This window comes from Wolbachia endosymbiont (group A) of Ischnus inquisitorius, assembly GCF_964026985.1.
Taxonomy (GTDB): Bacteria; Pseudomonadota; Alphaproteobacteria; order Rickettsiales; family Anaplasmataceae; genus Wolbachia; species Wolbachia pipientis.
The window spans coordinates 749,731-806,914 of record NZ_OZ034715.1 but is presented as its reverse complement, the minus strand read 5'-3'; the positions used below and the strand labels follow the sequence as shown (position 1 = coordinate 806,914).

Genomic DNA, 57,184 nt, shown 5'->3' with positions numbered 1-57,184 from the left:
TTTACCATTCCGCATATTCCCCATGATGATGTAGTGTTGCCTGAGGAAGTGCAAGGAATAAGGGCATTTGGGTCAGAGAATGAACTTAAGGCGCTGGCAGATGTAATAACGGATCATTTGCAGATGATGAGAAACAAACACGCGATAACGTTAGAGCATTTGCGGATGGGAGAATTGAAAGGGATTATTCTGGACGCAGATGGCAGTGAATTATTAAATCTGTACAACGAATTTGAAATAACACCAAAAGTAGTAAATTTTGCGCTAGGAACAGCAACAACAGATGTAAAACGAAAATGTCTGGAAGTATTGCGCCATGTTGAAGATAACTTAAGTGGTGAATATATGACCGGGATTCATGCGCTGGTAAGTCCAGAGTTTTTTGATGCACTAACTTCTCATGCCAAAGTAAAAGAAGCATATGAAAGATTGTAAGTTAAAAATGTGATATAAAAGAGATAAGAGGGAAAGATAACCCTACTCACTATAGGAATAGGGCTATCACGGGCGTGTGCGACCGAATGAAAGTTGGTATTACAACCGTAGCCATCAAGGTAAACTAGCCCCATCTCTCGATACGTTTGAATAGTTGCATGGGACATATGTATGCACCCGTTTACAATCTTAAATTAATTAAACTATCGAGGTTATTTATTATGATTACATCTTATCAAAATTTCATTGGCATTGATATCGGAAAATTTAAAAATGTTGCTGCAGCTTATAACCAAAGGAGCGCTATCAAGTTTGACAATGATGCTACTGGTTGGCAACAGTTGTTTCAAAAATTTTCAGATATCCTACCTAATTCTCTAGTAACTTTAGAAAACACTGGAAAATATGAGCTTGGCTTAGCACATTTTCTTGTTGATAAGAATGTTGCTGTACATCGAGCTAATACTCGTAAAGTAAAAAGTTTTATCATATCACATGGAACTTTAGCAAAGACAGATCAATCAGATGCAAGAGCCCTTGCTCAATATGGTTTTGAACGCTATAGTGCTCTATCTCTATTTGTGCCTATGTCAAAAGAACAAACCGCCTTAGTTGCACTCTGTCAACGTCGTGATGACATTACGCAAATGAGAACTCAAGAGAAATGTAGGCTTGCAGCACCTGAAAACGACTATATAAAGGAAAGTTGCCAAAAAACAATAGACTTTTTTACCAGTCAGATAAATGAGTTCAACGATGCCATACAAAGAATTATTGATAAAAATCCAGAGTTACAAAAGCGTCAAAAAATCTTGAGAACAGTGCCAGGAATAGGTCTCAAGTTATCACAAGTTTTTGTGTGTCTAATGCCAGAACTTGGCCACCTAAACAAAAAAGAAGTTGCAAGTCTTGCTGGAGTTGCTCCACATCCAAAAGAAAGCGGTAAAACTATTGGTTACCGAAGGATAACAGGTGGTAGAAGCAATGTTCGTGCAAAGCTTTTCACAGCTGCTATGGCTGCTGCAAGATCTAAATCTGCACTTGGTGCTTTTTATTCTGATCTTATTGGTAGAGGTAAAAAGAAGATGGTAGCTATAACAGCTCTAATGCGAAAAATCATAGTAATTGCCAATGCAAGACTTAAAGAAGCAATTAATATGAAATAAAAAAAAATCTGCATAGAAAATAGGTTAACGGATATGTGCGTCTACACACATTTAAAGCACATATTCGTTAACCATAAAATCTAAGCAGTGGTTGCTGTTTGATATAAATTTCTTTCTGTATAAACTAGGATCTTTGTTACCAAAATACATTTTTCAATTGAATAAAAATACAAAATTATCAACAAATGAGACTAAATTCAAAAAATTTTAAAAAACATAGTTGATGGTTACAACGTTTTCGATGAGATTGCAGAAAGGCTAGATTCCAGAGTGGAATGACATCGTTCACTATGTACCATATTGCAATAGTTGTGGTCAAGGCACTGGGATCTGAAATTGCAGTGTTCGTACAGCTATAGAATATAGATCAGAAGTGACAGAGCTTAAAAAAAGGCCTAACATTCTTAATAAACGTAAAAAGCTTTATGAAAATCAGAGTTGGAGTAATAGGCTGCTTAGGCAGAATGGGCAAAAAAATACTCAATGAATTAATTACAAATACCAAAGTGGAAATAGCAGGTGCTGTTGCCCGTTCAGGTAGTAAGTACATAGATTCAGATATTGGACCAATTATAGCCAATCTAGGAATTAAAGTTACAAGTTCTATTAGTGGCATATTTGAGTCATCTGACGTTGTAATAGATTTTACAACTAAAGAATGTATGTTAGACTGCCTTAAAGCAGCTGTAAAATTTAAAACACCGCTGGTTAGTGGCACAACTGGAATAGAAGGTGTCGATTTGAAAGAATATGCTGCTGAAGTTCCAATATTATGGTCAGCAAATATGAGTGTTGGGGTTAATGTGTTGCTGAAATTGGTAAAAAAAGCTGCTGAGCTTTTAGGTAATGAATATGACGTTGAGATTTGGGAAATGCATCATAACTTAAAAAAGGATTCACCATCTGGAACAGCTATAGAACTTGGCAAAACAATTGCTAACGCTTCAAAAGTGGATTTTCAGTCCAATCAATATTTACATAGTGGTTCAAACATAAGGAAAAAGGGGGGAATAGGTTTTGCAGTATCTCGTGGAGGTGGAGTAATAGGAGATCACAGCGTGATGTTTGTTAATTCTGATGAACGGATAGAACTAAACCACAAAGCAATTGATCGCACAACATTTGCTAGAGGAGCTGTTCAAGCAGCAGTATGGCTATACGAAAATAAAAGAGAAATTCCGGGGCTCTATTCAATGCAGGATGTGATATGAGCAATACACGTGCCTCTGTTAAAGATTTAAATCTCTGGTACGGCTCTAAGCAAGTTTTATTCGATATAAATTTGAATATTTATAAAAGAAAAGTTACTACTTTTATCGGACCATCCGGGTGCGGTAAATCAACATTTTTGCGTTGTTTTAATCGTATGAATGACTATGTACCAGGTTGCAAAACTGTTGGTGAATTAGATATCGATGGGCTGGGTGATATATATTCACGCGATATGGATGTTGTACTACTTAGAGCAAAAGTTGGTATGGTATTTCAAAAGCCAAATCCTTTTCCAAAATCAATATATGATAATGTTGCTTGTGGGCCAAAATTGCATGGTATGGCGAAGGATAAGCAAAAATTGAATGAGATGGTGGAAAATAGTTTAACCAAGGTTGGTTTATGGGAAGAATTGAAGGACAGATTGCAAGATAGCGCACTCAATTTATCCGGTGGCCAACAACAGAGGCTATGCATCGCTCGCGCAATTGCAGTGAAGCCAACTATTTTATTAATGGATGAACCGTGCTCTGCTCTTGATCCAATGGCAACCAATGCAATCGAAAATCTTATACAAGAGCTGAAATTAAGATTTACTATAATTATGGTGACTCATTCAATGAAGCAAGCTAAAAAGTTATCTGATAGTGTAATTTTCTTTCATAATGGCAGAATTGTTGAGTCTGGAAGCACTCAAGAAATATTCGAAAATGCTCAATCTCCCTTAACAAAGGAGTATATCCTGGATCATTAAATTTCTGACCTTACCCAGAAAAAGTGGAGAGAAAGAAAAGAGTTTTTTCGGGTAAAATAAAATTTTGGAGGATTAGAAATGGTAAGAGAATATACGGCAGAATTCAAATTGGAAGCTGTTAAGCTGGCAAATGAACAAAGAAAGGCAGGTCAAACAATTACAAAAATAGCAAAGGATTTAGGAATAAAGGGTGGTTTATTAGGAAAATGGATAAAGAAACACAACGAAAAAAAGTCAGCGGCAAATGCATTTCCAGGTAGAGGTAACATGGCTCCTTACGACAAAGAGAGGTTTGATTTACAAAGCAAGAGTAACAAGGGAAAGAGACATTTAAAAAAAAGCCCTGGCCAGTCAAAAAGAGTAAAATATTTTTTCATAAAAGAGCATAGTAAACACTATAAAGTGCAGGAATTATGTAGGGTTTTCTGCTAGTGGCTACTATAAGTGGACCACAAGAAAAATAAGCAGTAGAGAATCAGCAAATAAAGAGCTACTCGAAGCTATTCAAAAAATATATCAAGTTTCTAAATGTAGATATGGAGCTCCTAAAATTCATGCTGAATTGAAGGCTTTGGGTAAAAGTTGCAATTTGAAAACGGTGCAAAGTATAGCTCTTTTTACAATAATCCGAACAGACCGTAATATGCTACTGGCCTGCTATAGCCATAAACACATATCTTATCGCATTCGGACTATTATAGCTCTTTCCACAGAAGTCCGGATATGATAAGATTAAGGATAGATGGCGATAAGGAGGTTGGATGCCGGCAGCATATAGTTATGATTTAAGAAAAAAAGCAATGGAAGCACTAGACGAAGGGGAAAGCAGAGAAGCAGTGGCAGCAAGATTTAAAATTGGACGAACTACTTTGTGGGAGTGGCAGCAAAGAAAAAAAGAAACAGGCGACTTTCAGTCAAAAAAACTCGGTAATGGAGGTTACAATCAGAAAATTATCGACTGGAATAAGTTTATCGAATTTGCTAAAAAACACGGTAGAAAAACTCTGTCGGAAATGGCTAAACTTTGGGGCAACGTTAGTATCCAAACGATCCACCGAGCTCTCAGAAAAATTGGATTTACGCGCAAAAAAAGACATATGGATACAAGGAAAGGAACGAAGAAAAACGTGCTGAATTCTTAAAAATTATAGCAACAAAAGAACCAGAAAACTTAGTGTATATAGATGAGTCTGGGATTGATAACACGGAGGACTATCCATATGGGTATTGCCAGAAAGGACAGCGATTTTATGCCCTAAAATCTGGAAAAAAAACTCAACGAATCAGCATGGTTGCAGCCTTAAGTAGAAGAAAGATAGTTGCTCCATTAACATTTGAAGGCCACTGTAATATGGATATTTTTAATGGATGGTTTGAGCAATTTTTGGCACCGATCTTAGAACCTGGACAAACTGTCATTCTTGATAATGCTATAGCATTTCTCATAATAGTCCGAATAGGTCATAGGAAGGCAGAATCAACAGCACGACGAAAGGATTCGAATAGAGGAATGTTTTTCCTGGCTCTGTTTTTTATAGCAAACCAATGATGCTCAATTTTGTTAAAATCTGGAGAATAAGGCGGCAGATACAAAATTTCTGCACCGACTCCTTTAGCGAGCTTGATAAGCTTATCAGACTTATGAAAAGTAGCATTATCAAGAATGACAGTTTGTCCAGGTTCTAAGATCGGTGCCAAAAATTGCTCAAACCATCCATTAAAAATATCCATATTACAGTGGCCTTCAAATGTTAATGGAGCAACTATCTTTCTTCTACTTAAGGCTGCAACCATGCTGATTCGTTGAGTTTTTTTTCCAGATTTTAGGGCATAAAATCGCTGTCCTTTCTGGCAATACCCATATGGATAGTCCTCCGTGTTATCAATCCCAGACTCATCTATATACACTAAGTTTTCTGGTTCTTTTGTTGCTATAATTTTTAAGAATTCAGCACGTTTTTCTTCGTTCCTTTCCTTGTATCCATATGTCTTTTTTTGCGCGTAAATCCAATTTTTCTGAGAGCTCGGTGGATCGTTTGGATACTAACGTTGCCCCAAAGTTTAGCCATTTCCGACAGAGTTTTTCTACCGTGTTTTTTAGCAAATTCGATAAACTTATTCCAGTCGATAATTTTCTGATTGTAACCTCCATTACCGAGTTTTTTTGACTGAAAGTCGCCTGTTTCTTTTTTTCTTTGCTGCCACTCCCACAAAGTAGTTCGTCCAATTTTAAATCTTGCTGCCACTGCTTCTCTGCTTTCCCCTTCGTCTAGTGCTTCCATTGCTTTTTTTCTTAAATCATAACTATATGCTGCCGGCATCCAACCTCCTTATCGCCATCTATCCTTAATCTTATCATATCCGGACTTCTGTGGAAAGAGCTATACTTTTCATAAGTCTGATAAGCTTATCAAGCTCGCTAAAGGAGTCGGTGCAGAAATTTTGTATCTGCCGCCTTATTCTCCAGATTTTAACAAAATTGAGCATCATTGGTTTGCTATAAAAAACAGAGCCAGGAAAAACATTCCTCTATTCGAATCCTTTCGTCGTGCTGTTGATTCTGCCTTCCTATGACCTATTCGGACTATTATGAGAAATGCTATAGATGTATGGTCCCAGAGAGTGATGGTATACTATCATCATCATTTAAGGAGTCATTATGGGACAGATATTACATGGGTGCGCCAAAACAACACAGACGATTCGTAGAGCAATACAAAATAGAAAAGAGAGCATAGCAAAACTCTCCAAGCATTATAACCTTAATCCAAAAACTATTATTAAGTGGAGAAAACGTTCATTTACGAAAGATGCTGATATGGGTCCAAAGCATCCAAGATCAACTGTTTTAACGCTAGAAGAGGAAGCTATAATAGTTACATTTCGCAAGTATACACTACTGCCACTAGATGATTGCCTTTACGCTCTGCAGTCTACAATTCCGCATTTGACTCGTTCTAGCTTGCATCGTTGTTTACAAAGACACAACATTAGCAGATTACCAACTGTTGATGGAGAAGTTAAGTCAAAAAAGAAATTCAAACAATATCCTATCGGTTACTTTCATATTGATATTGCTGAAGTTAGAACTGAGGAGGGCAAATTACATTTGTTTGTTGCTATTGATAGGACATCCAAATTTACCTATGTTGAGTTGTGTAACAGTGCTACAAAACCCATAGCTGCTGAGTTCTTACGTAATTTGATTAGAATTTTACCGTATAAAATCCATACTATTTTGACAGATAACGGTATACAATTTACAAACCAGAAGCGTCATAAGTATGCTTTCCAACATATATTTGATAGAGTTTGCGAAGAGAATGTTATTGAACATCGTTTGACAAAAGTTAGCCATCCTTGGACGAATGGGCAAGTCGAGCGTATGAATAAAACTTTAAAGGATGCTACAGTTAAGAAGTATTACTATCAATCGCACCAGCAACTTAAAGAACACCTTTATAACTTTGTTATGGCTTATAATTATGCAAAGAGACTCAAAACTCTTAAGGGTCTTACTCCTTATGAATTTATATGTTATCAGTGGACACAGTCTCCAGAATTATTTATACTAAATCCACACCATCACACTCTGGGACCATACATCTAACTATTGCATTCCAGAACAATTTGATGCATCATTCTTTTTGTAAAAAACATTCCACACTTTCTCTCCACTTTTTCTGGGTAAGGTCACTTTTCCACTGATCATATTTAATCGCCATAACTTTACTCCTACTTTAACAATATTTTAATTATCATATATTATGGCAAGAAAGTCAACCCTACCTAATTTTGCTTAGTGAGCACACTAACTATGAAACAATCTATATTACCATCAAAAACAGAATTTATATTGCCCACTTCATGTCCGGTTCTTAAATCCTTCACCATTTGATATGGATGCATAACGTACGATCTGATCTGATTGCCCCAGCCTATATCGCATTTTTTACCATATTCTTCAGCCATTTTCTGTTCTTTTTTTTCCAGTTCAATTTGGTATAAACGTCCTTTAAGTAATTTTAACGCCTCATCTTTATTTCTGTGTTGAGAACGACCATTTTGGCATTGAACTACAACACCAGTTGGAATATGCGTAATGCGTACCGCACTTTCAGTCTTGTTCACATGCTGACCGCCTGCTCCGGAAGCACGATAGGTGTCGATCTTTAGATCCTTTTCATCCACAGCAATATCAATTGAATCTTCTATCACTGGAGTTACTCCTACACTTGCAAAACTGGTATGACGTTTACCATTTGCATCAAATGGCGATATTCTAACCAGCCTGTGAATTCCACTTTCACTTTTTGCCCACCCATAAGCTTTTTCTCCAACGATTTTTATCATTGCAGACTTTATACCAACTGACTCTCCTTCTAATTTTTCTACAACTTCAACTTTAAAGTTGTGATAAATTTCTGCCCACCTTATATACATGCGCATCAGCATTTCAGCCCAATCATTGCTCTCGGTTCCGCCAGCTCCTGAGTGGATTTCTAAAAAGCAGTTATTATTATCTGCTTCACCAGTAAATAAGGACTCTGTTTCTTTATACTTGATTAATTTCTCTAGCTTAGCTAATTCATTTTCAACTTCAGAGAAAAATTCTTCATCATTTTCATCAATAGCAGACTTCATTAAGCTGATGGCATCGTTGTAATCGCTTTCCAGCTTTAAAAACGACTCTACGTCATTCTTAATTTTAGAACGTTCTTTTAAAACTTCTTGTGCTTTTTGGTTATCTCGCCATAGGTCATCATTCGACGCTTGGGAGTCAAGCTCTTCAAGACGCAACTTTAATTTTTCTATGTCAAAGACACCTCCTGATAAGAGAAATACTTTTATTTAAGCTTTGAAAGTGTTCAAGAATTTCTGGATAAGTTTTCATTATACTTTAGATTTTAATATATTTACTATCAATAACAATAACAGTAAACAAAATAGAAATTTAACCATATGATAGTTAATTTAAATAATTTCATTATACTTTAATGTTTAAGGAAATCAAGCGCGTATATTTATTAAAAAACAAGGTAAAGTAATGAATATTGAAATAAGTTCCCATTATGGTTTAGACAAAAAGGCTATTGATGACTTAATAGAGTCACTTGATAACGAGGAGCTAGAGAATGTTCGTAATATTGTAAAAACGATAGACAGTGTTCAGTTAGCTTATTTTTTATCTACTTCGATCAGTGATCACAGGGAGAAATTAGTTAATATCCTCGATCAACATTTGTTAAGTGATGCCCTAGTGCATGTAGTGCCAGATTTACAAATAGAGATCATAGAAACATTGGGAATAGAAAATACAGCAAAGTTACTAATGCTCCTTGATGTAGAAGATATAGTAACCATAGTGAAAGATTTAGATAGAAAGTCTGTAGAAAATATACTTTACTATTTGCCCAGCAAAACTCAGAAATCGGTAGAGGAGTTGCTATCATATCCGGAAGAAAGTGCAGGAAGGTTAATACATAAAGATATGGTTATAGCTCCATATTATTGGACAATAAATCAACTGACAGAATTTGTGTGCAACTATAAAAAAATACCAGAAAAATTTCACCAGATATTCATTATCAACTCAAAATTAGAGCCTATAGGCAGTGTTAATTTAAATAAGGTAATATCTCACTCAGGAGACACAATAATAAAAGAGATAATGGATCATGACATAAAAATCATTAAAACTGGAATAGACCAAGAGGAAGTAGCAAGAATATTTAAAGATTACTCTCTATTATCGGCTCCGGTAGTAAATAAGAATGGTAAAATTATTGGTGTGATCTTAATTGAAGATGTGATAAAAGTTGTTCAACAAGAAACAGAAGAGGATGTACTCAAAATAAGCGGTGTATCTTCTAAAGCCGATATAAATGCCCCTATACATAAAACTATAATTAAAAGGCTACCTTGGTTACTGTTTAACCTCTTAGCTGCAACAATGTGTTCCATAGTAGTTGGCTTTTTCGATGATGTAATAAAAAGTTTTATAGTGCTGCCAATAATCATGCCGATAATTGCATCAATGAGCGGAAATGCAGGATCCCAAACAGTAACGCTAACCATCCGGGCAATCGCAACAAAATATCTAACTGAGCAAAATGCAAAAAGAATACTGATGAAAGAATTTTTAATAGGTCTTATAAACGGGGTGATCTTATCTACTATTTCATTAGTAGTGTTAGCAATAAGGTTTCACAACTTCAAAGTGGAGATGATTTTTGTGGTCTCCATGATTATGATGTCAATTATTGCAACGTTCATCGGAACTTTCATTCCTATAATGCTTCATCGCTTAAAGTCTGACCCTGCCGTTTCTTCTTCAATCCTAACATCGGCAACAACTGATATTCTCTCAGCTTTTATATTTCTTGGTTTAGCTACGATCTTTTTATTAAATAGCTAATACTATCTATAGCTATACCGCCGCGAACCGTCATGCCGCGATTCATTCGCGGTATCTCTTAGCATAGATCCCGCTAACAAGTAGCGGGATGACGAGAAAGGGGCTACTTGGATGACATTCTTCCTGGTGTGCCCAAATCACAATGTTCGTACATCTGTGGATTTATTCGCGGTATAGATATCGCTAACGAGTAGCGGAATGACGGTTTTTCAAATTGTCGTAAGTCAGTTTAGCTATAATATCAAGTTTCACCAACTATTTCTCTCTATTAAATAAGAATAAATTACCTATACAAAAATAGATTGGCAATATTTCAAGTCTGCCAAGCAGCATTAAAAACGATAGAAATAATTTTACTTCATTACTGAAAGAAGAATAGTTACCTGAAGGACCTATTAAGTTGCTGAACCCTGGACCAGAGTTTGTAAGCGTTGCAGAGACTGAACTGACGCTAGTTATAAAGTCTGCATTGCTTAAGTAAGACATCACTATTGATGAAATGGTAAACGTTAACATGAAAATTGCAAAAAATATAAAGACAGAGTAAACTTCATCATTCTCCAGGGTTTTTCCATTGAATTTTACTCCATTGTCTGCATCAGGGTTTAATAAAAGGTAAAAGTAATTTCTTATAGACCTTAAAAGAACAATCAAGCGGAAGATTTTGACACCACCACTTGAAGAACCACTACATCCACCAACAAAGGTGAGAAAAAAAGCTAAGACTGAAATGAAACTCCAATCTATATGATTACAGATTGCATAACCAGTTGACGTAATCAAGGAAGTGATGGTAAATGTGCTGCATCTAAATGATAATGACACTCCTAAATCAACATTTTTATACAACCAAAAACAAGCAAATAAAGATGAAACAATAGCTATCTTAAAAAAGTAAGAGACCTGCTCATCATAGCAAATGTCTAACCGTCTTATGATTTTTAAATAGCTAAGAAAAGGCAGAGAACCCAAAATCATAAAAACGATCGTTATGGCTTCTAGTATGGGATTATTATAGTGCCCTATAGAATCATTATAGTTAGCAAATCCACCAGTTGATACAGCAGACATTCCGTGACATATTGCATCAAATAGTGGCATACCAGCTAGATAATAGGAAAATATACATAACAAAATTAAGCCATAATATATTGCCGTAACATGAATCACTACGCTTCGCGTATTCGGCAACTTCCTTTTGGTAGCATCTGAATACTCAGAATAAAGTAAATTATTTAGGCTGAGAACCTTAAACATAGGAAAAACTGCAATTCCTAAAGTGATTACACCAAAACCCCCCATGCCATGTAGCATTGCTCTCCATAGCAGTATTCCTGGAGATTGTTTTTCAATATCATTAAATATAGTTGCTCCTGTGGTTGTGATGCCAGATATCGTTTCAAACAATGCATCAACATAGCTCAGATTATCAAAATAGAAAGGAATAGCTGCAAACAGAGACAAGGCAATCCAGGTGCAACTAGTAATCGCAAAAATTGCTGGCATTCCATGCAATCTACTTAATTTACCGAGTAAAATAAAAATTGCGCCAGATGTGCAGGTAATTATGAATCCAGCGAGGAAATTTTTCCATTCGTAGCTGAGATACTTATTGGTAATAGCAGGAATAAGCATTGCTAAGCTAAACAGCAATAGGAATATTCCCACAATAAATACAATTGAACGCAAATTTTGTAAACGTTGATGATTTTTCATAGAATTACTTCCTCGCTATACAAAGCCATAAAAGCTACTCTAACGTCAAGCATTTTGTTGGCCTTTATTAACAGTTATTAACAGTATGCTTGATTTACTTGTAAATATGTGTGATAATTAAATTTTTATTAGAGGTAAGATATGGTTGAATTAACTAATGCACAAGAAGAAATTCTAGATTCATTAAGACAGGCAGTCTGGAATGGCAATTTTCAAGAAGTCCAGAACGTACTCGACAATAATAAACATGATGATATATAGCATTTCTCATAATAGTCCGAATAGGTCATAGGAAGGCAGAATCAACAGCACGACGAAAGGATTCGAATAGAGGAATGTTTTTCCTGGCTCTGTTTTTTATAGCAAACCAATGATGCTCAATTTTGTTAAAATCTGGAGAATAAGGCGGCAGATACAAAATTTCTGCACCGACTCCTTTAGCGAGCTTGATAAGCTTATCAGACTTATGAAAAGTAGCATTATCAAGAATGACAGTTTGTCCAGGTTCTAAGATCGGTGCCAAAAATTGCTCAAACCATCCATTAAAAATATCCATATTACAGTGGCCTTCAAATGTTAATGGAGCAACTATCTTTCTTCTACTTAAGGCTGCAACCATGCTGATTCGTTGAGTTTTTTTTCCAGATTTTAGGGCATAAAATCGCTGTCCTTTCTGGCAATACCCATATGGATAGTCCTCCGTGTTATCAATCCCAGACTCATCTATATACACTAAGTTTTCTGGTTCTTTTGTTGCTATAATTTTTAAGAATTCAGCACGTTTTTCTTCGTTCCTTTCCTTGTATCCATATGTCTTTTTTTGCGCGTAAATCCAATTTTTCTGAGAGCTCGGTGGATCGTTTGGATACTAACGTTGCCCCAAAGTTTAGCCATTTCCGACAGAGTTTTTCTACCGTGTTTTTTAGCAAATTCGATAAACTTATTCCAGTCGATAATTTTCTGATTGTAACCTCCATTACCGAGTTTTTTTGACTGAAAGTCGCCTGTTTCTTTTTTTCTTTGCTGCCACTCCCACAAAGTAGTTCGTCCAATTTTAAATCTTGCTGCCACTGCTTCTCTGCTTTCCCCTTCGTCTAGTGCTTCCATTGCTTTTTTTCTTAAATCATAACTATATGCTGCCGGCATCCAACCTCCTTATCGCCATCTATCCTTAATCTTATCATATCCGGACTTCTGTGGAAAGAGCTATACAAGCAGTTTTGAGCCACGAGGGGACTTTGACTAGTGACAAAGGTACCATTTAAATGATGTTATTGGCTGTACTAAAACTAGCGTTAACACTAAAGTAGGGATCATTGAACTAATTTGGCAGAAAGCTGATAAAGAAACTCGTGATTTTTTGTGTGATTACAAGGTAGTAAATTCTTTTGAAGGTCAACCATATTTTGTAGATACAATAGGTGGTCTTAAACCCTTTCAACAAAAAATTGACCCTAATATAGCCTTTCTTATAATAGTCCGAATGCGATAAGATATGTGTTTATGGCTATAGCAGGCCAGTAGCATATTACGGTCTGTTCGGATTATTGTAAAAAGAGCTATAACACAGAATATTCTGCTCTTGCACAAGTTATTCAAGAAATAGAAGATCACAAGTGGGTAAAGGATCTTTATTCCAATGCTCCTATAGTAACTAACACTACTACACCAACTACTGGCAACAAAACCCCAGAAAAGAACGAAACAACCTTCTGGAGTGAACACAAAGGGAAAATTGCTCTGGGCGTTGTTGGACTGTGCGCAGTTGGTGCTGTTGCAGCCTATGTGCTGGCATATCCTGTAGTTGAATTAGTTTTAGAAGTTTCAGCAGTTTCAGCATTGGCTGTACTAGCTTATATTGGAGGAGTTTGTGAGAAATCAGAAAGTCCAAATACGAAAAGTTTGAACCCGGTTGTTTCTGGGTGTTGCAACAACGCAGAACTGCTTAATCAGTAATCCATTGTCATCCCAGCGCGCCGCGCTGGGTCTGACTACGCTAGAACAAAGAATATAAAAGAAACGTTGCCGTCACGTTATATCATAAACCTTTGCTGAAGCTTTCTTTATATCTTCACTTGAAAGTGGAATTAGACCAAGCCTAGATAGGTACCCATCTTCAATGCCGATCGAATCTATAATTTCTTTTATGAATTCTCTTAATCCATCAACAGTATCCAGGTGTTCTTTCTTTATATAAAGGTATAGAGGTCTTGCTAATATATATTTTCCCGATGATATATTTTCGTAAGTTGGCTCAATTCCTGCAATTGTGCTCCCTTGTATTTTATCTTGATTCCTCATTAAAAAGCTAAAACTAAATATCCCTAAAGCGTTCTTGTTACTTTTCAATTTTTGTATTATTATGTTTTCATTAATTCCAACTTCTATATACCTTCCGTCATCCCTTATATTACCACATGCTTTCTTTCTTTCTTCCTGATCTTTATAATTCTCTTTGAAAATTCTCGAGTTCATGCATGAATATTGATCAAGCATAATAGAATTAACCAAAGTTTCGTATGTGCCTGTATTTTGATGTGGACCATAAATTTCAATTTCTGTTTTTGGTAAGGCTTGATTTACATCAGACCAAAACTTCTTATTATTTTTTACTAATTTATCATTTTCTTGAGAATATGCAGATAAAGTTTCAAATAAGTCCTTCTTTGTGAAATCAAATCTATGGCTTTGATTTGAATTTGCAATGACAACTCCATCATAGCCAATGATGATTTCTATCACTTCATTAATTTTATTCCTTTTACATAGTTCTCTTTCTACTTCCTTCATAGGGCGAGATGAAGTAGTGATGTCTGGATTGTCTTCCCCTATTCCTGAGCAAAACATTTTGAATCCTGATCCACTTCCTATCGATTCCACAACTGGAGTCTTAAAGGAGAATACACGGTTGAACTCTTCGGCTATAAACGAGATAAAAGGAAAAACAGTTGAAGATCCAACAATTCTGATGTATTTCCTGGCATCAGCATTTGATAGCGGCGTGAATAATACGAATACAAAAATCAGGAGAAAGTTTCTAAGCATTATTTTTAGTTAAGAACATAAATCTAATTATTATAACAAAAATCAAACTGAAAAGCTTTAATTGCATGACAAAAGCTACAGTTTACATTTAAATTTTATTTTATATTATTGTAAGTATTACACAACTTTAAGGGGCAATTATGGCAGTTATGCCAGATAAATGGATAAGAGAAAAAGCTGAAAATTTTGGAATGATAGAGCCTTTTGTGAATCACAAAAGCAGCAAAGGTGTTATATCTTTCGGACTATCATCTTATGGTTACGATGCAAGAGTGGATAATAAATTTAAAATTTTTACTAACGTTAATTCAGCTATCGTGGACCCTAAAAATTTTTCTGAGAATAGTTTTATAGATAAGGAAACAGATGTATGCATAATTCCACCAAATAGTTTCGTACTTGCAAGTACAGTGGAATATTTTCGTATACCAAGGAATGTACTGGTCATTTGTGTTGGTAAATCAACTTACGCAAGGTGTGGAATTATAGTAAACGTTACTCCCTTAGAACCTGGATGGGAAGGTCATGTCACACTCGAATTCTCAAACACCACTCCGCTTCCTGCGAAAATTTACGCTAATGAAGGCGCATGCCAATTCGTATTTTTAAGCGGCGAAAGTGAATGCGAGAAATCATATGATGATATGAAAGGAAAATATATGAATCAGCATGGTATCACTTTGCCGCTGGTGAAGTGATTGCCATGAGAGTGGTAATTTTTCACTTCCGTACTTTTTCATTGTTGCTTACAATAATTATAGCTACACCATGTGCTTTTCTTAATTAAAAACTTCAATTATTAATTGTAAGTTACTGAATTTATTATCATAGTATCTGTCATCCCAGTACCACTTTCTTGTCATCCAAGTAGCGTGACACTTGGATCTTTTCTCAACAATTTCAAAAAAATCTATCAAAAGGAGGATTACCATGTCTACAATAATTTTATCATCAATTTTTGGTCAAGCAGGCAGCATTTTTGGGCCAATTGGCCGGATTATCGGTTCAGAGCTCGGTGCTCTTCTTGGTGCGCAGCTTGATGGTGCGATGTTTGGCCTTGATGCCGAGCAAAAAGTAACGCATGGTGCGAGGCTAAAAAATCTGCAAGTTCAAACCTCAACCTATGGCAGAACAATTCCAATTATCTATGGCACTGCTCGTGTTGCAGGGAACATTATTTGGGCGCAGCCAATAAAAGAAGAGGCGATAACCACCAAAAGTAAAATTGGAAGAGGTATGAACGTTACATATAATTATAGCATTTCTCATAATAGTCCGAATAGGTCATAGGAAGGCAGAATCAACAGCACGACGAAAGGATTCGAATAGAGGAATGTTTTTCCTGGCTCTGTTTTTTATAGCAAACCAATGATGCTCAATTTTGTTAAAATCTGGAGAATAAGGCGGCAGATACAAAATTTCTGCACCGACTCCTTTAGCGAGCTTGATAAGCTTATCAGACTTATGAAAAGTAGCATTATCAAGAATGACAGTTTGTCCAGGTTCTAAGATCGGTGCCAAAAATTGCTCAAACCATCCATTAAAAATATCCATATTACAGTGGCCTTCAAATGTTAATGGAGCAACTATCTTTCTTCTACTTAAGGCTGCAACCATGCTGATTCGTTGAGTTTTTTTTCCAGATTTTAGGGCATAAAATCGCTGTCCTTTCTGGCAATACCCATATGGATAGTCCTCCGTGTTATCAATCCCAGACTCATCTATATACACTAAGTTTTCTGGTTCTTTTGTTGCTATAATTTTTAAGAATTCAGCACGTTTTTCTTCGTTCCTTTCCTTGTATCCATATGTCTTTTTTTGCGCGTAAATCCAATTTTTCTGAGAGCTCGGTGGATCGTTTGGATACTAACGTTGCCCCAAAGTTTAGCCATTTCCGACAGAGTTTTTCTACCGTGTTTTTTAGCAAATTCGATAAACTTATTCCAGTCGATAATTTTCTGATTGTAACCTCCATTACCGAGTTTTTTTGACTGAAAGTCGCCTGTTTCTTTTTTTCTTTGCTGCCACTCCCACAAAGTAGTTCGTCCAATTTTAAATCTTGCTGCCACTGCTTCTCTGCTTTCCCCTTCGTCTAGTGCTTCCATTGCTTTTTTTCTTAAATCATAACTATATGCTGCCGGCATCCAACCTCCTTATCGCCATCTATCCTTAATCTTATCATATCCGGACTTCTGTGGAAAGAGCTATACTATGCAACGCTTGCAATTGCGATCTGCAAGGGGAAAGTAGAAAAATTAAACAGAATCTGGGCAGATACAACATCACTTAGCTTTGATGAAATAGATTATACTTTTTACAGCGGCAGAGAAGACCAAAATCCTGATCCATTTATGTCATCAATTGAAGGAGAGGGGAATGTGCCGGCTTATAGGGGAATATCTTACATAGTTATCAAGAATTTTCCTTTAGCAGACTATAACAATCGCGTCCCGATATTTACATTTGAAGTGCGAACTGCATTAAAACCCAGTGGATTTTCAATAGCAGAAAATATTCGGAATATCAATATAATACCAGGCTCAGGAGAGTTTGTATATGATACAAAAATACAGAAGAAAATCGCGCAAGAGAAAATAAGCAGCAACCAATATATCCCATATGGGCTGGCGCAAAGGGTAAATCACAACAACCACACTAAAAAGAGCGATGCAATGCTTTCTTTGGATCAATTAAAGGGAGATTTACCAAATGTTGAGTGGGTATCGGTAGTAGTCAATTGGTTTGTGAATGATCTGAACATTAAAGATTGTAAAATATACCCTGCAGTTGAATTTCAAGATGATTCCGCAATATTACCTGATGATTGGCAAGTAGGAAGTAGTACCAGAGATAATGCTCAGCTAATTTCAAAAGATGCGAGTGGAAACCCAAGATATGGTGGCACAGTTAGTGATGCAGCGCTAATAAGATATATAGAAGAGCTACACAGCAGAGGCTACAAGGTGATGCTCTATCCAATGCCCTTGCTTGACACAAAGAACAAAGAGTGGCGAGGAAAATTGAGCGGGACTCCTGGGGATATAAGTGATTTTTTTGAGAATCAATATAACAAATTTATAGAGCATTATGCAAGCATTGCCAAACAAACTAAAGTGGAAGGGTTTATCATCGGTTCTGAACTTGTGCGGCTTACCAAAATTAGAGATGAACAAGGTAATTACCCTGCCGTTATAGAGCTAGTTAAGCTTGCAAAGCGAATAAAACTTCAGCTTGGAAAAGAAGTAACGGTAACTTACGCTGCTGATTGGAGTGAATACCATTCATATGATGGTTGGTATAATATGGATGAACTGTGGTCTTCAGAGTACATCGACGTTGTTGGCATAGATGCTTATTTTCCACTGACTGATGGTCCAGAGCCTCCTTTTGGCTATTCTGCAGAAGATGTAATGGGTGGTTGGAGCAGTGGAGTGGGGTATGATTATTTCTATGATTACTCAAAGAGTGAACCTGAAAAAGTAAAGTATAACGACAGCAGGTATGCGTGGAAAAATATAGAGAAATGGTGGAGTGAAACTCACATAAATCCAGGTGGTAGTAAAACGAAATGGCAACCAAAAATGAAAAAAATATGGTTTACTGAGTATGGATTTCCCAGTATGAACGGCTGCACTAATGAGCCAAATGTGTTTGTTGATAAAGGCAGCATAGAGAGCAAATATCCACGATATTCAAACGGAGAGGTGAGCTTTCTTTCGCAAAAAATTGCAATTGAAGGAACGCTAAAGAAGTGGCAAAGCTCGGAAATGGTAGAAAAAATGTTTCTCTGGGCATGGGATGCAAGGCCATTTCCTTATTTCCCCAATTTGTGTGATATGTGGACTGACTGCCATAATTGGCAGACAGGACATTGGATTCAGGGAAAGCTTTCACAGCTTAATATTTCCGATGTTTTATCGGATCTATTACAAAAAGCAGGTTTAAAAAGCGATCAGTTCGATACGAGTGATGTTAAAGGATTATTGTCTGGATATGTAATAAATGACCAGCAATCGGTACGTTCAATTATTAAAATGCTGCAAAGTTGCTATTTTTTTGATGTGGTTGAACAGGACTCTAAACTGAAATTTGTCCAAAAGGGCAGGGGAGTTACAACTGTAATGCCAATTGGTGAAATGGTTTTCAATAACAGTTCAAAGTCGATGCAACTTGTTAATATTAGTCAACTGGATTTAAACAATAAAGTTAACATCGTTTACTTTAACCGCAATTTTGGCTATCCAATTGATGTTAAATATGCTGAGTTGCCAAAGCAAGGCACTGCTATAACAGTTGAAATACCACTCATTATGGAGGAGGGAGAGGCGCAAAATATCGCTGAGGTTTTACTTTATTCTTCGTGGCAAGAGAGAAATATATACAATTTCAAGCTACCGATAAAATATGCGTGGCTTGTGCCAAGTGATGTAATAACGATTTTAGACAGTGAGAAAAAACATACGGTGAGAATTATAAAAACGAAATTTGAAAGCATGTCCATTCAAGTAAGTGGTGTTGGTTATGACAGCTCCATATATAAGCTTTCTTTTCCTTCAACAAGGTCACTTATGCTGAAGGAATACCCTCCCTCTCACATTAGCAAAACCATCGTAGAAATGATAGATTTACCGGATATTAAAGGTAATAGTGCAAGCTTTACTTTAATTAGTGAGGAAAAGAATTGGAAGGGAGCAACACTCTTTATTTCGTACAACGATAAGGATTATAAGCCTATTGCAAGCACAAACAAGCAGTCTACTTACGGATATGTAATGGAATCTACCGACGAGGGGCTTATAGTAGTGCTACGTTTTGGTAAGCTGCTAGGAATTATCGATTCAAATTCAGCATTAATCGGAAAAGAGGTAATAAAATTCCAGAGTGCTGAACTTATAGATAAAAATAAATATAAGCTTAGCAACCTAATTAGAGGGCAAGAGGGCACCAAAGAGTATCAGCACACCGCAGGTGAAAAATTTACTCTGCTTGATGATTCAGTAATATCTTTCGAAGTGGAAAGGGGAAAAAAGTTTTACCTAAAAGCAGTGACTTACGGTGACTCGCTGGAAAATACGGAAGTGAAAGTGATAAATTCATTTAGTAATTGAAATTTAATAAAGTAAGTGCTAGAATTAATATACAGGTATTAATGGTAGAGATATAACATGTCAAAGGAAATGGTCAATGCGTTGAAAGCTGAAGTGAAGAAGCTCAAATATGCTGATTTCAAAGCTAACACTTGGGACGAAGTAATTTCTGGTGAGGGAACATATAAGGATCTTAATAGAACACACGGCCTTGCTATTAACGGACAAAAAATAACTAACGAATTTATTAACAATCTGTATTCAAAACATAAAAATCTAATTCTACGGGATGAAAACGGAAAAGGGAATTATCGTCCATTTCTCAGACAAATTTTTACAGAAATGTTTAAACACGTTGGTGCAACAATTCCCAATAACTCTATTATTGAGGAGTTAATAAATAACTATTATCAGGGCGGATATACTCATTTTCTTCCTAATGATATGAGTCAAGCTCTTGGATCTTTTCATTTGTCAACGCAAAGCAACTGTATGACAAGAGAGTATATTATGGATTGTCGTGAACCCAATTGTATAAAGCTTAGTTTTAGCATGAAATATACAAAAATGCTTAACTATGATGATTATACATATATCGAAACACCAGGTTTTTGCAGTTCAGCGGAGTTTAAGCTGAAATGTAAGGATGAAAATGTGACGTATGAAGACGGTAAGGTATTGCTTACCATTCCTAAAGAGTTAGAGGACTATAAAGCTGGTGATGACGGTTTGTTTGATAAGCTTACTTATATTATAAATAAGCTTATTGAGTATTTCAAAAAACTTTGTGAGAAATTGGGCTTTGAGTTTGATACAAGAATAGAGTAAGATCCTGAGCGTAATATAAAAATAGAGCATAATCTTGGTGAACCACTAAAGGTAGTAAGTGAGGCAAATGCATCTTCTGTTGAAGACTTAAAGCTTAAAGTGAATAATCAAAGGTAAGATATTGAAATTCGTGCTTTTCATGATTTTAGCTTAAGATTTCAGTGTCCGCTACTCGAATGACATCGTTTACTATGTAACATTGTACTTATACTAATGAAAAAAATACATTATAATTAAGTATATTTAATCCAGTAAATCATTAAGTGAAAACAGCTCTTTCGCAAAATATCATCTCTCTTATTATGATATTGTCTGTAGCAATTGTCGATATGGCAACTGACCTATACTCAGTTGCACTACCAAGCATTGCCAATTATTTTAAAGTAGAAGGCAGTGTAGTGCAGCTTACAATTAGCTTGAATCTAGTTGGATTTGCGGTGTCTGGATTAATTTATGGTCCATTATCGGACCATTATGGTAGGCGTCCAATGATGCTGATTGGTATAACAATTTTTACTTTGGCAAGTGTCATGTGTTATATAGCCGACAGTATTGCGCTCTTGATACTAATTCGCTTCATACAAGGAACAGGGGCTGGTGTTGCAGGTGTTGTTGGGTATGCAGCAATAAGGGATATGTACTCGGGTAGTGAATACTCGAGAGTCATTTCAAAATTAAATATGGTTGTGGCACTCTCACCTGGAATAGCTCCAGTGGTGGGCAGTTATATAATTTCACATGGGTATAGTTGGAAATTTTTGTTTTTTATTATATCACTCGCGGCAATTGCTATACTTATTTTTATCTACTTTAAGTTACAAGAAACACTCACTGTAAATAAAAATGAAACCAGTATAACTAACATAACTACTAATATCTTCAAGCAATATATATCAATATTTAGAAATTATCGTTTCCTTGGGTTTTCAGCCATTCATGGATTAACTTTCATGTGGCTTTGGGCATACATTGCTAACTACCCGTTCATATTTGAATCGATGGGCATTGAAGTACAGTATTTTGGCTACCTCATATCGATCATAGTCATATTTTACATAATTGGAACTTTAATTAATAGAAGGTATGTACCAAAAGTAGGGGTTAGCAAAATGCTAATAATAGGTTTGGTGTTACCGATAATATCCGATAGTTTATTGGTATATTTTTATTTCGCGGACAAGTTGAATATATTCATTCTTCAAACTGCTTGGATTCCAGCCAATATCGGACTTGCATTAATAATAAGCAATAACGTAACTTCTGCCTTAGAAACGATCAAAGGTATAGGGCTTGGTAGTGCAGTCCTCTCATTCTGCAATATGATGTTTGGGGCTATTGGAATATATATAGTAGGAAAATTTTTTCGCTATGGTATTTTACCAAATTTACTATTAACAATAGCATGCTCTACAATTGCAATTCTTATGTACAGCCAGCTCAAATGTACTGAAAAACACAGGGAATAACCATTATTTGCGTGATCCAGAGCTCATGGGTTATTAATGACTTTATCATGATAATATAATTTTACAGGGGGTGAGAGCTCATGGGTTATTAATGACTTTATCATAACAATATAGTTTTACAGGAGGTTTGGGATGAGCAATTCAAACAGAGATATAAGAGATATAAATGCTGATTTATTTCAGGCTGCTAAAAGTGGTGATTTTAATGTAGTAAACGATCTAATAAAGGAAGGAGCAGATGTTAATGCAGTAGATGATGATGGAAAGACTCCTCTACATTGGGCTGCTGAAAATGGCCATGCAGAGATAGTAAAAGATCTATTGGACAAAGGGGCAAATGTTAATGCAGAGGATGATAATGGAAATACTCCTTTAGGTTTAGCCGCTGATGAAGAAATAAAAACTCTATTGCAATCCGCAGAAGAATCTGATGATGCTAGTCCAGTATTGCAAGATGATGAAGAAGAAAGCCAAGTTCCACAAAATGCTGCTTTATTTGAGGCTGTTGAAAGAGGTGATATTGATGGATTAAAGCGTCTAATAAGTGAAGGAGCAGATGTTAATGCTTTAGATGGAAACAGATTTACTCCTTTACGGCATGCTATTGCCAAAGGAAACAAAGATATGGTCTCGCTTTTAATTGATAGCAAAGCAGATGTTAATGCACAGTCTGAAACTGGACGCGCTCTTTTACATGTTGCTGTTGACGAAGCCAACAAAACGCAACCACTCGATACAAGCATAATAGAAGCTCTATTAAAAGTAGAAGGAATCAACGTTAATGCAGTAGATAAAGATGGAAAGACTCCTTTACATGAAGCTGCTAAAAGTTACAATCAGCAAATAGTAACAGTTCTATTAGAAGCAAAAGGAATTTATGTTACTCCACTAGATAATACTCGCAGCACTCCTTTAAATCTTGCCTCTCAACAAGGCAGGCAACATATAGTAAAAATTCTAGAAGAAACGCAAAAGGACATCGAAGCTTTGTATTCAGCCGTTAAAAGTGATAATTATGAGGAAGTTCAAAGTCTATTAAGTAAAAAAGTAAACGTTAATTCAATAGACAACGATGGAAAAACTCTTTTACATTTTGCTGCTATAAAGGGCAATGTAGAAATAGTAAGAGCTCTAATACAAACAGGGGCAGATGTTAATATAGCAGATAAAGATGGAAGGGTTCCTTTATTTGAAGCTGCTTTCTATGGTCATAAAGATGCAACTGAAGTTTTATTAAATAATGGAGCAAAGGTTGATACAGTAATGGAATCACTTCTTCAGAGTATGATGGAATATAATTACAATAGTAGCCATAAAGATATAGTTAAAGCTTTATTAAACAAGGGAGCAAATGCTGATGCAGTAGATTCATATGGACATACTCTTTTGCATTGGGCTGCTAGAGAAGGTTATACGGATATAGCAGAACTTTTATTAGAAAAAGGAGCGAATGTTAATATACAAGATAACGATCTATGGACTCCTTTACATTTTGCTACAAAAAATAAAGTGTTTATGGGTTATGCAGATCGTCCAGCAAACGCCTCTGCGGAAACAGTAAAATTCTTAATAAAAAAAGGAGCAGATGTTAATATAGAAAATGAAGATGGAAATACTCCTTTCAAATTAGCCACTGATGAAGGAATAAAAACTCTATTGCAACCAGCAGAAAAATCTGATGATAGTTCAGCGGGTGGATCATCGACAGATAGTGAAGGGGGTCAAGAGGAAGAAAAACGAGTAGGTGATGATACTGAACTACAATCAGATAATAGCAAAGAAGGGGAAAAAACCAGCACCACCAGTGCAGAACAAGGAACTGATGTACAAGACAACGATGTAGGTCCTGTTGCTTCCACAGAACCTGCACAAACAGAAGAACAGCCGAGCTCTTTTTTTGGTAGTTTGTTTAGTATACTTATGAAGCCTTTTTCATTAATTGCATCATTTTTTGGTGGTTTTTTTTCATGGTTGTTTGGGTCTGACGAAGAAAAGTCTGACACACAACCTTATGATGATTCTTCTTCACCTGGGGTCGATCAATCAGTTGAACAAAATAATGGTGATCATAATGACCAGAGCAATGTGATTTGATAGTGATCTTCTACCGGAAAAGGTGTCATCCCAGTGCTTGACACTGGGATGGCTTTGTTGCATCGCTAGCTATGATGGATTAAAGATAAAAAAGATAGGGAATATCAGTAGCTTATTATTCTGGTATTTATAACAAGAACGGTCAATGAATACCTAAATTTGAGTAAAAGAAATTTCACTACCATTTACCAATCCGGCTAAAGTTCAAGAATTTCAATGCTTTAGCTATTTTCAATAGAATTAAATTTATTAATATAAATAACAAATTACTATTCTTAAATTTGATCAGATTGATTGCAAAAAAACAAGATTTTCAATAGGTTGCTTATAATCCTAACTATAGTTAGCCTTTCATAAGTAGCGATGCAACAAAGCCATTCCAGTGTCAAGTGCTGGAATGACATCCTCTCTAAGTAGCCTCCTTCTCCTGTTATCCCAGTGCGTGACACTGGGATCTCATTTTACTTTATGATGATGTCATGAAAGTAGCTGACATTGGGATCCAGAAGACTTAATTTCAACCAAATAATAAAGGCTAGATCCCAGTGTCACGCACTGGGATGACAAAAAAAGGAGCACTGGAATGACACCATCTTGGATGGAAATAACGTCACGCGCTGGAATGACAAAGAAGAGTGGGCTTTCATATGGTTATGCAAGAGGTTTACTGAATGCAACCTAACTTCTCACACACACATTTTACCACATGATCAGCGTTGATATTAAAATGCTCATAAAGTGTTTTATAAGGTGCTGATTCTCCGAAGCTTTTCATGCCAATAAATATACCGTTTGAACCTATGTATTTATGCCAACCCATTTCACTTCCGGCTTCAATTGCAACTTTAATGCTGTCATTATTTAATATTGCCGCTTTATATTCATCGCTTTGCTCGTCAAAAAGCCTCCAGCATGGCATAGAAACAATCCTTGTACCTATACCCTTTTCCTGCAATTTCTCCCTTGCTTCAACTGCAATTTCAACCTCGGACCCCGTAGCAAATATCGTCACTTTTAATTCTTTTGAACATTCACACAAAATATATGCACCAAACTTCGATAAATTAGCAGATTGATCGATATCAGAGTAGAACTTGCGCATGTAACTTACGTTTTGCCTTGAGAGCGCAAACAGTGCTGGAGATTCTTTCTTTTCGAGTGCAATGCTAACACACTCCAGAGTTTCAACTGCATCGGCTGGCCTAAAAACATATAGATTTGGTATAGCACGCAAAGAGGCTAAATGCTCTATTGGCTGATGAGTCGGGCCATCTTCTCCCACTCCAATTGAGTCGTGAGTCATGACATACATAACCTGCTGTTTCATCAGAGCTGAAAGACGTATAGCAGGACGACAATAGTCGGAAAATACCAAAAAAGTGCCGCCATAAGGAAGAATCGCGCCGTGAAGTGCCATACCATTCATACATGCTGCCATAGCGTGCTCTCTCACTCCATAGTGGACATAAGAGCCACTATAATTATTGCTATTTATTACCTGCATGTGCTCATATTTAGTGCAATTTGACCCGGTAAGATCAGCAGAACCGCCGATTAATTCCGGCATAGACTCAGTTAAAAGTTCCATTACTCTGCCGAAAGAAGATCGAGTAGCTTCGTTTGGCATTAGCTCACATATTTGTTTCTTCAGGTCAGCTAAAACACCAGCGATATTATCTGGTAGATGTTTATCTAACCGTCTTTGAAGTTCTGCATGATACCCTGTCATCCCAGCATTCTCTTCTGTCATCCCAGTACTCTCTCTTGTCATCCCAGTGCTTGACACTGGGATCCATTCTTTTTCTTCTTTCCTGGTCACGCGCTGGAATGACATCGTGTAGTTTTGTTTTGCTCTCTCAACAGTTTTCTTCCAGGCATTTTTCACATCTTCTGGTACATGGAATGGTTCATAATTCCAGTTTAATTTCTCTCTCATCTGTTTTATGTCTTCCTCCGAAAAAGCACCACTGTGAGCAGAGGATGTGCCAGCACGGCTTGAAAATTTTCCGATAATAGTTTTGCAGCAGATCATTGTAGGTTTATCAGACTTTTTTGCTTGCTCTATTGCAAGGGATATGGCATCAAAATCATGGCCATCAATTTTGTCAACATTCCATCCATACGCTAAGAAGCGTTTCTCTACATCGTCAGAACAGGAAAGGCAAGTAGCGCCATCTATAGAAATATCATTATCATCAAAAAGAGCTATAAGCTTATTCAATTTAAGATTCCCAGCAAGTGATGCTGCTTCATGGCTTATTCCTTCCATAAGACAGCCATCCCCTAGCATCACATAAGTGTAGTGATTGATTCTAAACTGCTTTTCAAGTATCGATTCAGCAAGTGCCATGCCAACAGCAGCGGCAAACCCCTGACCGAGCGGGCCTGTTGTTGCCTCTACCCCGGAAGTCAAGCCGAACTCTGGATGACCTGGGGTCTTGGATCCCATTTGTCTGAAGTTTTTTAGCTCATCTACGCTAATATAACCTGTCAAATATAATATTGAGTATAGTAACATTGACCCATGACCGTTTGATAAAACAAAGCGATCTCTATTGAACCATTTAGAATCATCAGGATTATGATTCAGATATTTAGCAAACAAAACAGTTGCAACATCTGCCATGCCAAGTGGCATACCTGGGTGTCCAGAGTTTGCTTTTTGTACTGCATCAATTGATAAAAAACGGATGGCGTTTGCCATAGATTTTAAATGTGAATGATTCATGTGTTAATAGAAAAACTTAAAAATGAAGTATAAAAGATTATATCAGCAAAAACAAGTTGACACTGAGTGCTAAAATCCTTAATAATCTAAAGTTAAATCGTGAGAGTTTTTATATGACAACTGTTATCACTAGAAAGTATAGGATTAGCCGTAGACTTGGTGTAAATTTATGGGGTAGAGCTAAAGACCCAGTAAACAAAAGGAAATACCCTCCAGGTCAACATGGTATTCTTGGATTCAAGAAGTTATCCGACTTTGGTAAGCAGTTTGCTGCGCATAAGAAATTTAAGTTTTACTATGCGATTTCAAGTAAGCAGCTCAGACGCACATTTTTAGATGCTTATAACAGAAAGGGTTATACGGCTGATAATTTTATCGGTATCTTAGAATCGAGATTAAGTTCTGTTTTATACCACTCTGGTCTTGTTCCAACAATTTACTCAGCAAAGCAGCTCATATCTCACAAGCACGTTACAGTTAATGATAAGGTGGTTAACATATCGAGTTATCGAGTGAAGCCAGGTGATATAATAAAAATAAGAGAAAGGGCAGCAAAAATCCCTGTAGTAGTAGAGGCTGAACAAAAACAAGAGCGCAAGGCTCCGGATTATTTAGAAGCAGATAGTAAAGAGCATTCAGTGAAGTATTTGAGGTCACCTCAATATTCTGAGGTTCCTTATTCAGCAGACATGGAAGTCAATTTAGTAGTAGAGTTTTACTCTAGATAGATAAAAAAAGCCCGTGTGGCGGAATCGGTAGACGCAGCGGACTTAAAATCCGTGGGTTTTGCGACCTTGGGAGTTCAAGTCTCCCCATGGGCACCAATTTAACTTAGCAGATAAATACAAAAAAGTATGAAATGGCTTGATATAGAAGATATTGTGGAAGCTCTGGAGGAAAAATTTCCAAATGAGAATATAATTAGTATCAGATTCACTGAGCTTAAAAAAAAGGTCTTGAGTTTAGAGGAATTTGATGATGATGAAAAACGCTGTAACGAAAAAATACTCGAAGCTATTCAAGCAGCTTGGATTGAGGAAAGATTAACCGCATAGCAATAAACCATACGCAAACGGTGTGCCGTAGAGACACAAAGAATGTTCAAGTAAGAGCAAACTAAGTGCGAAAGCTACGCAATAGATGAGGGTGGGCCCCTCGGAGCCGGTTTACAAGAACAGGCTTCAAACAACCATGAGCTGCTTTGGTAAAGAGCCAAGGTAGTGAGCGTTATGGAAAAGGCGCAATTATGCGTCATGTATGAAATAGAGAGATGAACGTAAGTGAACCACTGATGAAGTGTCGAAACCGGTTGTATGACGTCAAAACCAGGGGGTCGTTTGTAACCTGGGATAAGGCTATCGGGAGCTTGTTTACTGGATAGCTGGCGTCCGGCATAAAGGTGGCATGAATCTATTTTAGGCTATTGTGTGGAACTACGGGAACCTGTCGTTTCGATGATAAGGGAGAAATCCAAGGGGCTAAACTCCAAGGATGAGAGTACCGATGCGAAAAACAGGGACGGATCAGCTCGTAGTAGTGAAGAAGTTTCTGTAATGGAAATGGAGCGAAGGGGCTGAGTTATTTAGTTTTAATTGTTTATCAACCGAAAGGGAGGAGTTAATGAATAAAACAAAGTCTTTTGATATACCAAAGCAACTTATTTGGAGAGCTTATAAACAAGTATTGAAAAATAAAGGTGCTGCTGGTGTGGATGAGGTTTCGATAACAAAGTTTGAAGAGAATCTAAAAGATAATCTATACAAACTATGGAATAGGATGTCATCCGGAAGTTATTTTCCAGATCCGGTAAAAGCTGTTGCGATACCAAAAGATACAGGAGGGCAAAGAATTTTATGTGTTCCTTCAGTATTCGACAGGATAGGGCAAACGGCTGCTGCTATGTATCTAGAGCCGCTGGTAGAACCAAAATTTCATGAGGATTCATATGGTTATAGACCAAATAAGTCTGCACTGGATGCGGTAGATACAGCTCGTAAAAGATGCTGGAGGTACGATTGGACGATAGATCTTGATATATCTGGATTTTTCGACAATTTGGACCACGGCTTGGCATTGCAAGCTATCAAAAAGCACACAGACTGCAAATGGGTCATACTGTATGTTGAAAGCCCAGAACAGATAAAATCTGTAAAACCAAAAAGAAACTCCCTCTTTACTTTATGTTCTTTGGGTATAGTGTTATGAAGAAGCGCTTCTGCAGCTATAACCGAAACAATCAATGGTGCTATAAATGCCCGTTTGAAAGCATGGTTTTGGGGGAAATGGTAAAACCATTGATGGAGTTCTTTTTGGGCTACCTCGTTTAGAAGATTGTATAACCTAACCGTCCCAAGCTGAAGTGCTTCTTATCATAATAATATAGGAGGGATTTTATATGGCAGAAGCAAAAAGTAAATTAAAAACAATAAACCTTGATGCAGCAGGGATTGATATTGGCTCGACTGTACATTATGTATGTGTACCTGAAGGAAGAGATGAACAACGTATCCAAAAATTTGGGTGCTTTACAGTAGATCTACACAACTTAGCAAAGTGGTTAAAAAAGTGTCAGGTTAGAACTGTAGCCATGGAGTCAACTGGAGTATATTGGATTCCCTTATTTCAAATATTAGAATCACATAAATTTGAAGTAAAATTAGTAAATGCGCGACATGTCAAAAATGTGCCTGGTAGAAAGTCTGATGTTCAAGATTGTCAATGGCTGCAACAATTGCACAGCTATGGACTGCTTCAAGGATCATTTAGACCGGATAATCAAATGTGTGTACTGCGTAGTTACGTTAGACAACGTGCTAATCTAATTGAAAATGCAGCTAAACATACTCAACGTATGCAAAAAGCGCTAATTCAAATGAATATTCAATTACACAAGGTTATTAGTCATATTACTGGGATAACTGGTATGAAAATCATTGAAGCTATAATTGAAGGCGAAAGAGATCCTGAGAAATTGGCTAAATTCAGGGATGCACGAATAAAAAATGATCAGTCTACTATAGCAAAAGCGTTAGCTGGTGATTATAGAGAGGAACACTTGTTTGTGCTAAAACAAGAATATGCAGCATATACTTTTTTTCAAGAGCAAATAACGGGATGTGATAAAAGTATAGAAAATTACTATAAAACATTTGAAACAAAGTCGAATGAGAACAGGGCATTGAATAAGACACGAAAGAGAAAACAGAAGAATAGTCCAGATTTTGCCGTAGATGAAGATTTATATCGAATAACGGGGATGGATTTTACTAGAGTTCCAGGACTTGATGTATTAAGTATACAGGCTGTCATTTCAGAAACAGGTATAAATCACAATAAATGGAGGACAGAAAAGCATTTTTCTTCCTGGCTCGGATTAAGTCCTGCTAATAAAATTACAGGAGGGAAAATTATTGGAACAAGAACTCGTAAAGTTGTTAATCGTGCTGCAACTGCCTTGCGACTTGCTGCTCATTGTGTATCAAGAAGCAACACTGCACTTGGTGCATACTGCAGGAGGTTAAAGAAGCGACTAGGGATACCAAAAGCGATCACTGCTACAGCAAGGAAATTAGCATGTATTTTTTATAATATGCTAAAATATGGACAAGAATATGTAGAAAAAGGAATGAACTATTATGAAACACTCTACAAAGAGAGAGTAGTCAAAAATTTGACTAAAAAAGCAAAGGAATTTGGTTATATACTAATGAAAGAGGAGCCGATAGATGAAGAAGGTTCTTAGGAGTTTCTTAGAAGATTGTTTTACACATTTAGGACAGCAAGCTTTGTATGAGTCAAAGAATAAGTCATACCTGGTGCAGATATTAAAACAGCAACCAGACAAACTCTATGGTATTGGTGAAGGACAATTTGTAGGGGAGATGTTGATTTTGGAGGTGAGTGTCTTTGATGTATTGCAACCAATGGGGAGATATCTTTATTATTGGTAACCGTAGATACAAAGTACACTCACCGCCACTCAGAGATAACTCTGGAATGATCTGGAAAATTCAAGCGTCAGGGGTGTAGATGCGTATTATAGCTCTTTCCACAGAAGTCCGGATATGATAAGATTAAGGATAGATGGCGATAAGGAGGTTGGATGCCGGCAGCATATAGTTATGATTTAAGAAAAAAAGCAATGGAAGCACTAGACGAAGGGGAAAGCAGAGAAGCAGTGGCAGCAAGATTTAAAATTGGACGAACTACTTTGTGGGAGTGGCAGCAAAGAAAAAAAGAAACAGGCGACTTTCAGTCAAAAAAACTCGGTAATGGAGGTTACAATCAGAAAATTATCGACTGGAATAAGTTTATCGAATTTGCTAAAAAACACGGTAGAAAAACTCTGTCGGAAATGGCTAAACTTTGGGGCAACGTTAGTATCCAAACGATCCACCGAGCTCTCAGAAAAATTGGATTTACGCGCAAAAAAAGACATATGGATACAAGGAAAGGAACGAAGAAAAACGTGCTGAATTCTTAAAAATTATAGCAACAAAAGAACCAGAAAACTTAGTGTATATAGATGAGTCTGGGATTGATAACACGGAGGACTATCCATATGGGTATTGCCAGAAAGGACAGCGATTTTATGCCCTAAAATCTGGAAAAAAAACTCAACGAATCAGCATGGTTGCAGCCTTAAGTAGAAGAAAGATAGTTGCTCCATTAACATTTGAAGGCCACTGTAATATGGATATTTTTAATGGATGGTTTGAGCAATTTTTGGCACCGATCTTAGAACCTGGACAAACTGTCATTCTTGATAATGCTACTTTTCATAAGTCTGATAAGCTTATCAAGCTCGCTAAAGGAGTCGGTGCAGAAATTTTGTATCTGCCGCCTTATTCTCCAGATTTTAACAAAATTGAGCATCATTGGTTTGCTATAAAAAACAGAGCCAGGAAAAACATTCCTCTATTCGAATCCTTTCGTCGTGCTGTTGATTCTGCCTTCCTATGACCTATTCGGACTATTATGAGAAATGCTATATTGTACGACAAGGAAAAGCATCATTTTGAAGTTGACGTAGTAGATAAAATAACATTGCAAGTTGGGAAATCAAGTATAGAAATAACAAAGGAAGGAATAAAACTTAAGGCACAAAGAATAAATCTAAATTAGGAAAAGGAATGAATAAATCAGTTATATGCCTAGGAGATCACTGCGGGGAAGCGTTGCCGCATTTTTGTATAAGTGGAAGCAGAGATATATTTGTAAACGGAAGACCAGTTTGTCGGCAAGGAGATAGTTTTACAGAAGGTAAGGTAATGGAACAAGGGTCAAAAACAGTGTTTGCAAATGGTCATGGTATAGGAAGAGTTGGGGATTCAGTATCTTGTGGGTTTAAAGTAATAAGTGGAAGTGAAAACGTGTTTGCAGGCTAAAAATGAAAGGGATGAGCAATAAAACTGGAAAAGAGCTTGAAGGAATAGAACATTTAAAGCAATCAATAGTTAATATTTTAACCACGCCGATATGCAGCAGAATAATGAGGAGGGAGTATGGCTCAAGGTTATTTGAGTTAATTGATCGGCCAATAAATAGAGATTTTACGTTAGAAATTTATGCGGCAACAGCAGAAGCGCTACAAAAGTGGGAAACAAGGTTCAAACTCGAAAAGGTAAAAATCACAGAAGTAAAAGAAGGGAAAGTAACGCTTGATTTAGAAGGATTGTACTTGCCAAATGGAAAAAATATTCATTTTGAAGAAATTGTAGTATAAAGATGGAGCAGCCAAATATTATCGAACCACTGAACTTTGAAGAGATTTTTTCTCGGATGAAAGAGGAATTAGTAAGTCGTGATGAAAGTTTTACGGCATTAGTAGAAAGTGACCCAGCAATAAAGATTTTAGAGGTAGCAGCCTGGAGAGAGCTTTTGCTGAGACAAAGAATAAATGAAGCGGTAAAAAGTAATTTACTTAAGTTTGCAGGAGGAGAAGACTTAGATCGTTTAGCTGAGTTTTATAGTGTAGAAAGGGAAAAAGGGGAAGATGACGAACGATTTAGAAAAAGAATCAAGGCAAGAATAGTTGGCTCAAGCACTGGAGGAAGTAAAGAGCATTATAGGTTTCAAGCACTCTCAGCAGATAGAAGAGTAAAGGACGCGCTGGTTGAATCAAAAGTGCCAGGGAGTGTAGAGATTTCGATTTTATCCACGGAGTTATCCACAAATGGCATAGCGTCTGAAGAACTACTTGATATTGTAAGAAAGCGAGTCACCAGGGATGATATAAGGGTATTGACAGATACGATAACAGTAGTTGGTTGCAATATTATTGAAATAAATATCCACAGCAGAATTAGCATTAAAAGACCAGATATTGTTGAAACAGTGAAGAAGAGATTTATAGAAAAATTTGAAACAACGAAAAGATTGGGATGGAGTGTAACAAGGGCGTGGATTATAGCAAATCTATTTATAGAAGGAGTGGAAAACGTGGAATTAATAGAGCCAAGAAAAGATGTTGTGGTACTGGGGAATGAGTGCGTTTGTTTAGGCAAGCTAGAAATCGAATTAATGGGCAAAAGCTAATGTTGCTTCCACCTAATAGCACAAAAGAAGAAAGAGCCATAGTAGAGGCTATCGATTACAAAGTTGATCCAAGCAGGATAAAAGGATTTAAGTTTAATTCTAAAGATGAAATACTACCGTGGATAATAGAAGAATATGGATTGGGGGAAATTCTGCGTTGGGCAAAAGAGAAAAGAAGAGCGATAAAAGAAGGGGTAGAATTTCAGCGTTTAAGAGGAACACCAGCGTCACTGAAAATAGCATTAAAATGGGCAAGTATAGATGATATTACAATTATTGAAGAGCCACCCGATAAACACTTTTTTGAGTTGCAGGTAGGGATAAGAGATGTACCGAATGACTTCTTCGTGGATGCAGTAGTAGAACTAGCAAAACTATCATTGCCAGCAAGATCGAGGCTAATGAGGCTTTTCAATGACCACTATAATATTGGAAGATTTATTTTAGATGAAAGCTTTTTTGGCAGCTTATTATCAGACTACTCTGGTACAAAGATCGAAAAAGATGGACCAGTGCTATCATTTGGGAGAGTAAATTTTTTCAGGTCTAGTGGTCCAGTTATTAGGATTATAGAAAACTATCTACGCGATCATTATGAACAAGTTTTTAGCAATGATATATATTGCCTAGATGTAGCAATCCTTGGAGAAACCGAGCCTCATACTAAGAACTATAACGGTATTTATGAAAGAAATCATGTGTGGTATAACTTCAAAGCGCTATATCCGCTACCACAGAGCTTATTACCGGCAATAAAGTTTGCTAAGGCACAAATAGTATTATCAGATAGTTGGAATTTAGGAGAAGTAAATGCTTGTTTTCCAGTAAGTAGTATAGAAGAGAGGGGAAAAAGGTTTTTACTAGGAAGTGATAAGCTATCTGAACAACTGTGGAATTTAAAATACAAGCCAATTTTAGAAAGATTTTTTGCCGTTCACCACTATCAAGTAAAGAATTTCTCTACCCCCAAAATAATAAGATTTAGCGTAGCAGAACACTACATTCATTTTGAAAACGAATTGGATTCAAAGCAAAAAAATGCAACATACGAGCTAGAAAACTACATTTTAGTATTTTACGGAGGCGTTTCAACTTGGCACGAACATCGGCATTTGAACAGGTCGTGGAAAGAAAGACAGCCCATATGCTTAATATACTAAACATGTATATTTATATCTTCATATACTATATTAGTATTTAGTTAAAAAAGGTGTACTACGCGAAAAAAGACTTGCCTTTTTATACTAAAACACGCATAACTTAAATAGTAGCAAGTAAACAAAAAAAATTGATCTTGCACTGAAGTGAGCCAAATTGGCGTATGTTTTTATAGTGGGGTAACTAAAATGTTCAATTTAAATAAAAGACTGGAAAAATTAAAGGAGAATTCATTTCGTGGAATAAATGAAAAAGATGAAAAAGGGGAAACAGTATTGCACCGTGCAGTGGAAATCTCCGATTGCAAAACAGTAAAGTTATTAATAACAAAAGGAGCGGACATCAATGCAAGAGATAAAAAGGGTTATACACCACTGCACTGCGCAGTATTTGCGAGAAGTTTAGAAAATGTAAAAGTGCTGATAAGGGGAGGAGGAGAAATAAATGCCACTAAATATATCAACGGATGTACGCCACTGCACTCTGCATGTAGGCTAGGGGCAGGAATTGCAATAATAAAAGAGCTAGTAAAAGCGGGAGCTGCAGTTAATCAACTGGATAAATATGGTGCAACACCAATGTATTATATATGGGAGAGTGAAAGGTATGGCCTATGGGATAATGGAGAGAATGAAAAGGCGAGGAAATTTCTGGGAAAGCAAGGAGGAATAACAAAAAGTAGAAAGCTGACGTGCTATGGAATAGAGAGGCTAGTGGGAGAAATAGCAGATATGTTGAATGGGAGCTATATGCCGGAGCTAAAAATAATAGAGATAGAAGAAATAAGGAAGAGAGATAAGGAGCTAATAAAGGAAGAATGTAAAAATTTAGCAAGCAAGATAATGAGCCGAGTGAACGAAATGATAGATGAAGTGGTGAGAAGTAATGCTTAAAGGAGGGACTTAATTAAAAAAAGTGAGGTAGGTTATGGTAAAGATTGGTAAAAAAGAGGCATTTAATAAGTCAGCAAAAGGATTATTAGAGAACTCATTTAAAAGTATTTATGAAAGAGACAAAAGGGGAAGAACGGTTTTACATTATGCAGTAGACGCAAAAACAGTGAGGTTATTAGTTGAAAAAGGAGCGAATGTGAATGCAGCAGATGCAAGAGGACATACAGCACTGCACCTAGCGGTAACGGAGAAACGCCTAGAAGCCGTGAGAGAATTGATAAAATCAGGAGGGAATGTAAATGCTGAGGAATATGGAAATAAATGCACGCCGCTGCACCTTGCATGTATGGTAGGTGAAAAAGAAATAGTGGAGGAGCTAGTGAAAGCAGGGGCTGAAATAGGGCAAGTAGATAAATTTGGAATGAAAGCGATGGATGATGCAAAAAATAGCAAAGAAATAGCCGGGGTATTGAAGAAAGAAACAGACAGAATTGAAAAGTTATTTATGAAAGGCTAAAAATATGGAGGAAGAAACAGAAAAGAAAGTAATGAATTTAGAGAAAAAAGCGTTGGAAGAGTTGAGGAGAATATGGAAGAAGGTATATGGGAAAGAAGCGCCTAGATATTCAAAGAAATATCTGATACCAAGATTAGCTTATAGAATGCAGGAGGAAGAATATGGAGAGATGTCAAGAAAAGGTGCCAAAAGACTAGAATACCTAGCAGATCGTCTAGAGAAGGGAAAAAGAATAAGTAGCGATAAATTACCAGTAGAAGGGACAGAATTAATACTAGAGAGAGGGGAAGAGACGCATGCGGTAATGGTAACAGATAAGGGTTTAATCTACAGAGAAGAGTTTTATACGTCATTGTCGGCAGTAGCAGGGAAAATAATGGGAATGAGCTATAATGGGCCTCTCCTATTAGGAATGAGAGACAAGGAGAAAAGATGCTAAAAGAAGTAAGGTGCGCAATTTATACAAGAAAATCAAATGAAGACGGGTTAGAACAAAAGTTTAACAGTCTTGATGCGCAGCGAGTAGCATGTGAAAAATATATAAAAAGCCGAGAAGGTTGGGTAGCACTGGCAAAAAAGTACGATGATGGAGGCTTTTCAGGGAGTAATTTAAATAGACCAGCGATAAAGGGATTATTTGAAGATGTAAAGGCAGGAGAAGTAGATTGTGTAGTAGTATATACGCTGGACAGGTTATCAAGGGAAACAAAAGACAGCATAGAAGTAACGTCATTTTTTAGAAGGCATAGAGTAAATTTTATAGCAGTAACACAAATATTTGACAATAATACGCCAATGGGAAAATTTGTGCAAACAGTGTTATCAGGAGCAGCACAACTAGAAAGAGAAATGATAGTAGAGAGAGTAAAAAATAAAATAACAACATCGAAAGAACAAGGGTTATGGATGGGAGGAACTTTGCCGCTAGGGTATGATGTAAAGGAGAAGGAATTAATAATAAATGAGAAAGAAGCAAAGACGGTGAAACATATATTTGAGAGGTATATGGAGCTGAAGTCAATGGCAGGATTAGCAAGAGAGTTAAATAGCCAAGGGTACCGAACGAAATCAGACATCTTTAAAAAAGCCACGGTAAGGAGAATAATAACAAATCCAATATATATGGGAAAAATCAGGCATTATGAGAAACAGTATGAGGGAAAGCATGAAGCAATAATAGAGGGAGAAAGATGGCAAAAAGCGCAGGAATTAATAAAGGATCAACCATATAGAAAAGCAAAATATGAAGAAGCGCTGCTTAGGGGAATAATAAAGTGCAAGAGCTGTAATGCAAATATGACGCTGACGTACGCAAAAAAAGAGAATAAAAGGTATCGATATTATGTGTGCAACAATCATTTAAGGGGAAAGGGTTGTGAATCAGTGAACCGAACAATATAGCATTTCTCATAATAGTCCGAATAGGTCATAGGAAGGCAGAATCAACAGCACGACGAAAGGATTCGAATAGAGGAATGTTTTTCCTGGCTCTGTTTTTTATAGCAAACCAATGATGCTCAATTTTGTTAAAATCTGGAGAATAAGGCGGCAGATACAAAATTTCTGCACCGACTCCTTTAGCGAGCTTGATAAGCTTATCAGACTTATGAAAAGTAGCATTATCAAGAATGACAGTTTGTCCAGGTTCTAAGATCGGTGCCAAAAATTGCTCAAACCATCCATTAAAAATATCCATATTACAGTGGCCTTCAAATGTTAATGGAGCAACTATCTTTCTTCTACTTAAGGCTGCAACCATGCTGATTCGTTGAGTTTTTTTTCCAGATTTTAGGGCATAAAATCGCTGTCCTTTCTGGCAATACCCATATGGATAGTCCTCCGTGTTATCAATCCCAGACTCATCTATATACACTAAGTTTTCTGGTTCTTTTGTTGCTATAATTTTTAAGAATTCAGCACGTTTTTCTTCGTTCCTTTCCTTGTATCCATATGTCTTTTTTTGCGCGTAAATCCAATTTTTCTGAGAGCTCGGTGGATCGTTTGGATACTAACGTTGCCCCAAAGTTTAGCCATTTCCGACAGAGTTTTTCTACCGTGTTTTTTAGCAAATTCGATAAACTTATTCCAGTCGATAATTTTCTGATTGTAACCTCCATTACCGAGTTTTTTTGACTGAAAGTCGCCTGTTTCTTTTTTTCTTTGCTGCCACTCCCACAAAGTAGTTCGTCCAATTTTAAATCTTGCTGCCACTGCTTCTCTGCTTTCCCCTTCGTCTAGTGCTTCCATTGCTTTTTTTCTTAAATCATAACTATATGCTGCCGGCATCCAACCTCCTTATCGCCATCTATCCTTAATCTTATCATATCCGGACTTCTGTGGAAAGAGCTATAGTTGCCGGAGAAGTGGAAAAAGAAGTGATGAAGAAGGCGGAGCAGCTATATGAAAAATGTGGAGAAAAAGTGGAAGAATGGAAAAATTTAAGTTTCAGAGAACAGAAAGAAGTTGTGAAAAAGTTAATAAAGGGAGTAATGGTAAAGGAAGATGGACTAGAGGTGAGTTCAGAGGATAAGGTAGAATTTATACCAATGTGGTTAAAAAAGAAAGGAAATAAATGCACAGTAGTAGAACCAGAAGGCAAAACAAACAATGCGCTACTGAAAGCTGTGGTGAGAGCTCATCTGTGGAAACGTCAACTGGAGGCAGGAAAATATAGAAGTGTGAAAGAGCTGAGTATCAAAATTAATGTAGGTACAAGACGTATGCAACAAATTTTAAGGTTAAATTATCTGGCTCCAAAGATTAAAGAAGACATAGTAAATGGAAGACAGCCAAGAAGTTTAAAGCTAGCTGATTTGAGGGAAATACCGATGCTGTGGAGTGAACAGTTGGAAAAGTTTTATGGATTAACGTTTATAAAAGCAACAAGAGGAGAAAAACTATGAAAACACCAAAGCTATTGAAAAGTATTGCTAAAAAATTCAAAAATAGCACTGCCGCAAAAGAACAAGAGCAAAAAGTTTCTAGCAATGCAGATTCAGCAGAGGCCAAGAAACCTTTGGAAGATGTTCTTAATGAGAAAACAGCTAGAGCAGCAGGTTGTAACAGGAAAAAGTGTGAAGGTTAAAGAGGAAGTGCATGAAGTATGTGACATAGAGCATAAATCTGTAATTGATACTGACACTAAATTATGCAATATAAATAGTGAAGATCTTCAACTTATATGTGAAAGCAACGAAGAAGCGCAAATAGAAACTACTGTGGAGCCAACTTCCGTTGATAGAGCTGACAGTCCATTGAACCATGTTTTGATGGTGATGCTGTAGAAAAAAAACCATCAACACAATAAAGACAGGTAATCGTAGCAGGTGTTGTTGGTGCAGCATTGCTAGTTAGCAGTATTGTGGCTTATATATTGAAAATGTACGCCATAGCGGTAGTTGGCGGGATAGTTGGATTAGCTTGTGTAAGTTTTGCGCTGTACAATATCATAAACCCCAACATCAAGCTCGAGAAAGTAAAAAGTGTGGAGTAGCATATTATCCAATCTTCTTTGAATCCAACATATACTCAAAAAACGTCAAGCAAATTCCAAATAAGCTAATTTCTTTGGAAGAATCTATAAGTTATTAAACTTTCTGCAATTCTTTTACCTCACTTATAGAAAGACCAGTAAACTTGACAATAGTGTCAACATCAACATTATTAGCCAGCATTGTTTTTGCTACTTCAATTTTTCCTTCAATTTTTCCTTCCTCTTTACCAATTTTTTTGCCTTTTTCAGTAGCATCATCGAGTCTTTGAGCGAGGACAGCCTGTTCATCAAGAATACGTTTTATTTCCTGTTCGTAGGCAATAAATTCTTTCTCTGACCAGTTAAATCTATTTAGCTCTTCATAGGCTTTTTTGATTATAAAATCACTCCCTATTATTTTTTCCAGCTCCTCTTCACTGGTTTCCTCTGCATACCTAAAGAAATAAGCCCACTTTTCTACTATATTCTCCAATTGATCTTCCTTCGTCTTTGGAAATTTTGGCAGCTCTATGAAGATAAATTGAAAATCTTTTAAGTCATGCTCATTGGTTTTTTCATCTCTTATGGTATGGCTAGATATATAGTCAAGCTTATCAGGGAATAAGGTACAATTTGAAATCGCGATAAAGAAAATCTTCTTTAAATCAACGTATTTACCAGATTTATCAGCTTGTCTTGAGTAAGCCTTAGCAGCATAAAGTTGTGCGCGTTTTTCAAAGCCTTTATCACGAGTGAGCTGGTCAGGTAAGGAAGCAGTATTACTACTACCCCCTCCCTTAGAAACGCAGCATGCAGGTTTCCCAACACTACGCTTGAGCCCCTTATCTAAGTTCTTCTTTTCTAGAACCGGCTTGTCCTTCATGATTCCTCAGGAAACATCATTCTTAATGGTGACACCAACAGTAGAGAACCTTCTCTTGAGAAAGAGCTTGCTAACATTCTTGTTCGTTTCACTCTCTCATCAAAATACTTTTTCCATTTTAAGTCAAGGGGATTTGCATCCGCTCTGATTTTAACATGTCGTCTGATAGGTATATCAATCAGCTTAAGCAGTCTTAAATACCGTATCTCTTTTGGTTTGTTCTTGCATAGGGGTGCAGCAAAAACCCATTGGCGTTGACCCATTACTTTGAAGTAACGATTCTTTATCCAACGTAATCCTTTACGAGGATGTCTTTTCTTTGCCCATTTCCATAAACTATGCCAAATTTCATTGTCGATCTTTCTAAACGCTTTTTTAGCACACACATGGTGATAGTAATTTCCCCATCCTCTCAGTAGAGAGCTGAGTGACTTAATTACTATAGCCTGAGTGTTCGCTATATTTGCTTTTATCAATGTACGTGCTTTATTAAGAAGTCTTCTAAGAAACTCCTAAGAACCTTCTTCATCTATCGGCTCCTCTTTCATTAGTATATAACCAAATTCCTTTGCTTTTTTAGTCAAATTTTTGACTACTCTCTCTTTGTAGAGTGTTTCATAATAGTTCATTCCTTTTTCTACATATTCTTGTCCATATTTTAGCATATTATAAAAAATACATGCTAATTTCCTTGCTGTAGCAGTGATCGCTTTTGGTATCCCTAGTCGCTTCTTTAACCTCCTGCAGTATGCACCAAGTGCAGTGTTGCTTCTTGATACACAATGAGCAGCAAGTCGCAAGGCAGTTGCAGCACGATTAACAACTTTACGAGTTCTTGTTCCAATAATTTTCCCTCCTGTAATTTTATTAGCAGGACTTAATCCGAGCCAGGAAGAAAAATGCTTTTCTGTCCTCCATTTATTGTGATTTATACCTGTTTCTGAAATGACAGCCTGTATACTTAATACATCAAGTCCTGGAACTCTAGTAAAATCCATCCCCGTTATTCGATATAAATCTTCATCTACGGCAAAATCTGGACTATTCTTCTGTTTTCTCTTTCGTGTCTTATTCAATGCCCTGTTCTCATTCGACTTTGTTTCAAATGTTTTATAGTAATTTTCTATACTTTTATCACATCCCGTTATTTGCTCTTGAAAAAAAGTATATGCTGCATATTCTTGTTTTAGCACAAACAAGTGTTCCTCTCTATAATCACCAGCTAACGCTTTTGCTATAGTAGACTGATCATTTTTTATTCGTGCATCCCTGAATTTAGCCAATTTCTCAGGATCTCTTTCGCCTTCAATTATAGCTTCAATGATTTTCATACCAGTTATCCCAGTAATATGACTAATAACCTTGTGTAATTGAATATTCATTTGAATTAGCGCTTTTTGCATACGTTGAGTATGTTTAGCTGCATTTTCAATTAGATTAGCACGTTGTCTAACGTAACTACGCAGTACACACATTTGATTATCCGGTCTAAATGATCCTTGAAGCAGTCCATAGCTGTGCAATTGTTGCAGCCATTGACAATCTTGAACATCAGACTTTCTACCAGGCACATTTTTGACATGTCGCGCATTTACTAATTTTACTTCAAATTTATGTGATTCTAATATTTGAAATAAGGGAATCCAATATACTCCAGTTGACTCCATGGCTACAGTTCTAACCTGACACTTTTTTAACCACTTTGCTAAGTTGTGTAGATCTACTGTAAAGCACCCAAATTTTTGGATACGTTGTTCATCTCTTCCTTCAGGTACACATACATAATGTACAGTCGAGCCAATATCAATCCCTGCTGCATCAAGGTTTATTGTTTTTAATTTACTTTTTGCTTCTGCCATATAAAATCCCTCCTATATTATTATGATAAGAAGCACTTCAGCTTGGGACGGTTAGGTTATACAATCTTCTAAACGAGGTAGCCCAAAAAGAACTCCATCAATGGTTTTACCATTTCCCCCAAAACCATGCTTTCAAACGGGCATTTATAGCACCATTGATTGTTTCGGTTATAGCTGCAGAAGCGCTTCTTCATAACACTATACCCAAAGAACATAAAGTAAAGAGGGAGTTTCTTTTTGGTTTTACAGATTTTATCTGTTCTGGGCTTTTAATACTTTCTTTCGAAGGTTTAATAATTAACTTCTTATTATATCTACGTACATTACAACCAAGAAAGTCAAACCCTGTTGTGATAGATGTAATCTTTGTCTTCTCTTCTGACAGAATTAAACCTCGCTCATGAAGAAAAGATGATACTAAAGGCTTAACTTCCTTTTCCAGTACTTCATGTGTGAAACCTGAAATAATAAAGTCGTCTGCGTATCTGATTACATTCACTCCACTTCTGATTTTGTTTCTTTTTCTACTGCCGAGTTTACCAAATCGACTTTCCAATAACTTTTCAAGTCCGTTTAAGGCTAAATTGGCTAGTATTGGAGAAATTATACCACCTTGCGGGGTACCTGCAGTTGTGGGATACAGAGTTTTTGATTCTAGGAAGCCAGCTTTTAACCAACTATGCAGAATTTTTTTCTCCATAGGAATATGCTTCATAAGCCATTCATGATTAATGTTGTCAAAGCATCCTTTGATATCACCTTCAAGTATCCATTGTAGTTGATTACGACTTGCCAGTAACAAATGACAAGCTACTGTAGCATCTGCACAGGATCTTTTAGGTCTAAAGCCATAGGAGTGACGATCACTGATCGTTTCAGCTATCGGTTCCAGAGCAAACAGATATAATGCTTGCATGGCTCTATCTTTTATCGTGGGTATTCCAAGAGGTCTTCTTTTGCCATTAGATTTACTGATATAAATCCGTTTTAGCGGAGAAGGTTTATATCCTCTTTGCTTTAACTGCTTTATTCCTTGAAATTTAGCATTGCAAGTTGACCATAGTTGACGATCTACACCCGCTGTGTTTTTTCCTTGGTTTTCAGTTACTCTCTTAACAGCCAAAGCTTTTCCGCTAAAAGAGCGTGTGAGAAGATGTTGTAAAGTTTTTACCTTACCCCATCTTCCTTCTTGGACAGCCTTAACAATACGTCTTTGTAGCCTCACAATAACTTTCTGGCATTTCTTCCATGGCAACTGCTTCCATGCTTCAAAGCTTTTGGTAGATGCACTTACAGGTTTACTTGTAATCATCTGCTTTCCTACCTTAAGTGGTTAACAAAGTTTCTTGTCACGAGGGACCAAACGGAAGTCTGCTCGTTTTCACGCGAATTAATGTTACAAATTCTATCCATTTCGTTACAAAATGGCATTCGCTTTCTCCATTCTCCTTTACCTGCACTTCCATCAGCATTCCTTGCGGTTTGCTTGCCATGTAGGCGAAAATACAGGCTTACCCTGTTTCTCCAGTCATACAATAGTGGGTTAGGTGGCTTCTCTATACCGGTGGAGTTATTATTTGCGTACATCTAGAAATGAAAAATGTAACTTATCCACATTACCTTTTGGTCAGAGCTTATCAGCATCTTTAGCTCTTTCATCGTATCGGTACTTATAAAGCTTCACTTACGTTCACCATACCACTAGCCTAGCCCTCCAACCACATGATGCTTGCAGTTTATGCCCCTCTCACGATTGAGCATCTTCTTTTTCAAGAGGAGGTTCATTGTCCGCATCGCTTGGCACCAACCGGTTGCCCGATTCGCACTGATGCGTAGACTCAGACGGCAAAACATCTGGTTTAATAAGTTTTAGAATCCTTTCAGTTTCTTTCTGAATGAATTCCTCTCCTTTTAAACAATATGACCGAAGACTTTCAGGTCGCACCATTTCAATCACATACCTAGCCCCACTAGAGTCCCTGCAAAGAACATCAACTATACTTTGCTTATCAGAGGCAATTTCAGGATCCATTATAGTACTGAGGAATTCCACTTCTTGTATAGTATTTATCTCGGTAAACCCTAAAATATCATTCAAAAAATGTATGAGAATATTCTTATTTTTTTCAGTGCCAAATATTTTTTTGAAGGTTAAATCCAGCTTAGGGTCGAGAAACTTAGATAAAGCCATAGCCAAAGTGCTTAAAAATATTAATAATTATATACTATTATTAACAATTATTCAACCATATTTTTGAAGATAGCTATGCCGCCGCGAACCGTCATACCGCCGCGGTATCTCTAGATCCCGCTAACAAGCAGCGGGATGACGAATTACTTAACCGTCATACCACCGCGAACCTTCATACCGCGATTCATTCGCGGTATCTCGGCATAGATTCCCCTAACAAGTAGCGGAATGACGATTGTGTATCGTGTTTTGCTAAAAATCACAGAATGCAGTCTGGTTACCTTAATTAGAAGTTTAGCTTTAACTTTAAATGGACTACTCAACCGTGACAGACTTAGCTAAATTTCTTGGACAATCTGCATCTAACCCTTTTTTTGCTGCAGTAAAGTAAGCAAGGAATTGCATAGCAACACTGTAGATGATTGGAGAGATAAAATTATCAGTGTCTGGAAGTTGCACCACATCTGCGCAAACTCCCCTTAGGAATGGCGCTCCTTGTTTATCACTGAAGGCAATTACTTTGCCTTTTCTTGCAATAATCTCTTGTATATTAGATAGCGTTTTAAAGAATAAATCATCATAAGGGATAATTGCTATAACAAGCACAGTAGAGTCTATTAAAGCAATAGAACCATGCTTCATTTCTCCCGCTGCAATACCAGTTGTATTGATATATGAAAGCTCTTTTATTTTCAATGCGCCTTCCATTGCAACTCCGTATGAACTTCCTCTGCCGATTAAAATAACGTTATTGTGTTCTAATATACTGCCCGATATATGTTGTATTTTCATCACATTCAAAAAGTGCTCAACATACTCGGGAATAGAGTTAATAGCGTTGCTTAGCTGTTTTATTCTCTCTCCACCCAGTACACCTTTTATTTTTCCAAGCTCCACGGCAAAGCATGCTAAAGTTGCAAGTTGCGCAGAAAAGGTTTTTGTTGAAGCAACACCAATTTCTGGCCCAGCAAGAGTATGTAACACAATATCTGAGATCTTTTCAATGCTGCTGCTAAATGTATTAGTTATACTAATGATTGTTTGCTTCTGTGATTTTGCATAACGCAGCGCTTCTATGGTATCTGCAGTTTCACCAGATTGAGAGATAAATAACCCAATGCTGCCTTCTTCCAGCTTGACGTTGCTATACCTAAATTCTGATGAGATTTCTAGATATACTCGAACTTGAGCGACATTTTCCAGCCAATACTTTGCTATTAGCCCAGCAAAATAAGATGACCCGCATCCAACTATAGTAATGTAACTCAGCTCAGAAAACAATTTTTTGTTAGCAAATATTACCTCTTTATATTGCTTGTAAAATTGATTTATTGTTTTGTTTAATGCACGCGGTTGCTCAAAAATCTCTTTTAACATGAAGCTAGGGTAACCATTTTTGCTAATTAGAAAATCACTTGGACTACTATTTTCTATACTGCGTTTAACTTGTGTACCATTGTTGTATATACTAACTCCACTAGATTTTATCACTGCAATGTCATCATCTTCCAAATGCGATATTCTTTCCACAAATGCACTTAAAGCATTAGAGTCAGATGCAGCAAACACTGTGTTACAGTTATAGCCTATTGCTAAAGGCAAATTTCTCTTCGCAACAAATAAGGCGTCTGGATATTCTGCAAATAATAAGACCAAGGCAAATGAGCCATGTAAGTTGTTTAAACACTTAAATAGAGAATCAATTGGCGACAATCCTTCATCAAGATATAAGGTTAGCATGTTTGGTATGATCTCTGTGTCAGTGTCAGTATGGAATGACATGCCCCTTTCTTCTAGACCCTTTTTTAGCAGATTGTAATTCTCAATTATGCCGTTATGAGCAACAACAACATTATTTGTACGAATGGGGTGAGCATTTTTAAGGCCTGGGACTCCATGTGTAGCCCAGCGAGTATGTGCTATACCAACTGTACTGTGAGACATCTTGCTGTCATCAACAACTTCACATAACCTTTCGACTTTACCTTCTGATTTTTTGACTTCTATCTTACCTTCGTTATTTATGATTGCTATACCTGAGGAATCATATCCCCTATATTCCAATTTTTGTAACCCAGTTAGTAAGGTTGGTATTACTGAATCACCGCTACTTACTACACCAAATATTCCGCACACAAATGGATCACCAAACAAACTTTTTTCTAAACATATTAAGCATTTTTGCCTTTATTACTGGTTGATTTATATTCTTTTTATCATTCTTTCGATTTTACCTTTTTAATTGGTTTAGCTGCTACTTTTTGAGTTTCTTTGCTTAAAACCTCAGATATAGCGGACTTTAGAACTTTTATCTCAACTTTTGGTGCTATTTCTATTATAAATTGTGCATTTGCCTCATCAACTTTATTAACTTCACCTATTATTCCACCAGAAGTAATGACTGTATCACCACGTTTTATTTGATCTATCATCTTTCTATGTTCTTTTAGTTTTTTTTGTTGCGGGCGAATAACGAGAAAATAAAATACCACAAATATTAAAATCAGTGGAATAAAACTAGCAAAAGATGCGCCGATACTTGATGTATTGCTAGTTGCATCTGCTGCAAAAACTTCAGAAATGAGCATATTTAATCCTAATTGTTAATGATAAAAACAAACCTATTTAAGTATTAATTACAATACCATGCCATGTCAAGTTTGGTGAAGGCGTTTCTCAATACCGGCAATAATACTGCGAATTCTAAGTTATGCTAAAACTAATATGGCGGGAGTGATGAGACTTGAACTCACGACCTCATGCGTGACAGGCATGCGCTCTAACCAACTGAGCTACACCCCCCTAATTTCTTTTTAGCATTTTCGGGCTTCAACTTTAAAGCTAATAAACATGTTGCCCTTTGTCAATATTTTTTGTTTGCGCTTTGCTGTCTTTTCTATTACTATGTAAATAATTTAATTTCACACATGGCTTGTACAAGTAGTCCCATTAGGGTTATGCCATGGAGGATAAACTATTTGGAGGAATGATATATGACAAATTTGCCTAAAGTCACTGTGCGTGATTTAGCTGAATCTGGTGTACATTTTGGTCACAAAATTAGTCGCTGGAACGCAAAAATGGCTCCATACATATATGGAGTGCATCAAGAAAATCGTATACATATAATTGATTTGCGAAAAACACTACCATTGCTACAGGTGGCCATGAAGGCTTTATATGACGTTGCATTTCAAGGTGGTCGCATTCTATTTGTTGGTACAAAGTTTCAAGCTTTTGATATTATTGCAAGTGAAGCGATTCGTTGTGGTCAATATTATGTGAATCATCGTTGGCTTGGTGGTATGCTTACTAATTGGGGCACTGTTTCTTCTTCGATAAAAACCTTGATGCAATATGAGAAAATATTAAATGACGAGGATAGCATTTTAACAAAGAAAGAATTGGGAAACATTGAAAAGAAAAAGCAAAAGCTTGATAAGGCGCTTGGCGGTATTAGAGAAATGGGAGCAATTCCTGATATCTTATTCATCATTGATACTAATAAAGAGCATATAGCGGTTAAGGAGGCTAAGAAGTTAGGAATTCCAATAGTTGCAATACTTGATACTAATTCTGATCCAGATGGTATTACTTATCTAATACCTGGAAATGATGACTCAAGAAAATCAATAGAGCTCTATTGTAAATTAGCTACCGACTCTATATTAGCTGGAATAGAGTCTAGTCTAGCAAAATCTGGAGTTAAGATTGATGATATAAGGGGTGATGAGTTTATTCAAGAAAAAGAAGATGGTATTGTGCAAACTAAAAGGAGACGTAGTAAAGTTTACAAAGAAGAAGAAAGGGAGGTAGTAACAAATGAAGATGAATCCAGATGATATAAGAGAATTACGTGATAGAACAGGGCTTGGCTTAAGTGACTGTAAAAAAGCATTAGAAGAATGTGATGGTGACATTAAGAAAGCCGTTGATAAGTTACGTACAATAGGTCTTGCTAAAGCTGACAAAAAATCTGATAGAGTAGCTTCAGATGGGCTCGTTGCTATGTGTTTGACTGAAAATTGTGGTGTATTGATTGAACTCAATTGCGAAACCGATTTTGTCGCAAGGAATGAGAAATTTATAGAGTTAGTTTTAAATTTAGCATCAATTGCTCATCAAGAACGCTGTACTAGCGTTGATGAGTTAAAAAATGCCAAGTATGAAAGCATTGGCACAGTGCAGGAAGCTATTATGAATGGTACGTCAGTTCTTGGTGAGAAGCTAGAGTTAAGCAAGCTTTGTTACTTAGAAGCTAAGGATGGAGTTATTGCTGGCTACGTACATGGTGATGTGTGTGGCTTAGGTAAGATTGGTGCTTTAATTGCATTTCAATCATCTGGTGATAAGGCGAAGCTACAAGAGATTGGGAAACAAATAGCTATGCATGTAGTTGCTATGAAGCCTGAAGCTTTGTCTATAGATGATTTAGATCAAATGAAGTTGAACAACGAACGTTCTATAATTGAAGAGCAAGTGAGGAGCTTAAATAAACCTGAAGAAGTAGCAAAAAAAATAGTAGATGGACGAATGGCTAAGTACTATGAAGAAGTTGTTTTACTGGAGCAAAAATTTATAAAGGATGATAAGATGAAGATTTCTGATTTTATAAAATCAAGCGAGTTGAGTGCTGTTAAACTCTCTAATTACAAGTTACTTGTTTTGGGTGATGCAGATTAAATAGCAAAAAATGTTTATTTCAACAAATGAAAAAAGCGAAATAAAATATTCCAGGGTGTTATTTAAAATCTCTGGTGAGGCTTTGATGGGATCAAAGCAATTTGGTCACGATATGGAGACTATAGGTGAGTTATCTAAAGGCATAGTTGAAGTTTGTAATCTTGGAGTTCAGGTATGTATTGTTGTTGGTGGTGGTAATATCTTTCGTGGCACATCTGCGTCTTTAAGTGGTTGTGAAAGAGCAAGCAGTGATTATATTGGAATGCTTGCAACTATAGTCAATGCTTTAATTTTACAAAACTTTTTAGAAAAAAATTTAGTAGCTTCTAGGGTATTATCTGCAATACCCATGGCCACTGTATGCGAACCTTACATCAGAAGGAAAGCTATTCGTCATTTAGAAAAAGGTAGAGTGGTAATTTTTGCAGCAGGCACAGGCAACCCATTTTTTACTACAGATACAGCTGCAGCCTTACGTGCTGTTGAAATGAATTGTGATGTTATTCTAAAGGGTACGCAAGTAAATGGTGTATACTCCGCTGATCCGAAAAAAAATGAGGATGCTGTAATGTATGATAGGCTTTCTTACACGGATTTATTGACTCGTGATTTAAAAGTTATGGATGCATCAGCAATTTCACTTGCTCGTGAGAATTCTATTCCAATTATAGTTTTTTCTTTGAAGGGAGAAAAAATAGTCAATATTATTAAGGGTCAAGGTACTTATACTATAGTTTCAGATTGTAAACAGTAGGTAATTTATGTTAAATGAAATAAAAGCTAAAACAAAAGAAAGAATGCTAAAAACTATTCAGTCCTTTCATGATGATATTAAAGGCGTACGCACTGGTAGAGCTAGTGCATCTTTGCTTGATGGTATAGTTGTAAACATCTATGGTGGGCATCAAAAGTTAAATCAAGTTGCAGGCGTTTCGGTTATAGATAACAAAACCCTATCAATTAAAGTTTGGGACATTAGTGTTGTAGGTGAAGTGAAAAACGCTATATTAAATGCTAACCTGAATTTAAATCCTGTTGTCGAGGGTAGCACCATACGTATAGCTCTTCCGGACTTGACACAAGAAACCCGTGAAAAATTAGTGAAATTATTGCATCAGTTTGCTGAAAATGCACGGATTGCCATTAGAAATATACGTAGAGATATTATGGAAGAAACAGAAAAAATGAAGGAAAATAAAGAAATCTCAGAAGATGATTTTCATGGTGCTAAGAAGGAAATACAAAATATTACTGATGATAATATAAAAAAGATTGATGGTGAATTGTCCATCAAAGAAAAGGATATACTGAATCACTAAATGATATGGAGAAAGCTTACATGGCAAATGATGTCATTCCAGTGTTTGACACTGGAATCCAGTCTTTACTATACAACTATCTGATGCACTTGTTTGAAATCAAATTTCCTGGATCCCAGTGTCGGAGCACTGGGATGACACCAATTTTGCATTCAAGTATCAACTATTGGTGTCACTACAGTAACTCTCTTCCTGTCATGCAAGTAGCTGACACCTTCCAGGTGTCCATTGAAATCCAAAAAATTTCACTCAAGTCAAAATTAGGTTAAATTTAAATGTTGAATCAAGAATCTTTACCGAAACATTTAGCAATTATTATGGATGGTAATGGTAGATGGGCGAACAATCAAGGAAGGGTAAAAATTGATGGTTATAAAAAGGGCAGTGAAGTTGCATACGATATTGCCAAGTATTGTACGGACTTAACTATACCCTACTTAACTTTGTATGCATTCTCTATGGAGAATTGGCTTAGACCTAAAAACGAAACTGACTGTCTATTTGATTTATTTTACTCCGTTTTAACTAATGAAGATAAAGTCAATTTCATTTACAATTGTAACATTAAGTTGAATTTTATTGGCAATTTAAGTCTGTTACCCAGTAAAATATTGGATCAAATTAAAAAAGCAGAAGAAATGACACATAAGAACGATGGTTTATTACTCACTGTGGCAGTCAGTTACGGAGCAAAGCAAGAAATTACACAAGCTATAAGCAATATTATAAAAGAAAATATTGCTTATGTATCAGAAGAGGAATTTGAAAAATTTCTGTATACTAAAGATTTGCCAAAATTGGATTTATTAATTCGCACTGGCGGCGAAAAAAGGTTAAGCAACTTTTTATTATGGCAAGCAGCTTATGCTGAATTGTATTTTTGTGATACTTTATGGCCTGATTTTTCTTGTCAAGATTTGAGTAAAGCATTAGAAGATTATACAAAAAGAGAGAAAAAATATGGTAGATAATAATTTTATAATTAGAATGTTGTCCTCAATAGTAATATTATTCATATTTTCCTTTGCTACATATTTCAGTGATTTATCGTTTTACCTATTGATTTTTTCGATAGCAGTTTTATCTTCTTTTGAATGGTATAATCTAACCCAGGGAAACAAAATTTTATACGTTTTTGCATTATTATTGATTGCACTACCAAGCGCCTCATTAATATATTTATATAATCTACCACAGGGAAAATACGCATTAGTATGGTTCGTCTTAACCATTTGGGGAATTGACGTTACTGCCTACCTGTTTGGCAAGAATTTTGGTGGAGCTAAAATTTGCCCAATTATTAGCCCTGGAAAAACTTGGGCAGGACTTCTTGGTGCGATTTTAGCTGGAGTAGTGTGCACAATTTTTGGATCAATATTTTTTGGTCTATTTTCAATTTTTTATTCTCCAATCATTGGCCTTGCAATTGCTATTCTAGCGCAACTTGGCGATTTCACTGAGTCGCTTGTTAAAAGAGCTTACGGTGTTAAAGATAGTGGAAATATGATACCTGGCCATGGGGGAGTGCTCGACCGTATGGACAGTTTCATTTTTACTGCCCCTCTTATTGCTATTTACATAAGCTAAGTCTGCAGAAGTGCCATTAGAGCTCATCCCTAGTCAGCTCCCCAACCGCTTCTACAGTGCAGTCATGGACAAACGTCTTTTCACAATAAGGGCAGGCTATTTCCTCTTCTTCTCCCATATCTAAATATATTAATGGATGGCCGGAACCCTCATCATTCTCATCACCATGACAACAAACTTTTCTATTATTAACCCTCACTTTTGACATGCTGCTCCTTTAGCTTATAACATTTTATATATTGAATATACCCATTCAGAAATAAAAAACAACAAGCACTATTCTCCATTTTTTATCCTATTCAGGTTAATCAATTCGTTTTGAACACCTTTTGATACAAATTTGCTAACATCTTCTCCTAATCTTGCTATTTCCTTTACAAAGCTTGATGAGATAAATTGAGTATCTTCAGAAGCAGGAAGAAATATGGTTTCGATTTCAGGAAGAAGTTTATAATTTACCCAGCTCATTTGAAACTCGTAATCAAAATCCGATACTGCTCTTAATCCCCTAATAATAACAGAAGCATTCTGCTCTTTGGCAAACTTCACTAGCAACCCATTAAAAGATATAACATCTGCATCAATTCCTAGCCCTTTGATTTCATTTTCAGCCATGCTTGTGCGTAGCTTTGTGTCAAAGGCAGTATGCTTATTAACGTTTTCTGCAACTCCTATTATTAATTTATCGACTAGTTTACACGCTCTTTTGATTATGTCAAGATGCCCAAAAGTTATAGGGTCAAATGTGCCAGGGTAGATTCCTATTTTGTCATTAATGTTCATCCTTTATTTTTATAAACTACTTTAAAAACTTTTGATAGACATAATAACATTTTTTATCTAAAAATAAAAGTATACAGTTGGCCTGATAGCTCAGTTGGTAGAGCAAAGGACTGAAAATCCTTGTGTCGCTGGTTCGATTCCTGCTCAGGCCACCTTCTCTTTCTTGGCAAACTTGCCTTTTTGTTATAAAATACTCTATATCGTAATATAAATATTAGGGAGGCAAGTCATAGTATATAAATATTATAATAAACTATTTAATATCTTATTAATTATAGTTCTATTATTAAGCAATATTACTTATGCTGGCGTTAGTGAAAAACCGGCATCTCAACATGTAACCAGAAAAGAAGAACCAGCGTCAACTGTCTTGACGGCAGAAAATACAGTAAATAATGACATAGTTGTTGGTTTGTTGAAAACGGAAGAAGCACATGAGCTTGGGCTATCTCAAAATATCTACGAGATGTTTAATAACTTTGGAGTTAAAACCGTACTCATTGACTACAATAAAATAATTAACTTAAAAGAAATCCAAGAAAAGTCGCTTATCTTTGCAAAACAAGATGAAACATTGGCAAAGAAGCTAACATTAGACCGAATAAAAGTTGAAGTTGCAAAGTTTGTTAAAGAGCACAAAATAAATAGAATATTTATTCCGGATAATTTACACTCAGCACCCACTCCTTGTCGCCAGCTTGTTACTGAAGCAATTGTAAAAATAGTGGATGATAACCCTGCAATTCATTTACTTGGCATATGTGAAGGCATAATGAATGCAAAGGGAATTGAAGTAGTGAGTGTTGTGAGTGATGAAGAGAAGCAAAGATCTCATTTAAAATCAGCACCTAATCCACAGAAAGAGGATGTACCTCTCCAGCAGATAAAGATCGTTCCAAATAGTCGTTTAGCAGAAGTAGTAGCCAAATTCCTAATACCTAATGAAAATGGCTGGTTTTCAACATATTTTCCAGATGCTCATTCAGGAGCAGTAAGTAATACACCAGAAAATAGAAGAAAATTGGAGTCACTTGGATATAAAGTTGCAGCATTTTCCAGTGAGGGGGTAATAGAGGCTATTGAAGATAAGCATGGTAATGTTCACTTTCAAAGTCATCCAGAAGCCCTTGTTGTGAAGTCAGATAAAAACCTCTATTTATCAAATCACAAGGAACGTCAAGTGTCTACACTAGTTGCTATAGCGATTATGAATGATTTTCTTTATCGTGCTTAATGGCTATAGCTTTAGGCTTACCGACGATTTGATAAACGATAGATTTGTCATGTATCCGTTCAGGCAATGGCGTCAACTTAAGGAAAAATATCAGCGATAGTGTATAAAATTTCTCTCCAAATTTTTTATCATTAAATTATCCAAAGAGTGCAAGGGACAGCACTTTTGTTTCTATTTTATTGCAACAAAAAAGTTTAAAATGTGTCTTTTTTAGGTGAGGCATGCAAAAAGGAAAAGATCTTATCTTACAAATTAAAAATGCAATATACTCGAAAACTTTTCAGAAAATCCATTGTGTTGAGTTTTACACGAACAAGAAAACTTCCTTTTTCGACAGTATTTTCTATGATTTTAAAGTTAGTTAAAAAAAGTTTGGGAATAGAATGTGAACTTATGGAGCCATTGACATGTACCCTCAAAGCAAGCTTTTTCTAAAGCAAGGTATAAGATTTGCCATACAGGCTTTCAAGAATTTAAGCATCCAAACAGCCTATCAGGATGAACCTGAGTTGGAGAGGCTATAGACTTATTGCAGCAGATGGTTCTGGTATGAGATTACCTAGCTCTGGGGAAATTGTATCCGAGTTTGAACCAAATGGAAACTGACCTTACCCAGAAAAAGTGGAGAGAAAGTTTGGAATGTTTTTCACAAAGAGAATGATGAATCAAAATGCTCAGGAATGCAATAGTTATAGCTCTTTCCACAGAAGTCCGGATATGATAAGATTAAGGATAGATGGCGATAAGGAGGTTGGATGCCGGCAGCATATAGTTATGATTTAAGAAAAAAAGCAATGGAAGCACTAGACGAAGGGGAAAGCAGAGAAGCAGTGGCAGCAAGATTTAAAATTGGACGAACTACTTTGTGGGAGTGGCAGCAAAGAAAAAAAGAAACAGGCGACTTTCAGTCAAAAAAACTCGGTAATGGAGGTTACAATCAGAAAATTATCGACTGGAATAAGTTTATCGAATTTGCTAAAAAACACGGTAGAAAAACTCTGTCGGAAATGGCTAAACTTTGGGGCAACGTTAGTATCCAAACGATCCACCGAGCTCTCAGAAAAATTGGATTTACGCGCAAAAAAAGACATATGGATACAAGGAAAGGAACGAAGAAAAACGTGCTGAATTCTTAAAAATTATAGCAACAAAAGAACCAGAAAACTTAGTGTATATAGATGAGTCTGGGATTGATAACACGGAGGACTATCCATATGGGTATTGCCAGAAAGGACAGCGATTTTATGCCCTAAAATCTGGAAAAAAAACTCAACGAATCAGCATGGTTGCAGCCTTAAGTAGAAGAAAGATAGTTGCTCCATTAACATTTGAAGGCCACTGTAATATGGATATTTTTAATGGATGGTTTGAGCAATTTTTGGCACCGATCTTAGAACCTGGACAAACTGTCATTCTTGATAATGCTACTTTTCATAAGTCTGATAAGCTTATCAAGCTCGCTAAAGGAGTCGGTGCAGAAATTTTGTATCTGCCGCCTTATTCTCCAGATTTTAACAAAATTGAGCATCATTGGTTTGCTATAAAAAACAGAGCCAGGAAAAACATTCCTCTATTCGAATCCTTTCGTCGTGCTGTTGATTCTGCCTTCCTATGACCTATTCGGACTATTATGAGAAATGCTATAATAGTGACGTTGTTTGTTATAAAAAATTTCTATGTATTCAAATATTGCAGTTCTAGTTTGTTGAGCAGAGTGTTGTGAAGTATCAATAAGTATTTCTCTTTTCAATGAGCTAAAGAAGCTTTCCACAACAGAATTGTCGTAACAACAACCTTTATGACTCATCTATGTTTTTTATGGATAAGAGATATTGATAACCTTGCAAAGTATATTGTGAACCTTGATCACTATGTAATAGTAGATTTTTGGCAGGTTTACGCTTGTTAACGGCCATTAATAAAGAGTCCATAACCAATTGTTTATTTATTGAACTGCTCATTGACCAGCCAACTACCATGCGTGAATATAGATCGATTATTGTTGCCAAATATAGCCATCCTTCTTTGGTTTTTATATAAGTAATCCCATACTTTATTTGGTTGATCGACAATAAAGTTTTGGTCTAATATATTGGGAGCTACTGTCCGTTTGTTGTTTCTTAATTTTAAATTTTCTTCTCAATATAGCCTGAATACCATTTTTCTGCATAATACTTTGCACTGTTTTTAAGTTGCAACTTTTACCCAAAGCCTTTAATTCAGCATGAATTTTAGGAGCTCCATATCTACATTTAGAAGCTTGATATATTTTTTGAATATCTGCTAATATAGCCTTTCTTATAATAGTCCGAATGCGATAAGATATGTGTTTATGGCTATAGCAGGCCAGTAGCATATTACGGTCTGTTCGGATTATTGTAAAAAGAGCTATAACTCTTTATTTGCTGATTCTCTACTGCTTATTTTCCTTGTAGTCCACTTATAGTAGCCACTAGCAGAAAACCCTACATAATTCCTGCACTTTATAGTGTTTACTATGCTCTTTTATGAAAAAATATTTTACTCTTTTTGACTGGCCAGGGCTTTTTTTAAAATGTCTCTTTCTCTTGTTACTTTTGCTAACTCTTTCTGTAAATCAAATCTCTCTTTGTCATAAGGTGCTACATCTGGAAATGCATTTGCCGCTGACTTTTTTTCGTTATATTTCTTCATCCATTTTCCTAATACACTATCCCTTATTCCTAGATCTCTTGCTACTTTTGCAACTGGTTGACCTACCTTTCTTTGTTCATTTGCCAGCTTAACAGCTTCCAATTTGAATTCTGCCGTATATTCTCTTGCCATTTCTAATCCTCCAAAATTTTATTTTACCCGAAAAAACTCCTTTCTTTCTCTCCACTTTTTCTGGGTAAGGTCAGTATGGGAAAAGGTGAAAGATGTACTAAAAAACCCAGAGATGATAAAAAAGGAATACCAACGTAGAGTATTAGAAAATAAAAATGATGAATCATCAGAGAAAAAGTTTGCAAGAAGAGAAAATCAAATAAAAGAAGGTATCGAAAAATTAATGGAAGATTATTATAGTCAAGAAAATGCAGGAGAGAAAGGATATATAAGCGAGGAAGAATTTAAACAGACAATGAGAAAAATGAAAGAAC

55 protein-coding genes, 3 tRNA genes and 12 pseudogenes (2 of these 70 running past the window's edge) are annotated in these 57,184 nt (G+C 36.4%); 48 read left to right on the top strand and 22 right to left on the bottom strand.

Annotated features, from left to right (window positions below; translation table 11 throughout):
- The 8 genes and pseudogenes from AAGD90_RS04130 to AAGD90_RS04100 form a co-directional block, all read left to right on the top strand.
- Window positions 1–429 (top strand): annotated as a pseudogene (locus tag AAGD90_RS04130) (major capsid protein) (its annotated part extends 234 nt beyond the left edge of the window); the annotation flags it as partial.
- Window positions 430–656: 227 nt separating this feature from the next.
- On the top strand, window positions 657–1,601 hold the full coding sequence (locus AAGD90_RS04125) for an IS110 family transposase (protein WP_265022222.1): 945 nt from the start codon (window positions 657–659) through the stop codon (window positions 1,599–1,601).
- A 425-nt stretch (window positions 1,602–2,026) separates the two neighbouring features.
- Window positions 2,027–2,812 carry a 4-hydroxy-tetrahydrodipicolinate reductase gene (dapB, locus tag AAGD90_RS04120; protein WP_010962542.1) on the top strand — a complete coding sequence of 262 codons (786 nt, stop codon included), beginning with the start codon at window positions 2,027–2,029 and terminating at the stop codon, window positions 2,810–2,812.
- Entirely contained in the window at window positions 2,809–3,567 is a 759-nt protein-coding gene (pstB, locus tag AAGD90_RS04115) for a phosphate ABC transporter ATP-binding protein PstB (protein WP_006280935.1), read from the top strand. Before dapB ends, pstB begins: the two co-directional genes overlap by 4 nt.
- Window positions 3,568–3,645: 78 nt before the next feature.
- Complete coding sequence (locus AAGD90_RS04110; protein ID WP_264329466.1) at window positions 3,646–3,999, top strand: transposase; 354 nt, start codon at window positions 3,646–3,648, stop codon at window positions 3,997–3,999.
- Window positions 3,953–4,117: pseudogene (locus tag AAGD90_RS07225) on the top strand (hypothetical protein); the annotation flags it as partial. The gene AAGD90_RS04110 and the pseudogene AAGD90_RS07225, both read left to right, overlap by 47 nt.
- A gap of 48 nt (window positions 4,118–4,165) precedes the next feature.
- A complete protein-coding gene (locus AAGD90_RS04105; protein WP_341821694.1) occupies window positions 4,166–4,294 on the top strand; it encodes a hypothetical protein in 129 nt (42 codons plus the stop codon).
- A gap of 34 nt (window positions 4,295–4,328) precedes the next feature.
- A pseudogene (locus AAGD90_RS04100) lies at window positions 4,329–4,999 on the top strand (IS630 family transposase); the annotation flags it as partial.
- A gap of 29 nt (window positions 5,000–5,028) precedes the next feature.
- Here the strand turns inward: AAGD90_RS04100 and AAGD90_RS04095 are convergent.
- Window positions 5,029–5,888, bottom strand: a protein-coding gene (locus tag AAGD90_RS04095) for an IS630 family transposase (protein WP_156518142.1) whose coding sequence is annotated in 2 segments (ribosomal slippage) — window positions 5,029–5,564 and window positions 5,564–5,888 — 861 coding nt in all. Because the reading frame shifts where the segments join, the coding sequence is not laid out codon by codon here.
- A gap of 64 nt (window positions 5,889–5,952) precedes the next feature.
- Between AAGD90_RS04095 and AAGD90_RS04090 the strand changes: the two are divergent.
- Window positions 5,953–6,141 (top strand): annotated as a pseudogene (locus tag AAGD90_RS04090) (transposase); the annotation flags it as partial.
- Between the two features lie 85 nt (window positions 6,142–6,226).
- Entirely contained in the window at window positions 6,227–7,177 is a 951-nt protein-coding gene (locus tag AAGD90_RS04085) for an IS481 family transposase (RefSeq protein ID WP_338482200.1), read from the top strand.
- A gap of 179 nt (window positions 7,178–7,356) precedes the next feature.
- Here the strand turns inward: AAGD90_RS04085 and prfB are convergent.
- A protein-coding gene (gene prfB / locus AAGD90_RS04080) for a peptide chain release factor 2 (protein ID WP_341821692.1) occupies window positions 7,357–8,461 on the bottom strand; the annotation gives its coding sequence in 2 pieces (ribosomal slippage) (window positions 7,357–8,385 and window positions 8,387–8,461; 1,104 coding nt in all).
- 153 nt (window positions 8,462–8,614) lie between these two features.
- Between prfB and mgtE the strand changes: the two genes are divergently transcribed.
- A complete protein-coding gene (gene mgtE / locus AAGD90_RS04075; protein WP_006280192.1) occupies window positions 8,615–9,985 on the top strand; it encodes a magnesium transporter in 1,371 nt (456 codons plus the stop codon).
- A 255-nt stretch (window positions 9,986–10,240) separates the two neighbouring features.
- Here the strand turns inward: mgtE and AAGD90_RS04070 are convergent, their stop codons facing one another.
- From AAGD90_RS04070 to AAGD90_RS04060, 3 genes are all read right to left on the bottom strand, one after another.
- Window positions 10,241–11,701 (bottom strand): TrkH family potassium uptake protein, encoded by a 1,461-nt coding sequence (locus AAGD90_RS04070; RefSeq protein WP_341821691.1) that lies wholly within the window; start codon window positions 11,699–11,701, stop codon window positions 10,241–10,243.
- A 286-nt stretch (window positions 11,702–11,987) separates the two neighbouring features.
- Window positions 11,988–12,847 (bottom strand): IS630 family transposase gene (locus AAGD90_RS04065; protein ID WP_156518142.1). Its coding sequence is split into 2 segments (ribosomal slippage): window positions 11,988–12,523 and window positions 12,523–12,847, totalling 861 coding nucleotides; the frame shifts between segments, so codons are not numbered across the junction.
- 882 nt (window positions 12,848–13,729) lie between these two features.
- Window positions 13,730–14,746: a substrate-binding domain-containing protein gene (locus AAGD90_RS04060; RefSeq protein WP_341821689.1), complete on the bottom strand. Its 1,017-nt coding sequence runs from the start codon at window positions 14,744–14,746 to the stop codon at window positions 13,730–13,732.
- A gap of 140 nt (window positions 14,747–14,886) precedes the next feature.
- On the opposite strand from AAGD90_RS04060, the gene dcd reads away from it, so the two are divergent.
- Entirely contained in the window at window positions 14,887–15,444 is a 558-nt protein-coding gene (gene dcd / locus AAGD90_RS04055) for a dCTP deaminase (RefSeq protein WP_006280485.1), read from the top strand.
- A gap of 232 nt (window positions 15,445–15,676) precedes the next feature.
- Window positions 15,677–16,003, top strand: a pseudogene (locus AAGD90_RS04050) (hypothetical protein); the annotation flags it as partial.
- 27 nt (window positions 16,004–16,030) lie between these two features.
- On the opposite strand, the gene AAGD90_RS04045 reads toward AAGD90_RS04050, so the two are convergent.
- A protein-coding gene (locus AAGD90_RS04045) for an IS630 family transposase (protein ID WP_156518142.1) occupies window positions 16,031–16,890 on the bottom strand; the annotation gives its coding sequence in 2 pieces (ribosomal slippage) (window positions 16,031–16,566 and window positions 16,566–16,890; 861 coding nt in all).
- A gap of 234 nt (window positions 16,891–17,124) precedes the next feature.
- Between AAGD90_RS04045 and AAGD90_RS04040 the strand changes: the two genes are divergently transcribed.
- From AAGD90_RS04040 to AAGD90_RS04025, 4 genes and pseudogenes are all read left to right on the top strand, one after another.
- Window positions 17,125–19,854, top strand: coding sequence for a glycoside hydrolase TIM-barrel-like domain-containing protein (locus AAGD90_RS04040; RefSeq protein ID WP_341821687.1), 2,730 nt, complete (start codon window positions 17,125–17,127; stop codon window positions 19,852–19,854).
- Window positions 19,855–19,911: 57 nt separating this feature from the next.
- Window positions 19,912–20,778: pseudogene (locus AAGD90_RS04035) on the top strand (hypothetical protein).
- A 185-nt stretch (window positions 20,779–20,963) separates the two neighbouring features.
- Complete coding sequence (locus AAGD90_RS04030; protein ID WP_341822181.1) at window positions 20,964–22,127, top strand: multidrug effflux MFS transporter; 1,164 nt, start codon at window positions 20,964–20,966, stop codon at window positions 22,125–22,127.
- A gap of 132 nt (window positions 22,128–22,259) precedes the next feature.
- Window positions 22,260–24,221: an ankyrin repeat domain-containing protein gene (locus tag AAGD90_RS04025; protein WP_341821684.1), complete on the top strand. Its 1,962-nt coding sequence runs from the start codon at window positions 22,260–22,262 to the stop codon at window positions 24,219–24,221.
- Between the two features lie 664 nt (window positions 24,222–24,885).
- On the opposite strand, the gene tkt is transcribed toward AAGD90_RS04025, so the two are convergent.
- Complete coding sequence (gene tkt, locus AAGD90_RS04020; protein ID WP_341821683.1) at window positions 24,886–26,949, bottom strand: transketolase; 2,064 nt, start codon at window positions 26,947–26,949, stop codon at window positions 24,886–24,888.
- 113 nt (window positions 26,950–27,062) lie between these two features.
- Between tkt and rpsD the strand changes: the two genes are divergently transcribed.
- The 16 genes and pseudogenes from rpsD to AAGD90_RS03940 form a co-directional block, all read left to right on the top strand.
- Window positions 27,063–27,677 (top strand): 30S ribosomal protein S4, encoded by a 615-nt coding sequence (rpsD, locus tag AAGD90_RS04015; protein ID WP_010962555.1) that lies wholly within the window; start codon window positions 27,063–27,065, stop codon window positions 27,675–27,677.
- Window positions 27,678–27,686: 9 nt separating this feature from the next.
- Window positions 27,687–27,773 (top strand) — tRNA-Leu (locus tag AAGD90_RS04010).
- Window positions 27,774–27,803: 30 nt separating this feature from the next.
- Complete coding sequence (iscX, locus tag AAGD90_RS04005) at window positions 27,804–28,004, top strand: Fe-S cluster assembly protein IscX (protein ID WP_007552114.1); 201 nt, start codon at window positions 27,804–27,806, stop codon at window positions 28,002–28,004.
- Between the two features lie 565 nt (window positions 28,005–28,569).
- Entirely contained in the window at window positions 28,570–29,154 is a 585-nt protein-coding gene (locus AAGD90_RS04000; protein WP_341821681.1) for a reverse transcriptase domain-containing protein, read from the top strand.
- Window positions 29,155–29,344: 190 nt separating this feature from the next.
- On the top strand, window positions 29,345–30,691 hold the full coding sequence (locus AAGD90_RS03995) for an IS110 family transposase (RefSeq protein ID WP_341821667.1): 1,347 nt from the start codon (window positions 29,345–29,347) through the stop codon (window positions 30,689–30,691).
- Window positions 30,675–30,978: pseudogene (locus tag AAGD90_RS03990) on the top strand (hypothetical protein). Before AAGD90_RS03995 ends, AAGD90_RS03990 begins: the two are co-directional and overlap by 17 nt.
- 73 nt (window positions 30,979–31,051) lie before the next feature.
- Window positions 31,052–31,911, top strand: a protein-coding gene (locus AAGD90_RS03985; RefSeq protein ID WP_156518142.1) for an IS630 family transposase whose coding sequence is annotated in 2 segments (ribosomal slippage) — window positions 31,052–31,376 and window positions 31,376–31,911 — 861 coding nt in all. Because the reading frame shifts where the segments join, the coding sequence is not laid out codon by codon here.
- Window positions 31,912–31,944: 33 nt separating this feature from the next.
- A pseudogene (locus tag AAGD90_RS03980) lies at window positions 31,945–32,073 on the top strand (phage baseplate assembly protein V); the annotation flags it as partial.
- An 8-nt stretch (window positions 32,074–32,081) separates the two neighbouring features.
- Complete coding sequence (locus AAGD90_RS03975) at window positions 32,082–32,336, top strand: PAAR domain-containing protein (protein WP_341821680.1); 255 nt, start codon at window positions 32,082–32,084, stop codon at window positions 32,334–32,336.
- A 2-nt stretch (window positions 32,337–32,338) separates the two neighbouring features.
- On the top strand, window positions 32,339–32,674 hold the full coding sequence (locus AAGD90_RS03970) for a GPW/gp25 family protein (protein ID WP_341821679.1): 336 nt from the start codon (window positions 32,339–32,341) through the stop codon (window positions 32,672–32,674).
- A gap of 2 nt (window positions 32,675–32,676) precedes the next feature.
- Window positions 32,677–33,486: a baseplate J/gp47 family protein gene (locus tag AAGD90_RS03965; RefSeq protein ID WP_341821678.1), complete on the top strand. Its 810-nt coding sequence runs from the start codon at window positions 32,677–32,679 to the stop codon at window positions 33,484–33,486.
- On the top strand, window positions 33,486–34,646 hold the full coding sequence (locus tag AAGD90_RS03960) for a phage tail protein (RefSeq protein ID WP_341821677.1): 1,161 nt from the start codon (window positions 33,486–33,488) through the stop codon (window positions 34,644–34,646). Before AAGD90_RS03965 ends, AAGD90_RS03960 begins: the two co-directional genes overlap by 1 nt.
- Before the next feature lie 186 nt (window positions 34,647–34,832).
- Window positions 34,833–35,537, top strand: a complete 705-nt coding sequence (locus AAGD90_RS03955) for an ankyrin repeat domain-containing protein (protein WP_341821675.1) — start codon at window positions 34,833–34,835, stop codon at window positions 35,535–35,537.
- A gap of 34 nt (window positions 35,538–35,571) precedes the next feature.
- Entirely contained in the window at window positions 35,572–36,054 is a 483-nt protein-coding gene (locus AAGD90_RS03950) for an ankyrin repeat domain-containing protein (RefSeq protein WP_341821674.1), read from the top strand.
- Between the two features lie 4 nt (window positions 36,055–36,058).
- Window positions 36,059–36,493, top strand: coding sequence for a DUF2924 domain-containing protein (locus AAGD90_RS03945; RefSeq protein ID WP_341821673.1), 435 nt, complete (start codon window positions 36,059–36,061; stop codon window positions 36,491–36,493).
- Window positions 36,487–37,452 (top strand): annotated as a pseudogene (locus AAGD90_RS03940) (recombinase family protein); the annotation flags it as partial. The gene AAGD90_RS03945 and the pseudogene AAGD90_RS03940, both read left to right, overlap by 7 nt.
- Before the next feature lie 28 nt (window positions 37,453–37,480).
- On the opposite strand, the gene AAGD90_RS03935 reads toward AAGD90_RS03940, so the two are convergent.
- Window positions 37,481–38,340, bottom strand: a protein-coding gene (locus AAGD90_RS03935) for an IS630 family transposase (protein WP_156518142.1) whose coding sequence is annotated in 2 segments (ribosomal slippage) — window positions 37,481–38,016 and window positions 38,016–38,340 — 861 coding nt in all. Because the reading frame shifts where the segments join, the coding sequence is not laid out codon by codon here.
- 47 nt (window positions 38,341–38,387) lie between these two features.
- Between AAGD90_RS03935 and AAGD90_RS03930 the strand changes: the two are divergent.
- The 3 genes and pseudogenes from AAGD90_RS03930 to AAGD90_RS03920 all read left to right on the top strand — a co-directional run.
- A pseudogene (locus AAGD90_RS03930) lies at window positions 38,388–38,957 on the top strand (recombinase family protein); the annotation flags it as partial.
- A complete protein-coding gene (locus AAGD90_RS03925; protein WP_341821672.1) occupies window positions 38,954–39,139 on the top strand; it encodes a hypothetical protein in 186 nt (61 codons plus the stop codon). The pseudogene AAGD90_RS03930 and the gene AAGD90_RS03925, both read left to right, overlap by 4 nt.
- Complete coding sequence (locus AAGD90_RS03920) at window positions 39,087–39,338, top strand: hypothetical protein (protein WP_341821671.1); 252 nt, start codon at window positions 39,087–39,089, stop codon at window positions 39,336–39,338. The genes AAGD90_RS03925 and AAGD90_RS03920 overlap by 53 nt, the downstream gene beginning before the upstream one ends.
- 303 nt (window positions 39,339–39,641) lie before the next feature.
- On the opposite strand, the gene AAGD90_RS03915 is transcribed toward AAGD90_RS03920, so the two are convergent.
- The 8 genes and pseudogenes from AAGD90_RS03915 to AAGD90_RS03880 form a co-directional block, all read right to left on the bottom strand.
- The gene (locus AAGD90_RS03915; RefSeq protein ID WP_341821669.1) at window positions 39,642–40,409 is read right to left on the bottom strand and encodes an Rpn family recombination-promoting nuclease/putative transposase; all 768 of its coding nucleotides are present in this window, start codon (window positions 40,407–40,409) and stop codon (window positions 39,642–39,644) included.
- Window positions 40,406–40,885, bottom strand: coding sequence for a group II intron maturase-specific domain-containing protein (locus AAGD90_RS03910; protein ID WP_341821668.1), 480 nt, complete (start codon window positions 40,883–40,885; stop codon window positions 40,406–40,408). The genes AAGD90_RS03915 and AAGD90_RS03910 overlap by 4 nt, the downstream gene beginning before the upstream one ends.
- A 36-nt stretch (window positions 40,886–40,921) precedes the next feature.
- The gene (locus tag AAGD90_RS03905; protein ID WP_341821667.1) at window positions 40,922–42,268 is read right to left on the bottom strand and encodes an IS110 family transposase; all 1,347 of its coding nucleotides are present in this window, start codon (window positions 42,266–42,268) and stop codon (window positions 40,922–40,924) included.
- Window positions 42,269–42,458: 190 nt separating this feature from the next.
- Window positions 42,459–43,580: a group II intron reverse transcriptase/maturase gene (gene ltrA, locus AAGD90_RS03900; RefSeq protein WP_341821665.1), complete on the bottom strand. Its 1,122-nt coding sequence runs from the start codon at window positions 43,578–43,580 to the stop codon at window positions 42,459–42,461.
- 633 nt (window positions 43,581–44,213) lie between these two features.
- Window positions 44,214–44,459 (bottom strand): annotated as a pseudogene (locus AAGD90_RS03895) (PD-(D/E)XK nuclease family transposase); the annotation flags it as partial.
- 315 nt (window positions 44,460–44,774) lie between these two features.
- The gene (gene glmS / locus AAGD90_RS03890; RefSeq protein ID WP_341822179.1) at window positions 44,775–46,595 is read right to left on the bottom strand and encodes a glutamine--fructose-6-phosphate transaminase (isomerizing); all 1,821 of its coding nucleotides are present in this window, start codon (window positions 46,593–46,595) and stop codon (window positions 44,775–44,777) included.
- 80 nt (window positions 46,596–46,675) lie between these two features.
- Window positions 46,676–47,047 (bottom strand): preprotein translocase subunit YajC, encoded by a 372-nt coding sequence (gene yajC / locus AAGD90_RS03885; protein WP_341821664.1) that lies wholly within the window; start codon window positions 47,045–47,047, stop codon window positions 46,676–46,678.
- 137 nt (window positions 47,048–47,184) lie between these two features.
- Window positions 47,185–47,261, bottom strand: a tRNA-Asp gene (locus AAGD90_RS03880).
- Between the two features lie 191 nt (window positions 47,262–47,452).
- Between AAGD90_RS03880 and rpsB the strand changes: the two genes are divergently transcribed.
- Genes rpsB through AAGD90_RS03845 form a run of 7 tightly spaced genes read left to right on the top strand, consistent with a single transcriptional unit; the run spans window position 47,453 to window position 52,048 of the window.
- The gene (rpsB, locus tag AAGD90_RS03875; RefSeq protein ID WP_010962661.1) at window positions 47,453–48,301 is read left to right on the top strand and encodes a 30S ribosomal protein S2; all 849 of its coding nucleotides are present in this window, start codon (window positions 47,453–47,455) and stop codon (window positions 48,299–48,301) included.
- Window positions 48,282–49,142 carry a translation elongation factor Ts gene (gene tsf, locus AAGD90_RS03870; protein ID WP_341821663.1) on the top strand — a complete coding sequence of 287 codons (861 nt, stop codon included), beginning with the start codon at window positions 48,282–48,284 and terminating at the stop codon, window positions 49,140–49,142. The genes rpsB and tsf overlap by 20 nt, the downstream gene beginning before the upstream one ends.
- Before the next feature lie 16 nt (window positions 49,143–49,158).
- Window positions 49,159–49,896 carry a UMP kinase gene (pyrH, locus tag AAGD90_RS03865; protein ID WP_410529992.1) on the top strand — a complete coding sequence of 246 codons (738 nt, stop codon included), beginning with the start codon at window positions 49,159–49,161 and terminating at the stop codon, window positions 49,894–49,896.
- A gap of 7 nt (window positions 49,897–49,903) precedes the next feature.
- Window positions 49,904–50,461, top strand: a complete 558-nt coding sequence (gene frr, locus AAGD90_RS03860; protein ID WP_010962658.1) for a ribosome recycling factor — start codon at window positions 49,904–49,906, stop codon at window positions 50,459–50,461.
- Window positions 50,462–50,466: 5 nt separating this feature from the next.
- Entirely contained in the window at window positions 50,467–50,730 is a 264-nt protein-coding gene (locus tag AAGD90_RS07220) for a hypothetical protein (RefSeq protein ID WP_410529969.1), read from the top strand.
- A gap of 6 nt (window positions 50,731–50,736) precedes the next feature.
- Window positions 50,737–51,432: a polyprenyl diphosphate synthase gene (uppS, locus tag AAGD90_RS03850; RefSeq protein ID WP_006279327.1), complete on the top strand. Its 696-nt coding sequence runs from the start codon at window positions 50,737–50,739 to the stop codon at window positions 51,430–51,432.
- On the top strand, window positions 51,422–52,048 hold the full coding sequence (locus tag AAGD90_RS03845; RefSeq protein WP_010082212.1) for a phosphatidate cytidylyltransferase: 627 nt from the start codon (window positions 51,422–51,424) through the stop codon (window positions 52,046–52,048). Before uppS ends, AAGD90_RS03845 begins: the two co-directional genes overlap by 11 nt.
- A 16-nt stretch (window positions 52,049–52,064) precedes the next feature.
- Here the strand turns inward: AAGD90_RS03845 and AAGD90_RS03840 are convergent, their stop codons facing one another.
- Both AAGD90_RS03840 and coaD read right to left on the bottom strand, forming a co-directional pair.
- The gene (locus tag AAGD90_RS03840; RefSeq protein WP_006279326.1) at window positions 52,065–52,256 is read right to left on the bottom strand and encodes a zinc-finger domain-containing protein; all 192 of its coding nucleotides are present in this window, start codon (window positions 52,254–52,256) and stop codon (window positions 52,065–52,067) included.
- A 68-nt stretch (window positions 52,257–52,324) separates the two neighbouring features.
- The gene (gene coaD, locus AAGD90_RS03835) at window positions 52,325–52,831 is read right to left on the bottom strand and encodes a pantetheine-phosphate adenylyltransferase (protein WP_006279325.1); all 507 of its coding nucleotides are present in this window, start codon (window positions 52,829–52,831) and stop codon (window positions 52,325–52,327) included.
- A 79-nt stretch (window positions 52,832–52,910) separates the two neighbouring features.
- Here coaD and AAGD90_RS03830 point away from each other — a divergent pair.
- The 4 genes and pseudogenes from AAGD90_RS03830 to AAGD90_RS03815 all read left to right on the top strand — a co-directional run bounded on the left by AAGD90_RS03830 (window position 52,911) and on the right by AAGD90_RS03815 (window position 55,680).
- A tRNA-Phe gene (locus tag AAGD90_RS03830) sits at window positions 52,911–52,983 on the top strand.
- Window positions 52,984–53,201: 218 nt separating this feature from the next.
- On the top strand, window positions 53,202–54,065 hold the full coding sequence (locus AAGD90_RS03825) for a gamma-glutamyl-gamma-aminobutyrate hydrolase family protein (protein ID WP_341821661.1): 864 nt from the start codon (window positions 53,202–53,204) through the stop codon (window positions 54,063–54,065).
- 221 nt (window positions 54,066–54,286) lie between these two features.
- A pseudogene (locus AAGD90_RS03820) lies at window positions 54,287–54,665 on the top strand (IS4 family transposase); the annotation flags it as partial.
- A 155-nt stretch (window positions 54,666–54,820) separates the two neighbouring features.
- Window positions 54,821–55,680, top strand: a protein-coding gene (locus AAGD90_RS03815; protein WP_156518142.1) for an IS630 family transposase whose coding sequence is annotated in 2 segments (ribosomal slippage) — window positions 54,821–55,145 and window positions 55,145–55,680 — 861 coding nt in all. Because the reading frame shifts where the segments join, the coding sequence is not laid out codon by codon here.
- Here the strand turns inward: AAGD90_RS03815 and AAGD90_RS07215 are convergent.
- The 4 genes from AAGD90_RS07215 to AAGD90_RS03805 form a co-directional block, all read right to left on the bottom strand.
- Window positions 55,675–55,872, bottom strand: coding sequence for an IS3 family transposase (locus tag AAGD90_RS07215; protein WP_410529968.1), 198 nt, complete (start codon window positions 55,870–55,872; stop codon window positions 55,675–55,677). The genes AAGD90_RS03815 and AAGD90_RS07215 overlap by 6 nt on opposite strands.
- A complete protein-coding gene (locus AAGD90_RS07210) occupies window positions 55,862–56,074 on the bottom strand; it encodes a DDE-type integrase/transposase/recombinase (RefSeq protein ID WP_410529966.1) in 213 nt (70 codons plus the stop codon). Before AAGD90_RS07210 ends, AAGD90_RS07215 begins: the two co-directional genes overlap by 11 nt.
- 44 nt (window positions 56,075–56,118) lie before the next feature.
- Entirely contained in the window at window positions 56,119–56,421 is a 303-nt protein-coding gene (locus tag AAGD90_RS03810) for an IS3 family transposase (protein WP_341821660.1), read from the bottom strand.
- 164 nt (window positions 56,422–56,585) lie between these two features.
- The gene (locus AAGD90_RS03805) at window positions 56,586–56,870 is read right to left on the bottom strand and encodes a transposase (protein WP_038198869.1); all 285 of its coding nucleotides are present in this window, start codon (window positions 56,868–56,870) and stop codon (window positions 56,586–56,588) included.
- Between the two features lie 85 nt (window positions 56,871–56,955).
- Here AAGD90_RS03805 and AAGD90_RS03800 point away from each other — a divergent pair, with 85 nt between their 5' ends.
- A protein-coding gene (locus AAGD90_RS03800; protein WP_244226866.1) for a hypothetical protein crosses the window boundary here: on the top strand, window positions 56,956–57,184 show its 5' end (the start). 365 nt of this gene lie beyond the right edge of the window; 229 of the gene's 594 nt are visible here — the first part of the coding sequence; its start codon is at window positions 56,956–56,958; its stop codon lies beyond the right edge, outside the window.

Excerpts from the sequence above, each read along its gene's own strand:
- AAGD90_RS03905 (WP_341821667.1), bottom strand. The coding sequence starts at position 42,268 with ATGGCAGAAGCAAAAAGTAAATTAAAAACAATAAACCTTGATGCAGCA.
- AAGD90_RS04110 (WP_264329466.1), top strand. The coding sequence starts at position 3,646 with ATGGTAAGAGAATATACGGCAGAATTCAAATTGGAAGCTGTTAAGCTG.
- tkt (WP_341821683.1), bottom strand. The coding sequence starts at position 26,949 with ATGAATCATTCACATTTAAAATCTATGGCAAACGCCATCCGTTTTTTA.
- AAGD90_RS03955 (WP_341821675.1), top strand. The coding sequence starts at position 34,833 with ATGTTCAATTTAAATAAAAGACTGGAAAAATTAAAGGAGAATTCATTT.
- AAGD90_RS03925 (WP_341821672.1), top strand. The coding sequence starts at position 38,954 with ATGAAAACACCAAAGCTATTGAAAAGTATTGCTAAAAAATTCAAAAAT.
- AAGD90_RS03945 (WP_341821673.1), top strand. The coding sequence starts at position 36,059 with ATGGAGGAAGAAACAGAAAAGAAAGTAATGAATTTAGAGAAAAAAGCG.
- AAGD90_RS04025 (WP_341821684.1), top strand. The coding sequence starts at position 22,260 with ATGAGCAATTCAAACAGAGATATAAGAGATATAAATGCTGATTTATTT.
- frr (WP_010962658.1), top strand. The coding sequence starts at position 49,904 with ATGTTAAATGAAATAAAAGCTAAAACAAAAGAAAGAATGCTAAAAACT.
- ltrA (WP_341821665.1), bottom strand. The coding sequence starts at position 43,580 with ATGATTACAAGTAAACCTGTAAGTGCATCTACCAAAAGCTTTGAAGCA.
- AAGD90_RS03915 (WP_341821669.1), bottom strand. The coding sequence starts at position 40,409 with ATGAAGGACAAGCCGGTTCTAGAAAAGAAGAACTTAGATAAGGGGCTC.
- AAGD90_RS07215 (WP_410529968.1), bottom strand. The coding sequence starts at position 55,872 with ATGAGTCATAAAGGTTGTTGTTACGACAATTCTGTTGTGGAAAGCTTC.
- AAGD90_RS03805 (WP_038198869.1), bottom strand. The coding sequence starts at position 56,870 with ATGGCAAGAGAATATACGGCAGAATTCAAATTGGAAGCTGTTAAGCTG.
- tsf (WP_341821663.1), top strand. The coding sequence starts at position 48,282 with ATGAAGATGAATCCAGATGATATAAGAGAATTACGTGATAGAACAGGG.
- mgtE (WP_006280192.1), top strand. The coding sequence starts at position 8,615 with ATGAATATTGAAATAAGTTCCCATTATGGTTTAGACAAAAAGGCTATT.
- uppS (WP_006279327.1), top strand. The coding sequence starts at position 50,737 with ATGTTGAATCAAGAATCTTTACCGAAACATTTAGCAATTATTATGGAT.
- AAGD90_RS04070 (WP_341821691.1), bottom strand. The coding sequence starts at position 11,701 with ATGAAAAATCATCAACGTTTACAAAATTTGCGTTCAATTGTATTTATT.
- pstB (WP_006280935.1), top strand. The coding sequence starts at position 2,809 with ATGAGCAATACACGTGCCTCTGTTAAAGATTTAAATCTCTGGTACGGC.
- AAGD90_RS03840 (WP_006279326.1), bottom strand. The coding sequence starts at position 52,256 with ATGTCAAAAGTGAGGGTTAATAATAGAAAAGTTTGTTGTCATGGTGAT.
- AAGD90_RS04060 (WP_341821689.1), bottom strand. The coding sequence starts at position 14,746 with ATGCTTAGAAACTTTCTCCTGATTTTTGTATTCGTATTATTCACGCCG.
- AAGD90_RS03810 (WP_341821660.1), bottom strand. The coding sequence starts at position 56,421 with ATGCTACTGGCCTGCTATAGCCATAAACACATATCTTATCGCATTCGG.
- AAGD90_RS03970 (WP_341821679.1), top strand. The coding sequence starts at position 32,339 with ATGAAAGGGATGAGCAATAAAACTGGAAAAGAGCTTGAAGGAATAGAA.
- rpsB (WP_010962661.1), top strand. The coding sequence starts at position 47,453 with ATGACAAATTTGCCTAAAGTCACTGTGCGTGATTTAGCTGAATCTGGT.
- AAGD90_RS04000 (WP_341821681.1), top strand. The coding sequence starts at position 28,570 with ATGAATAAAACAAAGTCTTTTGATATACCAAAGCAACTTATTTGGAGA.
- AAGD90_RS04085 (WP_338482200.1), top strand. The coding sequence starts at position 6,227 with ATGGGACAGATATTACATGGGTGCGCCAAAACAACACAGACGATTCGT.
- AAGD90_RS03960 (WP_341821677.1), top strand. The coding sequence starts at position 33,486 with ATGTTGCTTCCACCTAATAGCACAAAAGAAGAAAGAGCCATAGTAGAG.
- iscX (WP_007552114.1), top strand. The coding sequence starts at position 27,804 with ATGAAATGGCTTGATATAGAAGATATTGTGGAAGCTCTGGAGGAAAAA.
- AAGD90_RS03995 (WP_341821667.1), top strand. The coding sequence starts at position 29,345 with ATGGCAGAAGCAAAAAGTAAATTAAAAACAATAAACCTTGATGCAGCA.
- AAGD90_RS03965 (WP_341821678.1), top strand. The coding sequence starts at position 32,677 with ATGGAGCAGCCAAATATTATCGAACCACTGAACTTTGAAGAGATTTTT.
- AAGD90_RS03975 (WP_341821680.1), top strand. The coding sequence starts at position 32,082 with ATGAATAAATCAGTTATATGCCTAGGAGATCACTGCGGGGAAGCGTTG.
- AAGD90_RS04030 (WP_341822181.1), top strand. The coding sequence starts at position 20,964 with ATGATATTGTCTGTAGCAATTGTCGATATGGCAACTGACCTATACTCA.
- AAGD90_RS07220 (WP_410529969.1), top strand. The coding sequence starts at position 50,467 with ATGGAGAAAGCTTACATGGCAAATGATGTCATTCCAGTGTTTGACACT.
- dcd (WP_006280485.1), top strand. The coding sequence starts at position 14,887 with ATGGCAGTTATGCCAGATAAATGGATAAGAGAAAAAGCTGAAAATTTT.
- AAGD90_RS03845 (WP_010082212.1), top strand. The coding sequence starts at position 51,422 with ATGGTAGATAATAATTTTATAATTAGAATGTTGTCCTCAATAGTAATA.
- AAGD90_RS03950 (WP_341821674.1), top strand. The coding sequence starts at position 35,572 with ATGGTAAAGATTGGTAAAAAAGAGGCATTTAATAAGTCAGCAAAAGGA.
- AAGD90_RS04125 (WP_265022222.1), top strand. The coding sequence starts at position 657 with ATGATTACATCTTATCAAAATTTCATTGGCATTGATATCGGAAAATTT.
- rpsD (WP_010962555.1), top strand. The coding sequence starts at position 27,063 with ATGACAACTGTTATCACTAGAAAGTATAGGATTAGCCGTAGACTTGGT.
- coaD (WP_006279325.1), bottom strand. The coding sequence starts at position 52,831 with ATGAACATTAATGACAAAATAGGAATCTACCCTGGCACATTTGACCCT.
- AAGD90_RS03920 (WP_341821671.1), top strand. The coding sequence starts at position 39,087 with ATGAGAAAACAGCTAGAGCAGCAGGTTGTAACAGGAAAAAGTGTGAAG.
- yajC (WP_341821664.1), bottom strand. The coding sequence starts at position 47,047 with ATGCTCATTTCTGAAGTTTTTGCAGCAGATGCAACTAGCAATACATCA.
- dapB (WP_010962542.1), top strand. The coding sequence starts at position 2,027 with ATGAAAATCAGAGTTGGAGTAATAGGCTGCTTAGGCAGAATGGGCAAA.